The 57,671-nt window shown below is 44.6% G+C and carries 51 protein-coding genes and 2 pseudogenes (2 of these 53 cut by a window edge); 28 read left to right on the plus strand and 25 right to left on the minus strand.

Annotated elements, in window-relative coordinates:
- Nucleotides 1–332, plus strand: the end of a protein-coding gene (locus tag L1D55_RS01970) for an alpha/beta fold hydrolase (protein WP_239916358.1). The gene continues 832 nt to the left of window position 1, outside the view; the window shows 332 of its 1,164 coding nt (coding positions 833–1,164); its start codon lies beyond the left edge, outside the window; the stop codon is at nt 330–332.
- Between the two features lie 87 nt (nt 333–419).
- On the opposite strand, the gene L1D55_RS01975 is transcribed toward L1D55_RS01970, so the two are convergent.
- The 3 genes from L1D55_RS01975 to L1D55_RS01985 form a co-directional block, all read right to left on the minus strand.
- Nucleotides 420–1,040, minus strand: a complete 621-nt coding sequence (locus L1D55_RS01975; RefSeq protein WP_239916435.1) for a LysE family translocator — start codon at nt 1,038–1,040, stop codon at nt 420–422.
- A 113-nt stretch (nt 1,041–1,153) separates the two neighbouring features.
- A complete protein-coding gene (locus L1D55_RS01980; protein ID WP_171368136.1) occupies nt 1,154–2,074 on the minus strand; it encodes a LysR family transcriptional regulator in 921 nt (306 codons plus the stop codon).
- Nucleotides 2,068–2,529: an Lrp/AsnC family transcriptional regulator gene (locus tag L1D55_RS01985; RefSeq protein WP_239916359.1), complete on the minus strand. Its 462-nt coding sequence runs from the start codon at nt 2,527–2,529 to the stop codon at nt 2,068–2,070. Before L1D55_RS01985 ends, L1D55_RS01980 begins: the two co-directional genes overlap by 7 nt.
- A gap of 237 nt (nt 2,530–2,766) precedes the next feature.
- On the opposite strand from L1D55_RS01985, the gene yjeH reads away from it, so the two are divergent.
- Nucleotides 2,767–4,032 (plus strand): L-methionine/branched-chain amino acid transporter, encoded by a 1,266-nt coding sequence (gene yjeH / locus L1D55_RS01990; protein WP_239916360.1) that lies wholly within the window; start codon nt 2,767–2,769, stop codon nt 4,030–4,032.
- 15 nt (nt 4,033–4,047) lie between these two features.
- Here yjeH and L1D55_RS01995 read toward each other — a convergent pair whose 3' ends face one another.
- Nucleotides 4,048–5,508, minus strand: a complete 1,461-nt coding sequence (locus tag L1D55_RS01995; RefSeq protein WP_239916361.1) for a PLP-dependent aminotransferase family protein — start codon at nt 5,506–5,508, stop codon at nt 4,048–4,050.
- Nucleotides 5,509–5,598: 90 nt separating this feature from the next.
- On the opposite strand from L1D55_RS01995, the gene L1D55_RS02000 reads away from it, so the two are divergent.
- Nucleotides 5,599–6,258 carry a pyridoxamine 5'-phosphate oxidase family protein gene (locus L1D55_RS02000; RefSeq protein ID WP_239916362.1) on the plus strand — a complete coding sequence of 220 codons (660 nt, stop codon included), beginning with the start codon at nt 5,599–5,601 and terminating at the stop codon, nt 6,256–6,258.
- Nucleotides 6,259–6,340: 82 nt separating this feature from the next.
- The gene (locus L1D55_RS02005; protein WP_239916363.1) at nt 6,341–7,231 is read left to right on the plus strand and encodes an urea transporter; all 891 of its coding nucleotides are present in this window, start codon (nt 6,341–6,343) and stop codon (nt 7,229–7,231) included.
- Between the two features lie 7 nt (nt 7,232–7,238).
- Here L1D55_RS02005 and L1D55_RS02010 read toward each other — a convergent pair whose 3' ends face one another.
- The gene (locus tag L1D55_RS02010) at nt 7,239–8,246 is read right to left on the minus strand and encodes an AraC family transcriptional regulator (RefSeq protein ID WP_239916364.1); all 1,008 of its coding nucleotides are present in this window, start codon (nt 8,244–8,246) and stop codon (nt 7,239–7,241) included.
- A gap of 133 nt (nt 8,247–8,379) precedes the next feature.
- On the opposite strand from L1D55_RS02010, the gene L1D55_RS02015 reads away from it, so the two are divergent.
- From L1D55_RS02015 to L1D55_RS02040, 6 genes are all read left to right on the plus strand, one after another.
- A complete protein-coding gene (locus L1D55_RS02015) occupies nt 8,380–8,730 on the plus strand; it encodes a hypothetical protein (protein ID WP_004742350.1) in 351 nt (116 codons plus the stop codon).
- Nucleotides 8,724–9,947, plus strand: a complete 1,224-nt coding sequence (locus L1D55_RS02020) for a biotin/lipoyl-binding protein (protein ID WP_128163696.1) — start codon at nt 8,724–8,726, stop codon at nt 9,945–9,947. Before L1D55_RS02015 ends, L1D55_RS02020 begins: the two co-directional genes overlap by 7 nt.
- A 706-nt stretch (nt 9,948–10,653) precedes the next feature.
- Nucleotides 10,654–11,892: a cytosine permease gene (gene codB / locus L1D55_RS02025; protein WP_239916365.1), complete on the plus strand. Its 1,239-nt coding sequence runs from the start codon at nt 10,654–10,656 to the stop codon at nt 11,890–11,892.
- A 9-nt stretch (nt 11,893–11,901) separates the two neighbouring features.
- Complete coding sequence (locus L1D55_RS02030) at nt 11,902–13,179, plus strand: cytosine deaminase (protein ID WP_239916366.1); 1,278 nt, start codon at nt 11,902–11,904, stop codon at nt 13,177–13,179.
- 356 nt (nt 13,180–13,535) lie between these two features.
- Nucleotides 13,536–13,748 (plus strand): cold-shock protein, encoded by a 213-nt coding sequence (locus L1D55_RS02035; protein ID WP_004740083.1) that lies wholly within the window; start codon nt 13,536–13,538, stop codon nt 13,746–13,748.
- A 477-nt stretch (nt 13,749–14,225) separates the two neighbouring features.
- Nucleotides 14,226–15,242, plus strand: a complete 1,017-nt coding sequence (locus L1D55_RS02040) for a GGDEF domain-containing protein (protein ID WP_239916367.1) — start codon at nt 14,226–14,228, stop codon at nt 15,240–15,242.
- A gap of 124 nt (nt 15,243–15,366) precedes the next feature.
- Here L1D55_RS02040 and L1D55_RS02045 read toward each other — a convergent pair whose 3' ends face one another.
- A complete protein-coding gene (locus tag L1D55_RS02045; protein ID WP_239916368.1) occupies nt 15,367–15,966 on the minus strand; it encodes a hypothetical protein in 600 nt (199 codons plus the stop codon).
- 169 nt (nt 15,967–16,135) lie between these two features.
- Here L1D55_RS02045 and L1D55_RS02050 point away from each other — a divergent pair, with 169 nt between their 5' ends.
- The gene (locus L1D55_RS02050; protein ID WP_345772771.1) at nt 16,136–17,668 is read left to right on the plus strand and encodes a DUF3612 domain-containing protein; all 1,533 of its coding nucleotides are present in this window, start codon (nt 16,136–16,138) and stop codon (nt 17,666–17,668) included.
- Nucleotides 17,669–18,271: 603 nt separating this feature from the next.
- Here L1D55_RS02050 and L1D55_RS02055 read toward each other — a convergent pair.
- A complete protein-coding gene (locus L1D55_RS02055; RefSeq protein WP_239916369.1) occupies nt 18,272–19,954 on the minus strand; it encodes a DEAD/DEAH box helicase in 1,683 nt (560 codons plus the stop codon).
- A gap of 150 nt (nt 19,955–20,104) precedes the next feature.
- Nucleotides 20,105–21,472 (minus strand): diguanylate cyclase, encoded by a 1,368-nt coding sequence (locus L1D55_RS02060; RefSeq protein ID WP_239916370.1) that lies wholly within the window; start codon nt 21,470–21,472, stop codon nt 20,105–20,107.
- A 286-nt stretch (nt 21,473–21,758) separates the two neighbouring features.
- Here L1D55_RS02060 and L1D55_RS02065 point away from each other — a divergent pair, with 286 nt between their 5' ends.
- Nucleotides 21,759–22,961, plus strand: a complete 1,203-nt coding sequence (locus L1D55_RS02065) for a DUF3541 domain-containing protein (RefSeq protein WP_239916371.1) — start codon at nt 21,759–21,761, stop codon at nt 22,959–22,961.
- 80 nt (nt 22,962–23,041) lie between these two features.
- Here the strand turns inward: L1D55_RS02065 and L1D55_RS02070 are convergent, their stop codons facing one another.
- The 8 genes from L1D55_RS02070 to L1D55_RS02105 form a co-directional block, all read right to left on the minus strand.
- Entirely contained in the window at nt 23,042–23,662 is a 621-nt protein-coding gene (locus L1D55_RS02070) for a class I SAM-dependent methyltransferase (protein WP_239916437.1), read from the minus strand.
- Entirely contained in the window at nt 23,662–24,915 is a 1,254-nt protein-coding gene (locus L1D55_RS02075) for a HAMP domain-containing sensor histidine kinase (RefSeq protein ID WP_239916372.1), read from the minus strand. Before L1D55_RS02075 ends, L1D55_RS02070 begins: the two co-directional genes overlap by 1 nt.
- Nucleotides 24,912–25,622, minus strand: a complete 711-nt coding sequence (locus tag L1D55_RS02080) for a response regulator transcription factor (protein WP_239916438.1) — start codon at nt 25,620–25,622, stop codon at nt 24,912–24,914. The genes L1D55_RS02075 and L1D55_RS02080 overlap by 4 nt, the downstream gene beginning before the upstream one ends.
- Before the next feature lie 133 nt (nt 25,623–25,755).
- Nucleotides 25,756–28,944, minus strand: coding sequence for an efflux RND transporter permease subunit (locus L1D55_RS02085; RefSeq protein ID WP_239916373.1), 3,189 nt, complete (start codon nt 28,942–28,944; stop codon nt 25,756–25,758).
- A gap of 2 nt (nt 28,945–28,946) precedes the next feature.
- Nucleotides 28,947–30,206, minus strand: coding sequence for an efflux RND transporter periplasmic adaptor subunit (locus L1D55_RS02090; protein ID WP_239916374.1), 1,260 nt, complete (start codon nt 30,204–30,206; stop codon nt 28,947–28,949).
- Nucleotides 30,203–31,636 carry a TolC family protein gene (locus L1D55_RS02095; RefSeq protein WP_239916375.1) on the minus strand — a complete coding sequence of 478 codons (1,434 nt, stop codon included), beginning with the start codon at nt 31,634–31,636 and terminating at the stop codon, nt 30,203–30,205. Before L1D55_RS02095 ends, L1D55_RS02090 begins: the two co-directional genes overlap by 4 nt.
- Before the next feature lie 114 nt (nt 31,637–31,750).
- Nucleotides 31,751–32,020: a hypothetical protein gene (locus L1D55_RS02100; RefSeq protein WP_215403692.1), complete on the minus strand. Its 270-nt coding sequence runs from the start codon at nt 32,018–32,020 to the stop codon at nt 31,751–31,753.
- A gap of 297 nt (nt 32,021–32,317) precedes the next feature.
- Nucleotides 32,318–33,526 carry a NupC/NupG family nucleoside CNT transporter gene (locus L1D55_RS02105; RefSeq protein ID WP_086712549.1) on the minus strand — a complete coding sequence of 403 codons (1,209 nt, stop codon included), beginning with the start codon at nt 33,524–33,526 and terminating at the stop codon, nt 32,318–32,320.
- A 615-nt stretch (nt 33,527–34,141) separates the two neighbouring features.
- Between L1D55_RS02105 and L1D55_RS02110 the strand changes: the two genes are divergently transcribed.
- The 4 genes from L1D55_RS02110 to L1D55_RS02125 all read left to right on the plus strand — a co-directional run bounded on the left by L1D55_RS02110 (nt 34,142) and on the right by L1D55_RS02125 (nt 36,885).
- Complete coding sequence (locus L1D55_RS02110; RefSeq protein WP_215404122.1) at nt 34,142–34,618, plus strand: hypothetical protein; 477 nt, start codon at nt 34,142–34,144, stop codon at nt 34,616–34,618.
- A gap of 284 nt (nt 34,619–34,902) precedes the next feature.
- Entirely contained in the window at nt 34,903–35,172 is a 270-nt protein-coding gene (locus L1D55_RS02115; protein ID WP_239916376.1) for a PTS sugar transporter subunit IIB, read from the plus strand.
- Between the two features lie 10 nt (nt 35,173–35,182).
- Nucleotides 35,183–36,439 (plus strand): PTS ascorbate transporter subunit IIC, encoded by a 1,257-nt coding sequence (locus L1D55_RS02120; RefSeq protein WP_239916377.1) that lies wholly within the window; start codon nt 35,183–35,185, stop codon nt 36,437–36,439.
- Complete coding sequence (locus L1D55_RS02125) at nt 36,436–36,885, plus strand: PTS sugar transporter subunit IIA (protein WP_239916378.1); 450 nt, start codon at nt 36,436–36,438, stop codon at nt 36,883–36,885. The genes L1D55_RS02120 and L1D55_RS02125 overlap by 4 nt, the downstream gene beginning before the upstream one ends.
- Before the next feature lie 125 nt (nt 36,886–37,010).
- On the opposite strand, the gene L1D55_RS02130 is transcribed toward L1D55_RS02125, so the two are convergent.
- Together L1D55_RS02130 and L1D55_RS02135 are read right to left on the minus strand one after the other, a co-directional pair.
- Nucleotides 37,011–37,316 (minus strand): hypothetical protein, encoded by a 306-nt coding sequence (locus L1D55_RS02130; protein WP_105023135.1) that lies wholly within the window; start codon nt 37,314–37,316, stop codon nt 37,011–37,013.
- A gap of 111 nt (nt 37,317–37,427) precedes the next feature.
- The gene (locus tag L1D55_RS02135; RefSeq protein ID WP_171368154.1) at nt 37,428–38,702 is read right to left on the minus strand and encodes an HD domain-containing phosphohydrolase; all 1,275 of its coding nucleotides are present in this window, start codon (nt 38,700–38,702) and stop codon (nt 37,428–37,430) included.
- A 226-nt stretch (nt 38,703–38,928) separates the two neighbouring features.
- Between L1D55_RS02135 and L1D55_RS02140 the strand changes: the two genes are divergently transcribed.
- The 4 genes and pseudogenes from L1D55_RS02140 (at nt 38,929) to L1D55_RS02150 (ending at nt 41,322) form a co-directional block, all read left to right on the plus strand.
- Complete coding sequence (locus tag L1D55_RS02140; protein WP_128163677.1) at nt 38,929–39,465, plus strand: GNAT family protein; 537 nt, start codon at nt 38,929–38,931, stop codon at nt 39,463–39,465.
- 86 nt (nt 39,466–39,551) lie between these two features.
- Nucleotides 39,552–39,785, plus strand: a pseudogene (locus L1D55_RS27670) (transposase); the annotation flags it as partial.
- A 5-nt stretch (nt 39,786–39,790) separates the two neighbouring features.
- A complete protein-coding gene (locus tag L1D55_RS02145; protein WP_239916379.1) occupies nt 39,791–40,300 on the plus strand; it encodes a helix-turn-helix domain-containing protein in 510 nt (169 codons plus the stop codon).
- On the plus strand, nt 40,297–41,322 hold the full coding sequence (locus L1D55_RS02150; protein ID WP_239916439.1) for an IS3 family transposase: 1,026 nt from the start codon (nt 40,297–40,299) through the stop codon (nt 41,320–41,322). Before L1D55_RS02145 ends, L1D55_RS02150 begins: the two co-directional genes overlap by 4 nt.
- Before the next feature lie 73 nt (nt 41,323–41,395).
- Here the strand turns inward: L1D55_RS02150 and lpdA are convergent, their stop codons facing one another.
- The 5 genes and pseudogenes from lpdA to ampD form a co-directional block, all read right to left on the minus strand.
- Nucleotides 41,396–42,826 carry a dihydrolipoyl dehydrogenase gene (gene lpdA, locus L1D55_RS02155; protein WP_063524431.1) on the minus strand — a complete coding sequence of 477 codons (1,431 nt, stop codon included), beginning with the start codon at nt 42,824–42,826 and terminating at the stop codon, nt 41,396–41,398.
- A 239-nt stretch (nt 42,827–43,065) separates the two neighbouring features.
- On the minus strand, nt 43,066–44,961 hold the full coding sequence (gene aceF / locus L1D55_RS02160) for a pyruvate dehydrogenase complex dihydrolipoyllysine-residue acetyltransferase (protein WP_239916380.1): 1,896 nt from the start codon (nt 44,959–44,961) through the stop codon (nt 43,066–43,068).
- A 30-nt stretch (nt 44,962–44,991) separates the two neighbouring features.
- On the minus strand, nt 44,992–47,655 hold the full coding sequence (aceE, locus tag L1D55_RS02165) for a pyruvate dehydrogenase (acetyl-transferring), homodimeric type (protein ID WP_128159451.1): 2,664 nt from the start codon (nt 47,653–47,655) through the stop codon (nt 44,992–44,994).
- A 62-nt stretch (nt 47,656–47,717) separates the two neighbouring features.
- The gene (gene pdhR, locus L1D55_RS02170) at nt 47,718–48,479 is read right to left on the minus strand and encodes a pyruvate dehydrogenase complex transcriptional repressor PdhR (protein ID WP_004738167.1); all 762 of its coding nucleotides are present in this window, start codon (nt 48,477–48,479) and stop codon (nt 47,718–47,720) included.
- 483 nt (nt 48,480–48,962) lie between these two features.
- A pseudogene (gene ampD / locus L1D55_RS02175) lies at nt 48,963–49,563 on the minus strand (1,6-anhydro-N-acetylmuramyl-L-alanine amidase AmpD).
- An 83-nt stretch (nt 49,564–49,646) separates the two neighbouring features.
- Here ampD and nadC point away from each other — a divergent pair.
- The 8 genes from nadC (at nt 49,647) to yacG (ending at nt 56,745) form a co-directional block, all read left to right on the plus strand.
- Nucleotides 49,647–50,537: a carboxylating nicotinate-nucleotide diphosphorylase gene (gene nadC / locus L1D55_RS02180; RefSeq protein ID WP_004738163.1), complete on the plus strand. Its 891-nt coding sequence runs from the start codon at nt 49,647–49,649 to the stop codon at nt 50,535–50,537.
- 254 nt (nt 50,538–50,791) lie between these two features.
- The gene (locus L1D55_RS02185; protein ID WP_239916381.1) at nt 50,792–51,217 is read left to right on the plus strand and encodes a pilin; all 426 of its coding nucleotides are present in this window, start codon (nt 50,792–50,794) and stop codon (nt 51,215–51,217) included.
- A complete protein-coding gene (gene pilB / locus L1D55_RS02190) occupies nt 51,218–52,903 on the plus strand; it encodes a type IV-A pilus assembly ATPase PilB (protein ID WP_239916382.1) in 1,686 nt (561 codons plus the stop codon).
- Between the two features lie 15 nt (nt 52,904–52,918).
- Nucleotides 52,919–54,148, plus strand: coding sequence for a type II secretion system F family protein (locus L1D55_RS02195; RefSeq protein ID WP_239916383.1), 1,230 nt, complete (start codon nt 52,919–52,921; stop codon nt 54,146–54,148).
- A gap of 66 nt (nt 54,149–54,214) precedes the next feature.
- Entirely contained in the window at nt 54,215–55,084 is an 870-nt protein-coding gene (locus tag L1D55_RS02200) for an A24 family peptidase (protein WP_239916384.1), read from the plus strand.
- A gap of 2 nt (nt 55,085–55,086) precedes the next feature.
- Nucleotides 55,087–55,701: a dephospho-CoA kinase gene (gene coaE, locus L1D55_RS02205; protein WP_239916385.1), complete on the plus strand. Its 615-nt coding sequence runs from the start codon at nt 55,087–55,089 to the stop codon at nt 55,699–55,701.
- A gap of 26 nt (nt 55,702–55,727) precedes the next feature.
- Entirely contained in the window at nt 55,728–56,468 is a 741-nt protein-coding gene (gene zapD / locus L1D55_RS02210; RefSeq protein WP_061032469.1) for a cell division protein ZapD, read from the plus strand.
- Nucleotides 56,469–56,547: 79 nt separating this feature from the next.
- A complete protein-coding gene (gene yacG / locus L1D55_RS02215; RefSeq protein WP_004738153.1) occupies nt 56,548–56,745 on the plus strand; it encodes a DNA gyrase inhibitor YacG in 198 nt (65 codons plus the stop codon).
- Between the two features lie 400 nt (nt 56,746–57,145).
- Here yacG and rplS read toward each other — a convergent pair whose 3' ends face one another.
- Together rplS and trmD are read right to left on the minus strand one after the other, a co-directional pair.
- Nucleotides 57,146–57,499 carry a 50S ribosomal protein L19 gene (gene rplS, locus L1D55_RS02220; protein WP_004738151.1) on the minus strand — a complete coding sequence of 118 codons (354 nt, stop codon included), beginning with the start codon at nt 57,497–57,499 and terminating at the stop codon, nt 57,146–57,148.
- 59 nt (nt 57,500–57,558) lie between these two features.
- Nucleotides 57,559–57,671, minus strand: the 3' end of a protein-coding gene (trmD, locus tag L1D55_RS02225; protein WP_061032468.1) for a tRNA (guanosine(37)-N1)-methyltransferase TrmD. 628 nt of this gene lie beyond the right edge of the window; the window shows 113 of its 741 coding nt (coding positions 629–741); its start codon lies off the right edge, out of view — the gene reads right to left on this strand; its stop codon occupies nt 57,559–57,561.

Raw genomic sequence — 57,671 nt, forward strand, 5'->3', positions numbered from 1 at the left:
ACGTTTTGGTGTGGCAAGGAGAATCCAAGCTAGATGACCCTCGCGCTGTTCAATACAGCATGAAAATCCCAGAGCAACGTATCTCGAACGGTTCTCACATGGGCTTGTTGTTCTCACCAAACAATCCGTATTACGGTATCAATGGTAGTGAGAAAATCTGCTCTAACGGACAAGAAGAGGGCTTTGAGGAGAAGTGTAATGCGAACAGCGAAGTGTGGTATTCAGCATGGGGATACCGTGAAGAAGGTAAAAATCACGCTCGCCTAACGTATAACCCTTACTTTTCCGACTCGATGGCCAAACTAGATTCAGTGCTAAACTCGGCAGGTTAGCCAGACAAGCTCATAAAAACTAAAAAGCTCACTAGCGATTCGCTGTGAGCTTTTTTAATACATACATTTTTATTGCGATTCCGTTGTTTAACGCCATATGGTCCACACCACACGCACAGCAAGCAAGATCAAAACGATACCTGAAAGTCGATCAATCAACTGCGCTTTTGAACGGATTCGTTCAACAATGAGAGGGCTAGATAGCACCAAGGTGATGAAGGTGTACCATAGGCCATCAACAATCAGCGGAGTCGAGACAATAATCACTTGGTTGGTCAGCTCATTGCCAAGCGCGACAAACTGGCTAAACAGAGCGATAAAAAACAGTGCGATCTTTGGGCTCAAGATAGAGATTAAGAAAGCTTCACGAGCAGACTGCATGTAGCTCATCTGTTCACCTGCTTCTAATTTGGCAGCTACACCCCCTTTCGAACGCAGAGCATTGACTCCCAAGTACAACAGATAAGCTGCACCCGCCAAGCTAATACCTTTAAATAACGTTGGAGATTGCTCCAATACCACTGCCAAGCCTACGATGGTTGCAAACGCATAAATACCAATACCCGCAGCGTGTGACCAAGCAGCGATAAGCCCGTTAATACGACCACCGGCTAAGCTGTGTTTAGCGATCATTGCTAAACTTGGCCCCGGAGACATTGCTCCCAATAGGCAAATCGCCAATAAAGAAAACCAAATTGTTACCGTCATCATTCCATTCCTAGTCAAACCATGCGTTCTAGTTGAACGCTCTACCATTGATAGTTAGCATAATTATCACTTGGTATTATTTGAAATCAAAGATAATCATCATAGATATGATTTCAAGTCATACTGATATTGTAACTCGACTTTTGCATTGCCTCGAACGCCTTTTCTCGAGCCCATTTATGTGCAGAGTCGTTGTCGTACTTCGGGTGCCACATTAACCAATAGGTGTGCATTTCGGTTTCGAATGGCAATGGAAAATACTTAACCTCAAGATGCCTACCTAGGTTATAGGCGATGTGTTCCGGTACGATCATCAAATAATCGTCTTGCATTAACACGTTACTTGCCGATGAAAAGAAAGGAACCTTAAATGCCACTCTGCGTTTCAGCCCTTGCTTTTTCAATGCAATATCGGCGTAGCTGTCTTTGTCTCCTCCTCCAGTCACCTTGATATGAGAGTACAGGACAATATCTTCGGAACTTAACGCCTCTTGCTGAGCCAATGGATGTGATTTGCGCATTAAACACACCGATTTGTCCTCTCCAAGCTTGATGCTCGAGACATGCTCCGGCTTTCTAGGAAACATGCTGGAAGCCAAGTGGATTCCTGATTCATTGAGTGATTCTAGGTAGTTTGGCTGCCACAAACGGTAGGCCAAATTGATATTCGGCGCATCAGCTGATACCTCGGCAACAATCACAGGCAAAATATACTGAGCAACATAGTCACTAGAAGACAGCACAAACTCACCCTGCCACTCTTGCGGTTCAAATGGTTTGTCATCTAACAGGTGGTCGAACTCACCAAGTAGGTCATCGAGTTTCTCTTTAAGCAAGATAGCTCGATTGGTTGGCACCAGCTTATTGCCATCACGCACTAACAAAGGGTCACCACATAAATCTCGTAACTGGCTAAGTTGGCGGCTCACCGCTGATTGTGTGATATGTAGGCGTTGCGCGGCTCGGCTCACATGACACTCTTCAAGAAGGACATGTAATGAACGCAGTAGGTTTAAGTTGATATTGCCTAGCATGAATGTACCGTCGGATTCAGCTTGTTAAAAAACTCGGTCAACACGGTATGAGTCATTAGATGGCGAAGCTCTGGATAGCTTTGCAGCTGATCGCGAACTTGATTTAAACGTTCCATACTCTCGACCTCGACATATAGCATCATATCGGTCTCTCCACTAATTGAGTGGCACCATTGCACACCGTCAATACCATGAATTTGGTTCGCGTAAGACTCACAGCTATGGTCACTGCTCGACAGGTCGAACTTCAACGAAATATAAGCGCATACGTTCTTAGTTTGATTGGGCTCATCAACCAAAGCGCAGTATCCTTTGATGACTTTGTCACTTTCTAACTTCTTAATTCGCGCATTCACCGCCGAACGAGAGAGGCTCACTTCTCTCGCAATATCGCTCACTGAGCAACGAGCATTGGTTTTTAGGATATCCAAAATTTGGCGATCAAATTTATCCATGCTTTTGATTCTTCCCATTTATTGTTCTATTTATCACGCCTAATTTGACACAACTCTTGAACTTATAACAGTCGCTGTTTACGACAGCCGACACTTTGACCGTTAATCCAAGAAATACCGTTAAAATGGCGGCGGCTTACGACGTTTCGCTAGCTGTATTATTGATGACGACAATGTATGCTTTCATTCACACTCTTTCCATTCCCAGATCAAAATCGTCACAAGCTAGGAGAGCGAATGACCCAGCTAAAACAAGAAATCACGCTAATGTCCGGTATCGGGCAACTTTCAACGACCTTGCTTGGTACTGGGCTATTTATGATTCCCGCTATCGCGGCAGGTATTGCAGGTCAATTATCACTGTTAGCCTGGTTAATCCTGTTTATCGCCATTTGCCCTATTGCTCTCACTTTCGCTGCGCTAGGTAAACGCTATCCGAACGCGGGAGGCACTGCCTATTTTGTTCGCCAAGCGTTTAGTGAAAGGTTGGAAACGAGTGTCGCTTGGTTGTTTGTTAGTGTAGTACCCGTAGGTATTCCAGCAGCTATCGCGTTAGCTGGCGGCTTTGCCCAACAGTTATTACCAGCTCCGCTCGACACACCACTCGGCGCTCAATTTTTTACCGTAGCACTACTGATTGTGGTCAACTTGATGGGCAGTAAGTCTTCAGGCCGCCTGCAAACCGTGATTGCCCTGTCAATCTTTGCCTTAGTCAGCGCTTTCGTTTGGAAGGCAGAGATCACTGTCTCCGATATAGCGATACCGAGCCTATCCTCTGACTCTATGTGGTCTATTGGCGCCGCATTGGCCGTGATGTTTTGGTGCTTTGTCGGAATAGAAGCTTTTGCTCATATGGGGGAAGAATTCAAGAATCCTCAACGAGACTTTCCTATTGCTATCGTAGTTGGTTGTTTCGTTGCTGGCTTGGTGTATTGGGCTTGTTCGGTAGTGATCCTCAAGCTAGGCGCGTATGGCTCAGCGGAGTTTGATGCCGCATCAATCCCATGGGTAACTGAACAACTGTTTGGGAATGGATTTAAAGCTGTTATCAGTGTGCTTGGTTTCTTTGCCTGTTTCGCTAGCCTGAATCTATACACACAAAGCTTGTCGCGAATGGTCTGGGCTCAGGCTCGTCAGCATCGACCGGATGGCAAAATGGCACAGCTCAATAGCCGCGGAGTGCCGCTCTACCCAACGTTAGCAATCGGCGTTATCGCACTGATTTCATGTGTAATCGGCGAGCTGTCCAATCTAGATCTTGAGTTCTTTTTAAAGCTCGCTAACGGTATTTTTGTTCTGGTTTATCTGCTCGCAATGCTAGCCGCTTGCCGACTTCTGAAAGGTACTTCTAAATACACGGCGATGCTTTCGTTGGTTATCTGCACTATCGTGTTTATCTATCTAAGTTGGTCAATGCTGTATGCTGTGACGATTTTTGTGACATTGTCACTCCCTTGGCGAAAATGGTTCGGTAAACCCACCGTTTCTATCGATAAATTATAAGTACTACAGATACCTTTACTGATAAAAAAGCCGAGCGATCGCTTTGATCTTCGGCTTTATTTCTGCCAAACGAACATTCCCAAAACCCAATAACGCCCCATTCCAATCACGCTCAACGCTAGAGCCATATTCGTAAAAAGAAAATGGGCGAATAATAATATTGTCGAGCTCAGCTCTTCGGCTCCATTCATGCTCAGAAATGCCACCATTCCATTTGACGGTGACATGCAGTCCCGCCGCTTGGCTGATCACCTCAAGATCACCATTAAACTCACTTTCAATAGCATCGATCATCGCTTCGTACTTAAGTTTGTACGAACGACGCATCTTCCTGATATGTCGTAATAAATCACCTTCACGAACAAAATCAGCCAATGCTTCTTGAGTATGGCTTGCGGTGTCTCCACTAAGCGCATCTTTTATCTCGAGACACTTAGCCACCAAGTGCTCTGGAACCACCAAATAACCCAAACGAAGGCCGTTGAACATCACCTTACTTAGTGAACCGACATAGATGATTCGGTCATCCAAACTAAGTTTGCCTGCCAACCCTTGCATACTGGTATATGGTCGGTGCGCGAACTGAAACTCACTGTCATAGTCATCTTCTATGATCCAAGATTGGTTTTTGTTCGCCCAATCAATCAGTTTTAGGCGCAGCTCGGTATTAAGCGTAGTCCCCATCGGGTATTGATTACTCGGGGTGACATACAAAGCCTTGGCTTTACTGGAGAGAACTTTATCGATATCAAGCCCAACCTTTTCTCGTACCGCCACACCATCTAATTTGAGCTTTAACAAATCAACAATTTTATGGACTTGTCGATAGCCAGGTTCTTCCATCAATAGCTCGTCCCCCGTCACCAGCGTTGCCATCAAACCAATGGAAATCGCCTGTTGCGCCCCCGCGGTGATAATAATTCGATCAGCGTGACAACGAACAGATCGGCTGCTTGCAAGGTACCCACTAAGCGCATCTCGCAAGGCGACACTTCCTTGGACATATTGGTTGCCTGCTATGCTTTGACGCGTTGAATGGCGTTGCAATAGCCTTTGCCATTTCGCAAAAGGAAAAGCGTTGAGGTCAGGGACTCCTGGGGCAAAGCCACTATTGATATCGAGCGTTGTCGCTACGTTCCTACGTGCTACCTCAGCCTGCGCAGCCACCTCACTAGTCTTTTGAACAAGGTTAGGTTGAGAGGAATTCAAGAAATGTTCCGGCTGCTCGACCGACACATAAAAACCGGAACCTTTTCGACTTTCGATATAACCTTCCGTGACTAACTGCTCATATGCGTAGATAACGGTATTTCGGCTCACCGACAACTCAACAGCCAACTTGCGTGTTGAAGGTAACTTGCTGCCTTTACTCCATAAATCTTGAACGATCTTCTCTCTGATCGCATGGAATAAAGCGGTTTGACGCGTGTCATGTTGCTCACTAAGTTGTAGGTCACCGACATCGATAGGCTGCATAACTGGATCCAAATAGTGTTTAAAAGTGGCTCTATTTAATAGACCAGTTAATCGCTACATTAATCAAAAGGCAATGATTAAGGAGCGATTATGTTATCCAACACGAAAAGAACCACGATTAAAAAAGGGGCCCACAAAGCCGTATTTGAACAAGAGAAACTGCATCAGATCATTGATGAAAGCTTAATCGCGCACATTGCACTACAAGGTGAACAAGGCCCGATGGTAATACCGATGCTCGCGTGGCGAGTCGATGACATGGTCTACATTCATGGCGCCAAAAACAGTCGCTTACTAAAAGGGCTTAAGAAAGGCGAGCCAACCTGTTTAACATTCACCTTATTCGATGGTTGGGTCTTGGCTCGCTCAGCCTTTCATCATAGCGCCCATTATCGTTCTGCTGTGGTGCTCGGATCATTTTCAGTCGTCGACGACAATCAAGAAAAGGATCGCTTGCTGAATATCTTCATTGAACAGATAGCCCCAGGGAGAACCGACGAGGTTAGACTCAGCAATGAAAAAGAGCTCACTGCGACTGAGTTATTGGCGATACCGCTAACCGAAGCATCAGTAAAAATTGGTAAGCATGGTGTGAATGACGACAAAGCCGATATGGATATCCCAGTGTGGGCGGGGGTACTTCCCTATCGAACCATTGTGGGGCCACTGGAAACTGTACCCGAGCAAGAAGGGCTCATTGAAAAGCCTGATTATCAACAAGCTTATGGTGAACGCTGGTATCAAAATTAACAAACCAAAATGGTCAACACGTTAAAATTGTATACAATCTGGTTATCAAAAATCTAACATCAATAAATAACGTAGCCGAGCGATGCAGACGAATAAGGACTTTCAACAACATCAGGGCTTGCTCAATGGTATTGGGCAAGTCTACTTCACTCCAACAATCATCACGTCTGTTTTATTTCTGATTGCCATCTCAGTCGAATCCCTTCCCCTCTTAGCCCTCACACTATTCGGCGCAGCGAGCAGTTATGTGTTTGCTTGCTATAGCAGGAAGCCAATCGACAACATCAATAATGGAATGTATGCGTTGAATGGTGCACTTGTCGCACTGTTTATCGGTAATATATTTGGGATCACACCCATCTTGGTGATAATTACCTTCTTGGGTGCACTGTTCACTGTACCCATAGCAACCGTGGTATTTGGCTTTAAAAAGTACCTCGGCTATACCAGTGCTTTCGTCATAACATCTTGGTTAATTTATGTGGCTCAGTGGAGCTTAGATCTAACGGTATTTTCTCCTTCTGTCGATGAGCAAGCTCCACACATCCACACAACGACAAATTTAGAGACTCACCTCTCCCCTTTTATCGTGACCATGCTAAAAGGAGTCAGCCAAGTCAGCTTTATCAACAATACGTGGACGGGGCTGATTATTTTAGTAGCGATCATGCTCAACAACATCCGAAACGCTATTTGGGTAGTGTTGGCAGTAGCCATCAGTACTCTGTTTAGTGAGGTAATTGGCGCAGATGGCAAACTGATCGCTCAAGGGCTATATGGATACAATGCTGTGCTCGCGACACTCGCACTGATTCTATATCCAAGAGTTTCATGGGGTTGGGCGATATTAGGCGGTGTGTTTAGTTGCCTCGTTACACTCATATTCCACACTCTTAACTTACTGCCACTAACCGCACCTTTCATTCTCAGCACTTGGGTCATGGTGTACTTATCGAGCAAACAACACACCTGATATCGCTCTATAAGCCGGTTCTAAACCTTTCGACATACTGCTTCGGAGTCAAGCCACGGTGCTTTTTGAACATTCGCGTAAAGCTTGCCACGTTGGTATAGCCGAGGCGTCTCGCCACCTTTTCAACCGGCAATGAATAACTCAACAACTCAACGGCAACGTTACTCAATGCGTAACCCATAATAGTGGAAAAGTTAACCCCTAGTTTGTGCAGTCGTCGCTGAAACTGCTGCTCAGACAAACCAAGTAAGCTCGACACCTTATTCAACGTTGGTAAGCCAAAATGGCGACTATAGTTGATCATTTCATAGGTCACCTTATGTTCATCACCTGCGTCTGGCATATTGAGATAGTTATCTAAATCATGGAAATTCATCGCTAAACTCATTTTCCCTTCTGACGGTGAGTGATTCATAGATAACCTAGATTTACTCGGTATCCACACTTCAGTTCTTGGTTGTCCCCATTGAATATTGCAACCAAAGTACTCGTGATAAAGCTCAGTATTTTCTCGATGTCCGGCAATAGAGACCGCAGAAGGCACGAAATCAGGCCCGAGATAACGCCTTAATATCTTCATCATAAAGATCGCAACACGTACTGAATCGTGTACCTTGCCAGTCTCAGAGTATTCAGGGTTGTCATAACACCACTTAATCAAGTTACCCACTTGCGCCCCATATAAGAAAGCGCCCGACTGCAAACAATGCAGCCCGATGTTGACGCGTCGAATAGTCGAAGCTAGGTCGTGCCCGGAGAAAAACCAGTTAGCAAGCGGGCCCAACTTCTCGATATCGACTCTATCAGCAAGCTTTAAGATGATGTCTGGATCATCCGTTTTCTTCTCAAGTAAGCCATACCATTTATCCACTTCATTGACCGGAATTAGGTTCATAGCGTTAGCAAATACCGATTTGGGAATACCTAAAGAGTCCATATCTAGCTCACGATTCACCGCTGCGTACTGATATATACCTAAAATTCCTAATGCTCTTAAGAAGTTACAATTATTCATTCGTCGCAAACCCTAGCCAACACAATTACAGAACATCTCATTTAAGTGTCATTATTAAAGTAATTAGTAAATTTGCAACCTATAAATCTGATATCAATCACACTCAGCGCTCAATTTAACCTAGGGTATATCAATGAGTTTAGTAAGTGTCCCATTTGTTGGAACTGGCGCTGACACAGTGCTACATGTGGTTGCAGGTGTTGTACTCGTCGCAACGATTGCAGCTGCATGTTACGGGTTCTGGCGTGTCCATGAACTACCGATCAACAAGGCTCACAGTAAAGAGCATCAACAACTCGGTTTGATCACTGCGCTCACTTGGATTGGCTTTTTGTGGCACTGGGTGTGGGTACTCGCCGTCATTTTGGCATTCGTTGATATGGAAAAAGCAATCATCAACCTTAGGGATACATGGAAAGCCCCCGCAACACCGAAAGAAACCAGTAACGCTGATAACAAAGACGAGGAGAAGCAAGCATGTTAGAAGGCTTAGCTATTTGGGCACTATTCATTTATTTACTGAGGCTGATTGGCATGCCTTGGAATAAAGGAACGAAAGCCTTTGCGTACCTTGGTGGTACTTCTTGGTTGCTGTTTGTGTGGGTAGGACTGATTAACTTTACGCCGATGGACCTCTCAGGCGGTTCCGTCGTTCAATCGCCACATATTCAATTGCGTCCAGATTCAACTAATGTGACGGGAAAAACCACGAAAGTTCATATTCACCCAAACCAAGACGTAGCTGAAGGTCAGTTGATCTATGAGATTGATGACACCAAATATGTGATCGCTCGAGATAAGGCAAAGGTTCAACTTGAGTCAGCAGAGGTCGCGTTAGACACAGCTCGCCAAGAAGTCAGCATTGCAAAAGTCAGCTACCAATCAGCGCTTGAAGACATCAAAGCTTCGATAGCACAAATTGAGTCAGCAAAGACCGACTTAGTTTTGCAGTCTAAGACTCTGGATCGTTATCAAAAGCAAAACAGTGTGGTTGAGCACACCATTACAGAGTCTGACATCGACCAACAAACCGCAAAGGTGGACTTAGCAACACACAACGTCACTACACTTGAATCTCAGTTGAGTAAGAAAGAAGTAGATGCGGAGAACGCTAAATTAAACATCCACAAAGCCGAAACCAATGTAAGTAAGAAGCAAACCGAGGTCGACTCTGCAAAAGCTACGTTGGCACAAGCACAGTGGGACTTGAATAGCACGAAAGTAACGGCGCCATCAGATGGCTTTGTTACCAACTTTATTCTTCGTGAAGGGCAACGTGTTTCGATGATGCCTCGTATACAAATGTATACCGAAGAGAAGTACGTGTTAATGCGGGTGAACCACCAAGCGATTCGCAACATCAAAGTCGGTCAGCCTGCGGAGTTCGCAACAGCGGTATACCCGGGGAAAATCTTCTCTGCGACAGTAGAAGGAATTGTGGAAGCAACGGGTGAAGCACAAGCCAGCTTATTAGGTATCGATGAACAGGTTCGAGTAACCACAGGTCGAAACCTTCAGAACAAGCACCACTTCGTTCGTTTGAAGATTGATGAAACAGAAGGTTACGACATCCCTGTCGGCTCAGTAGGGCTTGCCTGGGTTAGTGGTGAGAAGCCAATTAGCTTTATGGCCTTCCTCGATGTTATTCGTGGAATCATCATCAGAATGAAGTCTCAACTTTACTTCTTCTACTCTATCTAACCACCTTCATGGATTAGAAATACCAAGCCCGAATGATCATTGATCACTCGGGCTTTTCGTTTCTTGAATACAAACCAATAAGCTTAACTCAGAAAGAAGAGCCAACAGCTTGAACTCCCCTACTATTTGCCGTCAAGTCAATACCAATTCGCAAAATGCACTTGCATTACGCAAACATCCAATTTCAAAACGCTAAGAAAGCGCTTAAATACGCACCAAATTGCTATCAAACAGCCGATAATCAAGGTTATTAAAGTTGGCACACTAACTGCAATGTATTCATTGACCCTTCTTAAGCCGAGGGTCACCTAGCCAACTGACGTTGTTAGTGAACCTATACTTGTTCACAAAATATATAAGCCAATCGCGGTTATTGCGATTGGCTATTTTTTTACCTATCGTTTACCAAGCTTGCATTTCCCGTATACAGACAACCATTCATACCAATAACAATCAACATTCATACTCAACCTACATCTTGTTAGCCACCAACAAGTGATAGAAAACGTTTTCTATTAATTTCTATGAAATAATTCATAAAAATAACCTTATGTTTTATATGAAAATTTTAGCCAAAACTGGTTTTAACGACTGACTATTGACAAATTTAGCATTGACTATGTGATTTATATCACCATAATGCGCACGTTTGCCTGCAATATGGCGACCGTTAATTTTAATTTTGATCATTTGCGGAGGTTAAAAAATGGCTGCTGATAATAACTACAGTCTAGGGCCGGTTCCTACATCGGCTAGGAAAGGAGTCGCTTCACTCACCATGGTAATGCTTGGACTCACTTTCTTCTCTGCAAGTATGTGGACAGGTGGTTCACTCGGGACAGGCCTCTCATTCAACGATTTCTTCCTCGCCGTTCTCATCGGTAACCTAATTCTTGGTATTTACACTTCTTTTCTTGGCTACATCGGCTCATCTACTGGCCTCTCTACTCACCTCCTAGCGCGTTTCTCTTTCGGTACAAAAGGCTCATGGCTTCCTTCTGCTCTACTTGGTGGTACACAAGTCGGTTGGTTTGGCGTAGGTGTAGCGATGTTCGCAATTCCAGTACAGAAAGCGACGGGCATCGATACCAACACCTTGATTATTGTGTCAGGCCTTTTGATGACAGGTACGGTGTACTTCGGCATTAAAGCGCTAATGGTACTTTCAGCGATTGCTGTTCCAGCGATTGCTATTCTAGGTGGTTACTCAGTATTGACTGCGGTAGACAGCGTTGGCGGACTAGAACAGCTACAACTGATTAAGCCAGAAACTCCAATGAACTTCTCAATGGCCTTAGCAATGGTTGTAGGTTCATTTGTTAGTGCGGGTACGCTAACGGCCGATTTTGTTCGCTTTGGTAAAAAGCCAGCGAGCGCAGTATTAATCACAATGGTGGCATTCTTCATCGGTAACTCACTGATGTTTATCTTCGGCGCAGCCGGTGCAGCAGCGACAGGCCAATCAGACATTTCAGATGTGATGATTGCACAAGGGCTGCTACTTCCAGCAATCATCGTGCTTGGCTTGAACATCTGGACAACTAACGAAAACGCACTTTATGCATCTGGCCTTGGTTTATCTAACATCACTGGCCGCTCAAGTACTACAATGTCTATCATTAACGGTATCATCGGTACGATTTTCGCGCTGTGGTTGTACAACAACTTCGTAGGTTGGTTAACCTTCCTATCGTTGGCGATTCCACCAATTGGTGGTGTAATCATCGCTGACTTCTTCGCAAACCGTAAACGTTACAAAGATTTTGCAAATGCAGAGTTCCAAACCGTTAATTGGGCTGGCATTATCGCGGTAGCAACAGGCGTAGCCGCTGGTCACTTCCTTCCTGGCGTTGTTCCTTTGAACGCCGTGTTAGGTGGTGCAATCAGTTACCTCGTGCTTAATCCTCTATTGAACAAAAAAGCTCTGAAATCTCAGGCCGCCTAAGGACACACTATGACAACCTTATTAATCAAGAACGCGAAACTTCAAGACCAAGAGGGCTTGAAACAGATTCTGATTGAAAATGGTCAATTTTCTCGCATTCTCGATAATGACGCACAAATCAATCATCAAGGTGACATCCTTGATGCTGAAGGTGGCATTGCTGTTACACCGTTCTGTGAACCGCACATCCACCTAGACACTACTCAAACCGCTGGTGAGCCTAACTGGAACATCTCTGGCACTTTGTTTGAAGGTATTGAGCGTTGGGCTGAGCGCAAAGAACTGCTATCAATTGAAGACGTGAAATCTCGTGCGAAGCAAACACTGAAATGGCAGATCGCTAACGGTGTTCAACACGTGCGTACTCACGTTGATGTATCTGACCCAACGTTAGTTGCGTTAAGAGCAATGGTTGAAGTTCGTGAAGAGATGAAAGAGTGGGTCGACATTCAGATCGTTGCATTCCCTCAGGAAGGCATTCTTTCATACCCAAACGGCAAAGAGTTGCTTGAAGAAGCCGTGAAGATCGGCGCTGACGTTATTGGTGCTATCCCTCACTTCGAATTTACTCGTGAATACGGTGTTGAATCTTTGCATTACGTGTTCGAGCTTGCACGCAAGTACGACTGCTTAATCGACGTTCACTGTGACGAAATCGACGACGAACAATCTCGTTTTGTTGAAACACTGGCAGCCCTAGCTCATAAATTTGAGATGGGTGAAAAGGTAACGGCAAGCCACACAACGGCGATGGGTTCTTACAACGGTGCTTACGCATCTCGCTTGTTCCGCCTATTAAAGATGTCTGGTATCAACTTCGTAGCAAACCCGTTAGTGAACATTCACTTACAAGGCCGTTTTGACGATTACCCGAAACGCCGTGGTGTGACTCGTGTGAAAGAGATGCTAGCAGCAAACATCAACGTTTGTTTTGGCCACGATGATGTGTTTGACCCATGGTACCCACTGGGTACAGCGAACATGCTTCAAGTTCTGCACATGGGACTGCACGTAACACAGGTAATGGGCTACGACCAAATCAACAACTCGCTTGATTTGATCAGCAAAAACTCTGCTCGCACATTGAACATCCAAGACAACTTCGGTATCGAAGAAGGTAAGCCAGGTAGCTTACTTATTCTTACTGCTGATAATGGCTTTGATGCCGTGCGTCGCCAAGTACCCGTGCAGTATTCAGTGCGCCACGGTAAGGTGATTGCAGAGACTCAGCCAGCTAAAACAAAAATTAACTTAGCTCAAACAGAAGATATCAACTTCAAGCGTTAATATCGTCTATACTAATGAAGAAAAGGAAGCTGAGATGCTTCCTTTTGTTGTGTTGGCGGAGCGACAAAACTATCACTAATTCAGTGTGTTTTTTGTACATTCGCACGGTATGACAAAAAAAGCACAGATTTCGCAATCAATGTGTGTACATCTCAAAAGACTGTGTTAACATGCTCTCGCTCTGTTAGCCGGAGTTATTTAAGTTAGATGAATAGTAAAAAATTGACATGTAAAATCGTTACCCGTTTTTGTAAGTAGTTTTTCCTTATTTCTTAGCAATATTAAATAATTCAATTATCAGCGCATTGCAGTAATGCAATCAACAATTTAGAAAATTTATGAATAAGGGACAAATTATGTCTAACACAAATACTGGCACTGTAAAATGGTTTAACGAAGAGAAAGGTTTCGGCTTCATTTCTCAAGACAACGGCGGCGCTGACGTATTCGTACACTTCCGTGCTATCGTTTCTGAAGGCTTCAAAACTCTGAAAGAAGGCCAAAAGGTTTCTTTCGAAGTTGAAAACGGTCAAAAAGGCCTACAAGCAGCAAACGTTGTTGCTCAATAATTAGCTTTTAGCTAAAAAGAATTTTAAAGCGCTGATTTTTATCGGCGCTTTTTTATATCTGCTCAGCTTTTTATATCTGCTCATAAGTACTCCCCCTCTTCCTTTCTTTCGTTACACGCTTCATTCTCTTCACCTCTTGCGAATCAAGTTGCCTCATATAACGTTCTAGTCCCAATTGTTCATACAGATTCTACGCTAAGAACATCCCCCCAAGCTTCAATGCACCACAACCCTGAAATTTAGTTGAGCTTTTCATCTAAAACCTCACCTATGTTCCAAAATGAATAACCAAAAATATGGTTAAAGAACAATCCATTAGATATAAGTTATGAATACGCAATCGATATTCATAATAAAAATGAGTAATTTATCCAACCCTCATCCATTAATTATATAATTTTTAAAGCAAAGGCCTTCGAAATCCGCTAACCTTGTCGACAAGTGGCTTTAGTTAGTTTGGTACCTGCAGTAAAAATAATGAAGAAAGACGAATTTCAGAAATCCACCGCAAATCTAAAAAAAGCGGTGCCTCTTATGATGAAGAACAGAGTGTCTACCACACCGGCAAATTACGCACTTTGGTACACCTATGTCGACAATGCTATCCCACAGCTAACTCAAGACATGGATGGTATTTTAGAACACTACGGTATCTGCCCTCCTGCCGTTGGTGAACAGCTTTACAACAATTACGTTGCCAGCAAATCCGAAACCAATATCAATGACCTTCGTGCGAATTTAGAACTGTTAGTTTCTGAAGTATCGAACTCGATGAACGACACACTGACCGATACCTCTGCTTTCTCTGACATGATCGGCAAAAGCTTCGAGGATTTGGCTCGTGTTGATAACGAAAGCTTATCTATCGATGAAGTGATGACTCTGGTTCGTCAGCTAGTTTCTGAGTCTCGTCATATTCGTCACTCGACTCAGTTTTTAAACTCGCAACTGAACTCAGCTACGTCAGAAATCACCAAACTGAAAAGCCAACTTGTCGAAGTTCAGAAAGACGCGCTTTTTGATAGCACTACCACACTGTATAACCGCCGTTCATTCGACCGTGATATAGAAACCTTATGTGAAGCGCAACAATCTCTGTGTCTGATTCTTCTCGATATCGACCACTTTAAAAATTTCAACGACACCTATGGTCACTTGTTTGGTGACATGGTTCTGAAAGGAATAGCTCGCAAACTCAAGCTAAGTTGCCGTGAAGGTATTTCTGCTTATCGCTTTGGTGGCGAAGAGTTCGCTCTCATTGTGCCAAACAAATCTGTGCGTATTGCTCGTCAGCTTGCTGATACCAACCGTCGCTCTCTCGAGAAGCTGTCGATTAAAGATCGCCGCAGCGGACAACAAGTTGGAAATATCACCGCATCGTTTGGTGTGGCCGAACTTGAACCGGGTGAATCAGCACAGTCGCTGATCGAGCGTGCTGATAGGCTACTTTACGAAGCGAAGTCACTGGGTCGTAACCGAGTAATGCCTTTGTAAGACGCAATCAATGCTCCTTTCGACACATTAGTCGGCTCGTATTGAAACTAGAAAGCCCCAAAGACATCATCTTTGGGGCTTTTTCTTTAGCTGTATAAATTGGTTTGTTACTTAAGAATCACCATTAAATCTGGAAGCAGTAATTCAGGCAGTAGTCTTCACCACTCTTAGCTCTGAACTCTTTATCTTCACTGCACGCTTTTGGTTTTCCTTTCTCGTCACCTTTTACCAGGCTGATCCAGTGGCGCATTGCTGCGATAGTCTCTTGATGTAATGAAGGGCTCGTTGCTTCCATTGGTGATTGACCGAAGGTCGTGCACGACTCTAATTGGATATCATCAATCTCTACTAGCTCAATGCACCCTGTCCCTTTATAACAACCAAACATTACTTCTAGGTGGCTTCCGCTGCCATCGCGGAACAAGATTGAGTCTGGGTCACTCTTCTCACCCATGTAAGCCACAAACTGCTTAGGGTGCTTCAGGCCGCTGTGTTGGCCATCTTTAAAGTAGGCCATGATATGACGGTAATCGACTACGTAGCTCGTTACATCTTGGTGTGAGCCATGCTCCAGTGGGAACAGACGGTCAAGTAGTTGCTTTGCTTTCACTTGCTTTTCAGTTTGCTGGTTTGCGCTGATTGTCTCCACGGCAAAGACAGCTTCAGCGATAAATGGCTTTGATTGTTTTTGGATTTCTGTTTTATCGAATGTAAGCATATTCATAGTCTTTCCCTCTTGACCAGTCCGGTGAAAGCCACCGATTTGTAACGCAAAAATGTGCCCTAGAGCAATTATTCCAAACTAACGTTTAATTTATTTGTCATTTTGTGAATTGCTTAGTTTGTAGATTAGCGGTTTTTTACATACAATTTCACAACAAAAATTTTACAATGTGAATTTTACAAATATGGCCTTGTCAAAAAGTTTAGTTCGTCAGTCACATTTCCTAGGTACGAAAATACGTAACCTTAGGAAGCGTAACCATTTAACGATGGAAGATCTGTCTGCGCGTTGTATTAGAATCAACCCAGAATACGCGCCTTCCGTTTCTTACCTTTCAATGATTGAACGTGGAAAGCGGGTGCCAAGCATCGACATGCTGGAAGTGATCGCGCAAGTCTTTCAGAAGAATCCTACGTGGTTTCTAGACGACGAATCAGAGCAACAAGCCATAGCTCCAGATAAAGGGAATCGCGGCGGGATAAGCGGTATGGCGCTCGAGCCTAGCTTTCTTTTCTCCAACGACATCCTGCAGATTGCGATACCTGAGATGCTGTCACAAACCGGCATCTCTGGTCGCCAGTTTGCACACCTATTAATTCGAGCACACCAAGAGAGCAATCAAAACCACTTCCCTGACCTTGAGCGTGCCGCTGAGGAAGTTGGCCTAAAACGTCTCAACCTCAGCGTAGAAGACCTCATAGACATCGCGAGAACGCTTGGAATCAATATCCGCTGGGTGACACGCCCACCGCAAGATGTCGTCGATGAGCTAGGCATCAACGCCAAGCAGTTAGTGACCTCGTTTTTTGAGCCTCCGGGTACAATCTTCTTAAACGAAATTCTTAAAGAGTATCCTACGCGTCTGAAATACGACCTGTCGGTTTATATCGGCCACTGCATTTTGCATAGCAAAGAAGGATTAAAGAGTGTGTTGTCGGTCGGCAATAACAACACATGGGACGACAACCAAGTATCAGGCTCTTCCCAGCTCAACTCTCAAGACATTCTTCAAGCATGGCGTGATTTTGAATCCAGCTTCTTTGCAGGCGCGCTGTTATGCCCGAAAGTCCCGTTCAGGCAACTGCTCGATCGTACTGGATACGAAATCGACGTTCACAAAAGAGCAGGGGTTTCCCCCTCTGTTGCGATGCGTCGAATGACGGTAGTATCCCCCTACCCTCACTGGCACTACTTTGATGCTTATGGTCCGGGGAAACTCAAGGCGGTATACCGCGGGAACGGGATTCCACTGCCTTGGGGGAATATGAGAACGGTCGCTGACCCATGTCAACATTGGGCTGTGTTCCGTCGATTATCTGAACCTAGAGCGGGTAGCTCTGCTCAGATCTCCATTTTGAATGTGGGTGATGAGCCAAGAATCTACTGCTGTGAATCCATCAATATGACGGATCCAGCGGGTAACAATCGCGTTTTGTGTGCTGGTATAGATCTCAACCCTGCGATTGATGCTCAAGGCGGTAATTCGAGAGAAATAGCAGAGCAGCTTAAGGCGTCATGCGTCAACAATGGCGGTTCTGTAGCTATACCGCGTAACATCAAGAAAGATCTCACGACAATAGCCAAGATTCTAAATATAAATTGGATTGAACGTGGGATCGAAACAGAGGCGAGGCTTATCTGCTCCAGAGGCGGAGAATGCCCACGCCAACCAAGCTGTTACTCAAAATGTGGTGAGTGTTAAAGCAATTGAGGTACGAGCATGATAGCAATTATTGTGTTCTACTTATTTTGTCTGGTTAGCTTTGTTTTGCCTGATTGGCTTGATTAAGCAACGGCCATTAGTAAAAAGCAATTAAACAAATAGAACCTAAAATTCAGGCAAAAAAAAACCAATCACAAAAGGGTGATTGGTCATATATTTTGTGTGAACAATAAAGGTTCACTAACAACGTCAGTTGGCTAGGTGACCCTCGGCTTAAGAAGGGTCACCATTACTAATGCAGCATACGTGCCAACTTTTAAAACACGTATTTACTACGCATCTGGACACGTATTAGCCGTAAATTCTTGTTTGTTTTGCAAACTGGAATTGCAAATTGCAAAAATCCACAAAAACGCTAGTGATTATGTTGTTATTAAAAAATCATTAAAGATTCGTTACCCTTCCTCTAAAGTCCAATTTATCAATAGATTCAACAGTTTTACCCTCACTTACCACACTCTCAAATTGCAAAATAACAGGCATAAAAAACGCGAACATTGAGATTCAATATTCGCGTTTATTCGATTTCTATGACAGAAAGAACTTAGCCAACGAGACGCCTTTTTATAAAGCAACTCTCGTTCAGTATCTCAGCAAAGATAACTTCTGAGGAGCTGGCTTAGAGCGGCTTCGAGATGGCTTGTTTGTCGAAGGCTTGCTTCCTGCTGGCTTGTTCGATGACTTGCTTGGGCCATAGCTGCCACCGTACCCCGACTTCTTAGGTTTACCTGCTGGCTTGCCTGTATTGTTTGACTGACCTGAGCTTTTTGGCTTGCCAGAACCGTTTGCTTTACCTGCACTGCTTGGCTTGCTTAAAGTATTTTGGTTACCTGCTTTGTTCGCAGAAGGCTTATTACCTGCACTACCGCGCTTGAAGTTGCTGCCGTTGTTTCTTACAGACTTATCTTCGCCCGCTGCTGCATTATTTTCGGCAGGTTTCTTACCAGATGTTGGCTTACGCTTTGGCGCAGAACCTGTACCCGATACGTGACGCTTGTTCTTGCCTGCTGGCTTGTGACCACGAGCGTTGTCACCAGAACGTTGACCGTCTGCATGTTCACGTGGTTGTTTCGCTTTCTTCGGCTTCTTAGGCTTAATCGGACGTGTATCCAAACGAGACTCTGGCAGCTTGTTTACTGGCGAGAAGCCTTCAAGTTCACGACGCTCTAGCACTTGTTGAATCAGGCGTTCAATACCGAACAGTTCACCCACTTCATCGGCACAAACCAATGAGATAGCTTTACCCACTTCACCTGCACGGCCTGTACGACCAATACGGTGTACATAGTCTTCTGATACATGAGGAAGGTCGAAGTTAACCACTTGAGGCAGTTGTGGAATATCGATACCACGTGCTGCGATGTCTGTTGCTACAAGTACTCGAACCTTGCCCGTTTTGAAGTTCTCTAGGGCTTTAGTACGTGCGCCTTGGCTCTTATTACCGTGAATCGGCGCAGCAGTGATGTCTTGCTCTTCAAGGAAACGAGCAAGCTTGTTAGCACCGTGTTTTGTTTTGCTGAATACCAGCACTTGTCGCCAATCATTGTCTTTGATTAGCTTCGCTAGCATTGCGCTCTTTTTCTTTTTATCTACTGGGTAGATGCTTTGCTCAACGGTTTTCGCCGTAGAGTTTGCTGGGCTCACCGAGATCTCAACTGGGTTATTCACCAAGCCTTTTGCCAAGCTACGGATGTCATCAGAGAAGGTCGCAGAGAACAGTAGGTTCTGACGTTTCTTAGGCAAGAAAGCCAAGATCTTACGGATATCACGGATGAAACCCATGTCTAGCATACGGTCCGCTTCGTCTAGCACTAGGATCTCTAGTTGATCGAAACGCACTGCATTTTGATTATATAGGTCAAGTAGACGACCCGGTGTTGCCACCAGCACATCACTACCTTTACGCAATTTTTGCATCTGAGGGTTAATTTTCACGCCACCAAACACAACGGTAGAAGTCAAAGGTAAGTTAATACCGTACTTAACTACGCTGCCATTCACCTGCGCAGCAAGTTCACGAGTTGGAGTTAACACAAGTGCACGAACTTGATTCTGACGTACGCGAGTGCCTTTTGATAAGATTTCAAGAATAGGTAGCGTGAAGCCTGCAGTTTTACCTGTACCTGTTTGAGCAGCGGCCATTACATCTTTGCCCGTTAGGACAGCTGGTACGGCTTTCTCTTGGATTGGTGATGGCTTATCGTAACCTTGTGCTTCAATAGCTTTAAGGATCGGTTCAGAAAGGCCAAGGGAGGTAAAACTCATAGATTATTTTCTCAGTTGAATAACATTTAGTATGAGCAACACGGTAAAAATGGCGTTGCTACAGCTTTTGCTGATCAGATGATTGATACGGAGCAAAGCGCGGTATTCTGAGGCTTTTCCCCACATTCAGCAACTAAATTCTAATCGCAACTAAGATTCTGTCGAGGTTATCTGGCGCTTCTGCTCGTACATTTTTTCATCAGCGGCTTTTAAAAGGCCATCCACATCGTTGAAGCTGTCGTTATAAACAACCCAACCCACACTGATTCTGAGATAGATAGAGTGCGTTTCATAAATCACAGGTGTTTCGCAGATCGCGCCTTTCAGTTTGTTGGTAATCGATGCCACATGTTCTTCATCGATAATGCGTGGCAACAAAACGAGGAATTCATCCCCGCCCATCCTCGCGACAATATCTGAGGTACGTAGCATACTCTTAATTCGTTTAGCACACTCAATCAAGACTTTGTCACCTGCGGCGTGACCATAGGTATCATTGATGGCTTTAAAGGCATCTAGGTCGATGTTCACCACCGCAAAGGTTTTGGTTTTCTGCTTTTGTACCGTTTTGAACGCTTGCTTGAGGCTATACATGAAGTAACGACGATTAGGTAGCATCGTCAACTCATCGTGCATTGAACGGCTATCCGAAATGCGATAGAGCCTGTAAATCATGATGTAAGCCACTGCTAGAATCAGCATTAGGGTGTAACCCACTAACCTCACCCCATGAACACGGTACCAAGGCACATCCATTAGCACATGTTCATTGCCCGACAATGCAAGGTACCAGCCACCATAAGGGAAGTTCACCTGCTCTGTCGTAAACGCATTGGAGAAGACACTTGGCTTGCCATAGAAAACATCGCCCTCTTTACCGGCGCTGTTGGTTCCACGTATTGCCAATTCGTATTTCTTCTCAATCTTGCCGATACCCACATCTTTCAGCAGTGCATCGAGATCAATCACTGCACTCGACACGCCCCAATAGTCTTGATTAAAGGGAGGATCTCTAAAGATAGGCGTGCGCGTTATCAAGGCTTGACCACCTTGAAACAGGTCAAATGGTCCCGCGATAAAGGTATTGCCGATGTTGCGCGCGATTTCTACCGACTCCCATTGGCTTGGATAGTCACGGTAATCAATCCCGAGGATCTGTTCATTGCCTTCCATTGGATAAACGAAATTAAGTACATCGTTTTCAGCAAGACCAATCAAGCGAATATGGAAGCCGTCACGGATAATGTTCTGCGCGATCTGATCCCACGCCTTCTGATCCCCATTAGGATTAATAGTCACCAGAGTCGAGAAATTATTGAGGATATACATGTCCGACACGATCGTCGCTTCTATGCGAGATCGAATAATCGAGAGCTGCTTTTTTGCCTCAGAATAGGATTCATTTTTAAGATAGGTTAATTCCTTGGCGTGAAAAAGCTCGATAGCACTCACTACCACTAGGAAAAACAACAAAGATAATAATTTGGCAGGCAATTGCTTGCTAGAACCACTTGGCATTCACGAACCTCTAACACTTTTGTTCTGTTTACTGCCTTAAATCGGCTCATTTCTGGCTAATTCTTTCAGTATGCCGACAAGCAGTTAAAAATCCACACTTTGCGTTGGGTCTCATTTCATTATTGAGCGATTCATCACTTCACTGTGAGTTAACTACACTGATTAATAAATCAAAAAACCTTAATGAACCTTTTAAAGCTTACATTGTATTGACCCAAACCTTACATTAAAGGATTCATCAGTGTTATTTTATACTTACAATTAATCAGCTTGGTACCTTACAAACATGAAGCTAAAATCTCTCACTCTGTGCACTTTGTTATCTGCCTCCGTCGCAGCAGCGTTTCAAGTACAAGCAACTTCTGACGAGCAACAGACTGTTAACGTACAAGAGCGTGTTAACATACAAGAGAACAAACAAGCAACAAGCGTACCAAATGTTCAATCACAAGCTGATTCTCTCTACTCTCAAGAACAATCTTTCAAACAATCCGCAGATTTGATTCGCACCACCTACGAAAGCCAACTCTTTACCCTGCCAGCATTCAAAGAGGGTCACTATGGTTTGCGTATGTATCGACAAACATTAGACGACAAATATTCTGCTGCGGTGTGGAGTGATATAGCGCGTGTATCAAGCAAGCTCAGCCGCCTATCGAATGATGTTCACACCATGGAACAAATCGTACTATACTCAGAGAAACGCGTGGCTTCTTATGTCGGCGACGACGATGAACGCAGTGTTCGACGCTACAACATCACTAAGCACATGCCTGAGTATCTGTACCTCGGTGTCGACCTTCTGGGTTCTATGGCGCGCGCGAACGAATACGGCTTGGAACACAAGAACGATGCCAAACTGCGTGAAATCATTCGTCGCTATGACTTCTCTCGCTACGTAACCAATGAAGACATGGTGAAAGCGTGGGCCGCTCAACTTGCAAATCAAGTGTACTGGCTGCGTCAGTTGGGAGAGCAAGATGTGGTTGATGAGTTCGTTGATACCTTCAAAAAAGCGTACCCAGACGACAAAGACAAGAAGCTCTCAAGTCAGCAATACGGTAATAAAATCTATGGTATGACACATGTGATCTTTGGTGACTCGGAATACTACCAACACCAAGTAAGCGAGCAAGAACACCAATGGATCTACGATTACTTCAGAGAGAACATCGATACCATTCTACTACGAGCGAAAGAAGATGTGATTGCTGAGGTTGGATTAACCTTCTTATTGGCAGGTTTAGAATATGATCCCGTTGTAGAGAAAACTCGACTCGCGATTCAAGCTTCAATCGATGAGAAACAAGGCATGATCCCTTCAATTACTGGCGATTTTGACCTTGAGTACGGTGAACACCGCAATGTGCTAGCAATCATGCTACTCGATTGGCAACAAGTGAATGAAGCACCGACTTATGAAGGTAACCCTAAGGTATTTACTAATATCCCTTACGGGCTCATAAAAAACCAACCGCTGAAGAACTAGCAGCAATATCTAGGTTGTTTAGAACCCCAAAAGCCGCATGCCTTCCTAGGCCTGCGGCTTTTTAAATTCTTACCACACCATCACACAGGTTCTGGGGAGACTTTGTTCATCACTATCGTGAAATCCCCTTCAGCGTAGCCTTCTATCAGAGAGACATCATCACACAACGTTTTACAGAAGCGATACACGCCCTGAGGGTGATAACTCATTAAGGTGTTACGCGAAGGGTATTTGCTTGAATTGAGAAGATTAAAAATCACCGTTTGATTCGCCAATTCAAACATACGAGTGATCATGTTGGTCAGGTAGTCTGAATCACGAGAGATATAATTCAGTGAGCCACTTGCTATAACCACATCGTGTGCTCGGAGATTCATCTTACTCATATCACCCGATAAAAACTGACAACGAGCCTCGGTGTAGCTTTGCTTAGCCTTTTTGAGGAAGTCTGCGTGTTGATCAACGCCCGTGTACGATTGAATGCAATAGATACTGTCGAGCAGTTCAAACAACTCTCCGTAGCCACAGCCTAAATCCAAAACACTTTTTTTCTCAAAATCGGCTGAGCGAGCAATCACTTCAAAGCGACATAATTGGCTCTCTTCGCTAGTCCAACCTAAAGACTTCGCTTTATCACCATTCGAACGGTTAGTCTGCTTTCGGTGATACCAATACACCTTAAAACGATCACGCCAGTGCATTACGAGAAATCCACCCACACTTCACGTCCACTAGCCAACTCTTGGTTATGGTATTGCCATTGGTATTGCGCGAGCAACTTCTCGGTGAGCTCTAGCCCTAAACCAAAGCCCAAATGATTGTCTTCTTCCGCGCCGTCGGTATTGTGATTAACAATGGTGACTTTTAAGCCCACTTGAACGATGTCCACCGTCCCGCTTCCTGTGTGTTGAAAGGCATTACGGGTCAGGTTAGTCAATACAATTCGAGTTAGCCCGACAGGCAATTGGCACTGTGTGTCGTCGCTTTCAAGGTTCACTGCCACATCTTTTCCATTTAATAGATAGGTTAAGTCATGGTTTATCTGTTGCAACATGTCGCCGATATGTATGTTTTCCAACGGCAAATCTTTGTCTTGCTGTCGTGTCAGCCACAATAAGGTTTCAGTCAGGTCTGTCATGGTAAAGCCCGCACGCTTGATTCGGTCTATCACTTCAAGTTGCTTTTCTGGGCTCTTGCCTTTTTGAATCAACTTCTCTAACAGTTCACTGTTGGTTCTTGTCACTGCAATAGGCGTGCGTAACTCATGACTCGCGTAACCTAAGAACTTCTGTTCTCGTTCTAAGCTGCTTTGAACCGAGCTTAAGCTATCACGAATGATGTTAGCCAAAGTGTTCAACTCACTGAAGTGAAAATCGGGAGTGGGTTCATTGAGGTTATCTTTGTCTAACGACTTGGCCCAATTCTTTAGCTGTTCAACAGGCGATGCTACTTTACGTAATATCAAAACTAAAATCGCGAAAAAGAGGACAATCGCGGCTAACGCCGTCAGAAAAATTGTCACAAAGTGAGGCAGTGCTTTGTCGTCTAAGAAATGGTCTTGTTTTTGGTCAAACACAGCAGAAACGTAACGCACTTCAGCTCCCTTCATCACTTTCATGACAAAGTAACCTTCTTTTGGCGGTGCAAAGATTGACTTACCAAGAACCTTTTTTGAGATGATATTTAACTCAACGTTATTCTGCTCAATATGAGTTTGAATACCTTGTGGTAAATCGCTCCATTGCGTTGCAACCGTAAACTCTTGATTGGTCATAGGCTTGCCCGGTTTCACAATCTCTTGCTGAGCTTGAGCAATCATAGAGCCACGCATAGCGACATCCATACCTGAGATAAAGTAATTTATACTCAATGCCGATAGAACCAGAATCGTCGTTACGCCCGTAACCAAAATCGCCAGCAAAACATAGATTCTTAAGCTTGGTCTAATCTTCATCCTTCTGGTTGCTCCTTAATCGCAAACCCTTTACCCGCAATGGTATGAAGTAATTTGTTGTCTTGTTCAGCATCGACTTGTTTACGTAGATTGAAAATATGCACTTTTAAGCTATTACTGTCGGGTTGATCGTCGCCCCACACGCCCTGAATTATCGTCTCTCTTGAGACGGGATTAGGGCTAGAACGCATCAAAACTTCTAATATTTTGAGCGCAGTTGGGGAAAGCTTGAGAGGTAAATTAGCGCGATAAGCTTGATGCTGTTTAAGATCGATCTCCAGATCGCTCACCGATAATCGGCTAACCTGACCACTGCGTCGCTTGGCCAGTACTTGCGCTCGAACAATTAGCTCTTCCATCGCAAATGGTTTGATCAAGTAGTCATCGGCCCCTTTTGAAAAACCCGTCAATTTATCATCTAACGTATCACGTGCAGTCAGCATCAATACTGGTGTGTCGATCCCCTGTGCTCTAAGGTTTTCACAAACCTGCAACCCGTTCATCTTAGGTAGGTTCAGATCGAGGATCACCGCGTCGTAACGATTGGTTTCTATTAGGTTAAGGCCCGCTAAACCATTGGCTGCATAATCACACTGGATGTCTTCTAAATCGAGGTAATCGATAACAGCAGTCGCCAAGTCGAGGTCGTCTTCAACCAAAAGCAATTGAAGCTTATCTGTGAGTTTATTAGTGACGGATTCTGCCATCATGACGACCTCTATTGTTAGTTGTAGTGTAGCTTCGCGGTGATCTTTGTATCTTGATCGGTAATGAACCTAGACCGAAGTTGCCGAGACTCACTCTGCCCCATCAGCCTAGATATCATTAGCTTAGCCACTGTTAAGCCCTTTGTTCAACGCCTTTAACTCGATTTGTAACTTTAAGAATCAGCGACTTAATCTCACACTGAATCATTAATAATGCTGGCGTCAGAATCAGTGTAATAAGTGTTGCAAACAAAATACCGTAGCCTAGCGCCGCTGCTGCAGGGATCAGGAATTGAGCCTGCAAAGACGTTTCACTTAATAGTGGCGTCAAACCTGCGAACGTTGTAACCGATGTAAGTAGAACGGCTCTAAGTCGACCTGAACACGATTCAACAATCGCATCGTGAACCGACTTGCCCTTCTCCTTGATTAACTCGTTAAAACGAGAAACCAACAACAAGCTGTCATTCACTACCACACCGCTCAACGCTAAAATACCGTTTAACGATAGGATACTGATTGTTAAGTCATTCCACCAGTGTCCTAGGATTGCGCCAACAATACCAAATGGAATCGCTGTCATGATGATCACCGGTTGAATGTAAGACTTCAGCGGGATAGCAAGCAGCGTGTAAATCGCAATCATGGCGAGCACAAACATGCTCATCATTGAACTAGCCGTCTCTTCTTGCTCTTCCGTTTCGCCTGCAAAATCGACCGTTAACCCGGGATATTGCGCTTCTAGATTCGGTACTAGCGTTTCTTGCAGTTGATGAACAAGCTCTGCCGGTGCAACGACGTCTTTATCTAGAACCGCACTGATGTAAACAGCTCGTTGACTATCAATACGTGTAATCTCTGAAACTTGGTAATCTGAATGAACTTCCGCAACTGTACTCAAAGGCACCACGGTACCGTCGTTGGTTCTCACGCTCGATTGCTTGATATCCGCAATGGTTTGACGAGCTGATTCTGGGTAACGAACTCGAACTTTCACTTCATCTTTACCACGTTGGAATTGCTGAACTATGTCACCACCAAACGCCTGTAATACTTGCTGTGAAAGGCTTGCCGTATCAAAACCTAACGCACGACCTTGTTGTGTTAATTCGAAACGATACTGAGGCTCGCCAAGATCCAAGTTATGATCAATGCCACTCACACCGTCAATCGCTTGAAGCTTGGTTAAGAACTCATTGCCCGCCGCGGTCACTGATTCTTCATTCCACGATTTCAGTTCCACTTTGAAGTTGTCGACCATCTCCATTTTAGACAAGATTTTAAGCTTCTTAACCCCTTCCATTTGGCCAACAGCCTCTTGCCATGCATCTGCAAACTCGTTCGATGTGTAAACACTGTCACTGTCCAATTCAATTTTCACTTGGCCGGAATCATCGGCATCGGCGATCACCTGAAGGCTAAGCAGTTCCGATGCTTCGTCTTGGGCACCGTATTGCGCTCTCAGAGTTTCATCCGTTTGTGTTGCTGCCGCTTCAAGCACTAACAAGTTTTGCTGTGTTTGACCAAAACTCGCGTCGTTTTGCATCGACATGTCGGCAGTCACTGTGTCGCCCGGCATATCAGGGAAGAATGCCACACGAACCGCCCCCGTCATTGGCAACCCTGCCACCAAGATAAGCAGTGACAAGAAAACCATCACCACGGCATAACGCAGTTTCAGCGCCCATTCAATCACAGGGCAATAGATGCGCTTATTGAACCAACCTAATCCAGTATCGGCAGCATGTTGAACACGAGCCCACAGCCCCTTCTTCTCACTGCGTTTGGTATTAATGTGTGCAAGGTGCGATGGCAGAATGAATTTAGACTCAACCAAAGACAGCAGTAAACAGATAGTCACGACCGTACCGAACTGAGCGTAAATTTGCCCCATTTTGCCTTCAACGTTAGCGAGTGCTAAGAAGGCAACAACCGTCGTTAACACACCGAATATAGTCGGTGAAGCCACCTTCATAGTGCCTCGAATAGTACTGCCTATCGAGTCCCCTTCTTCTTTGCGCGTGGAGTAGATACTTTCCCCGACCACCACGGCATCATCGACCACTATCCCGAGCGCCATAATGAAACCAAAGGTGGTCATTTCATTGATGGTTAACCCCATAAAGGTGTCGGTCATGAAGAACATAGTGCCAAAGAAGACGAACGGTAAGCCCGCTGCTACCCAGAAAGCGACACGCACGTTAAGGAAGACCGCTAACACGATGAATACCAAAGCGATACCGGTGAGCGCGTTCTTCACCAATAGGCTTAAACGGTCTTTGATCATGGTACTTTTGTCGTACCAAGTTTCGATTTCGACATCACTAGGCAGCATGTTGCTGTTTTCCCAACGCTCTACGACTTTCTCTGCTTGTTCAACAATGCTGACGACGTCTCCGTATTCATCCATCACGATCTGGATCGCCATCGCATTCTGTTGGTTATAGCGAGACAGCATGAAGGTGTCGTCGGCAAACATGTCTTCAACGTTGGCAATGTCACCCAGTGTAATTTGAGTACCATCGGTGGTCGTCATCACCGGAATTGCGTTGAAATCTTGGATCTCATACGCCTGTTCCGATACCTTCAAACGAACCGTTTTTTCGCCGTTACGAAGACTAGTAGATATTGCAGCAGAAGACTCCGCATTGATCGCTTCTGAAACGTCAGTCAGAGTTAAGCCGTAAGCTTGCAGCTTATTCTCATCAACCTCGACTGAGATCATAGGATCAGCCTTAGCCTTGATTTCCAAATCACGAATCGAAGACTGACTCAGTAAATCCGACTTAAGTTGCTCGGCTAAGCTTTGAAGCGTTGCTCTGTCTGCATCCCCATAAAGCTGTACCCATAAGGCGTGATCTTGCATACGAGCCTTATCGATCACTGGATTATCAGCACCTGCAGGTAGGTTATTGATCGCATCAACCTTGGTTTTCACGTCGGCTAATAGGGTATCAAGATCGTAAGTGCTCGTTTTCTCAATCGAAACATGGCTACCGTTGGCGTCAGAAGTCGACGTGATGCGCTTAATGCCCGGAACGGTTTCTAACGCATCTTCAATCTTAATCGCAATACCTTCTTCCGCTTGGATAGGGTCACCACTGTCATAGGTTACAGACACTGTCACCACATCAGGTTCAAGGCTTGGAAATGCTTCTTTACGCAGTGAGTTCAGTGATAACAGGCCAATGATGATCACGCCCACTAACAGCAAGTTCGCCGCCACAGAGTTATTCGCGAACCATGCGATTGCGCCAGTATGTGGTTTGCTCGGCGTCTGGTTACTGTCCATTCGGCTATTCGGTTTCAACTCATGAGACATGACTAGCCCTCCGCCTTAGCCAAAACGACCATGCCCGCTTTAAAGCTGCTTAACGGACGCTTAACCACTTGAACACTATCGTCAATTTCCACGCCCAGTTTGGTAGGATCGATGTAAATCAAACCGCCTTTTTCAAACTCAACATCCGCGTTTGATTTAGAAAGCTGACCGCTGTCATCGACGAACCACAGGTCACCCTGCTGCGAAAGTGCAGAAGCTGGAAGCTCCCATAATTGAGTTAATTGTTTGCCTGAAATCGTTGCTTGAACAAACGTACCTGGATAAAGGTCTTTCTCTTGCTCCAAAGGATTATCGACTTTCACTATCAATGAGCGCTGACGCGTGTCTTGTTGTAAATGCTGCTCTACTCGCTCGACATAACCTTGCCATTGGAATTGACCATCAGAACTCGATAGAGTCACTGGCCACGGCTGCTCTTTCAATTGCGAGTTATCGCTGCTTGGCAGGCTCAACCACTGGCTTTCAGAAAGAGGCACAGAAACTTCAACCTCATCGATGCTGTATAACGTAGCGATCTGCGCGCCAGTTTGCGCGTAGCTTCCCGGTTGAACATCACGACTCACGACCAACGAATCGAAAGGGGCAACCAAAGTTGTTTTTTGGAGGTCTTGCTCAGCTTTTACTAGTTCAAGCTTGGCATTTTCTAGAGCTGCTGTTACTTGTGCCAGTTGTGGCTCACGCAACACTAATGGAGAGTCAGGCTCGCCAGACAAACCAGAACGTTGCCATTCAGACTTAGCTTGTTCACCTTGTCTCTGTTCTTCCAATAAATCCAATTGAGCTTGAGCCACATTCGCCTTCGCTTGTGTTACCGCTTGTTGGTAACTTGTCGAATCGATATTGGCGATCACCTCGCCTTGGGCTATCACTTGTCCGGTTTCAAACTGCGAGCTGATCGTTTCTACTCGGCCACCAACTTCCGTTGAAAACATCAATTCGTAACGCGACCTTGCTTCTCCGTAGCCCACAACTTCCGCTTGGTAGTCACCCAATGTTGCGAGTACCACAGACACTTGTTGCTGTTGTGATGCAGCCAAGATCGTCGTTTCAACAGGCGTCATTTCAACAGACTTTGCCCCAATAGACTGAGAGCCAACAGACATAGCTTGTGGCTCTGAAACCGTTAGTTCATTAGTCTTTTCAGGAATTGGAGCCACTTGAGAACCATTGTAAGCAAGAGCAGCAAATATGCTTGAACCAGCAACGAGAGTGATGGCAATTGTGATGGTATTCAGTTTCATGAAGATACTCCTAAGCCCAGAGCTAGGCCTAAATCAATTCGGTTTACGAGACGGTTATAAATGGTTTGTGTTAGCTGCGCTTCAAGGTCGTAGGTTTGTTGCTGAACAGTAAGTAGATCAAAAATGTCGACTAAACCCTGACGGTATTTCTCTTCATAACTGGTGAAACTGCGTTGTGCGCTCACTAATGCGTTTGACAGGTGCTGCTGTTGCAGTGTGAGTGAGGATTCTTGCCCCATTGCGTTTTCCACTTCATTCACCGCATTAAGTAGGGTTTCTTGGTAAGCCCAGTAACTGGTTTCAGTGGTTAGGTCAGCAATCTCAGCTTGTGCTTTCAGCTTGCCACCTTGAAATAATGGTGCTGACACTTGACCAAGTGCGCTCCACAAAGGCCCTGTCAGCAAGGCTTCACTCGGAGAGTCGGCTATGTCAGTTAGGCTCGCTGATAAGCTGATTGATGGCAGCATGGCTTTATATGCCGCATCTGCGCGCAATGCTTCTGCTTCGATGTTGAAGAAAGCGGCTTGCAGATCCGGACGCCCTGCCAAATCTTGCGTCGGCATGTTGTCTAGCGGATTAATGATGGTTGGGAATGAACCAAGTTCCGCAAGCGACAACTCATCATATTCACCACTCCATTGCCCAGTTAACAGAACTAACTCACGTCGGCTTTGTGCAAGCTGCTCGCGGTAGTCCGCTAAAGTTGCCTGAGTCGATGCACTGCTGGTTTTCGCGTTATCAAGATCTTCAAGGCTTCCTAGCCCTGCGCGGTAACGTTCTAAAACCAGCTCTTCGTTGTTTTCTAGAATCACCAAACGCTGCGTTTCAATATCAACAAGCTGCTGCTTCAAACTGATATCAAGCCAGCCTCTCATCACACTCGCGACCAAAAGATCTTGAGCACCCTGAAGGTTAGCCTGAGACGTCGCAATGTCTTTTAAAGCGGCGTTGTTTGTATCTGCAAGCTTCTGCCATAAGTCCAACTCCCAGCCAACCGTGACATCCGTGGTGTAGGTTTCTGTGGTGCTTGAACCGTTGGTACCTTCGTCAGCTTTACCTGAAAAGCTCGCATCTACGGTGGGTAAGCGATCGCCAGACGTCACACCTTGTTGCGCGTAGGCTATTTTGAGCGCTGTGATGCTTTGTTGGAGGCTTGGGCTATTCTGGAGTGCACGCTCAATATAAAGGTCGAGCTCCGGCGCATTCACTAAATCGGTGAGCTGCAGGTTCTCAGCGTCTAGATCTTGTTGAACAGACGCTTGATCACTAGAAGCCTGTTGAATCAGCTCTGAGAGCAAGCTTTGCTGTGTTTGATTAGTACTTTGTTCGGCTAGCGATACGTAATCAGCCTGACTGGTTGAAGTACAACCCATCAAACCAACTAGAGCCAGCGCGATAACGGATTGTTTTAAAGGAAGATTCAATTTCATCTTCTTGTCTCCTGTAAGAATGGAGACAAGATAACGATCTGGAGGTTAAGGGAGGGTTAAGGCGGACGTTAACCCTAAAAGAAAATGCGAAGAGCGTACGTTTAGACTTCTGATTTACGCTTCTGGCTTGCTTGAAAAGAACCCACCGATTTTATAGCCGACTGCATAGCAAACCACAGCGACGGTGACAAATATGAGTGCCGAGAAGAAGTACGCTACTGACGCAGCTACACCGGCTCCCCACACGACGCTAAACACCAAACCGAGGTAAGCCTCTTTTGGCCACTGAGAGATGGGAAACTGAGCACCACCAGCAATAAGATAAACCATCGCAAACAAGCCAATGAAAGTGGTGATAAGACCAATAAGAACGCGCATGTTCATGGGAAGACCTTTGATTAATTGGACTTGGTTGCTTTTGTTCTGGTGAAAACCGATTGTTCTTAATCGAAGCCGAACGTTATTAATCGCAACCTAATGATATTCAAGTATATAGGATAAAACAGGCTTGCTCTATTACTCTTCCGAGTGAGCCTGAAACGCAATAGAAATAATAAGAGAAGTGGTTAAGTCCGAATAAGCTTAACGAGCAAGCACAAAAAAGCGGACACCCTTCTTACGAAAACTCCGTAAGTAAGGTGCCCGCTTTTACTGAATCTAGCTGTTTTTGCTAAATCTAGCTTAAAGCAGGATGAAGATACCCGCTAAACATGCACTCATTAGGTTTGCTAGCGTACCAGCAGCTACCGCTTTCAAACCTAGATTAGCAACTTCAGCACGACGCTCTGGCGCCATCACACCGATAGAACCCAGTTGAATCGCGATAGAGCCGATGTTAGCAAAGCCACATAGAGCAAATGTCACAATCACTTGGCTGTGTTCAGATAGCAGCGCTTTGTTCTCTACGAAGTCGATGAAGGCAACAAACTCGTTCATTACGATCTTCTGACCGATGTAAGAACCCGCCATTAATACTTCATCACTCGGGATACCGATTAGCCATGCTAGAGGAGAGAACAGGTAACCGAAGATAGCTTGCAGCGTAATACCCGCAAAACCAAATGTTTCACCTAGGCTTTCTAGGCCTGTGTTGACCATCGCAATCACACTCACAAATGCAATCAACATAGTACCCACTGCAACCGCGACCTTCATACCGTTCATCGCACCGCTAGCCAAGGCATCAATTACGTTGCTTTGGTCAGCTTTATCTAGCTCAATGTGGTCGTAGTCACTCGGTGTGCTGCGTTCAGGAACAATGATCTTCGCCATCAACAAGCTACCCGGAGCTGCCATGAAGCTTGCGGCAATAAGGTATTTAAGTTCAACACCTAAACCAGCATAACCACCAAGTACACTACCGGCTACCGACGCCATACCACCTGCCATTACAGCAAACAGTTCAGAACGAGTCATAGACTTTAAAAATGGACGAATAAGAAGAGGAGACTCACCCTGAGAAAGGAAGATATTACCTGTCGCAACCAGAGATTCAGCTTTACTTGTACCCAGCAGTTTTTGCACCGCTCCGCCCAAGATTTGAATCACTTTCTGCATGATACCTAAGTAATAAAGCGCAGAGATCAAAGCACTGAAGAAGATAATGATTGGAAGTACGCGAACCGCGAAAATGAAGCCTTCAGTAGCAAGATCACCGAAAAGGAAAGCAATACCAGCATCTGCAAAACCAAGCAGGCTAGAAACACCGTTACTTAGGCTTGTTAGCGCTAATTGTCCCCATGGGAAATACAATACTAAGGCTGCGAAGCCGATTTGAAGTAGTAATGCACGGATGACCGTTTTCCAGTTAATCGAAGAACGACTTTCAGATAGCAGGTACGCGCAAGCAATCAGTGCAATAACACCGACAAAACCAAATAGAATATTCATAATGTGTCCTAGTAATCCTTATAGAGTGAACATGAGCCAAGCAAATGACATCAAAGGAACAGGACAAAGAACCGCAAGCAAAACGCTACGCGATGAAGGAGCTAACAACGTTAGCGACTGTAACAACGAGTTGTTCATGTAAAAATCACCTTATACAAGCAGTGGAACGTAGCTGGTCCGGTCCGTGGGGTCATTCACATATCCATGTGACGGCTTGTATTGGCTAAGCACCGGCTTAAAACCGGAAGAGAAGTATAAACAGTTAAGTGAGACTTTCATCACATTTTTTTTAACGCAAACGATCGCGCGGTCAAGGATTAAACAAAACGTATTGTTTGTCGTCGTTTTTGTGCTTCAAAAACTGTAAACAATCTGTATAAGGTTGAATTTGGAATGTTAAGTCCTTAAGCGCATGAGCGTAACCTCTCGGTTAATTCTGTGTGATTATTAGCAGTTTTCTGTGCTCTGCCTCATTTCCCGAGACTTCAAGATTCATCTTAAGTTTAGATGCGTATATACTTTGTATGATCTCACCAAATAATTATCTATAAAATACCAATAGAGCTGATTAGATATAACAGCCATCGAGACTAAGAGAGGAAACACGTGAAGAAAATGGAAGCTCCGCACGATATGAACATTGGAGCTAGATTCAAAACAAATAGACATGGCTATGTGACAGTAGTTGAATATTATAATACCTATACTGTTATTGTCGCGTTTGAAAACACCGGAAATATCCGCGCTATCAGTGCGGCGAAATTACGTATAGGTCAGTTAACCGATCGCTCTGTCGCACCTGAATCAATTATGATTGGAGAAAAGGTTGAATCAGTTAAACACGGAATATTAACCATTACTCAAGTTGAATCTGAAAATATTGTTGTACTGACCAATACAAATAATGAAGAAATTAGAATGTTATTGCCTGCAGTACAAAAAATGAAAGATAAAACTGAAGACGTAGACAATGAAAATGTTGCTTCGCCAAAACCGACCTCGCTTAGCCAGTTGACGAAAAGAAATAAAAAGACCAAAGACGTTAATAGCATGCTCAAGAAAATGCTTACTGACTACGGTCGATACGATTGATTACTCATTTCTAAAATAAATCATCTAAATATTTATACCCTAACGTAAAAATTAATTAGTCCCCTCCTTTCCCAATAAAATACGTTGCATATTCGAGTGAAAAGTTAAATTTGATCAAAGTCTCACTCTGGATCTTTACTGCAAGTTAACGAGATCTCCATCACAATCTCATTTTGGCTTTGTGATGGAGATCTTATTGAACTCTGAATATTTCCATTACTATGCTCTCACACAATAAGAGAACGAAGTTTCTCAACCCCTAAAATCCAATTGAGACAAATATTATGAAAAAGATTCTTGTAGTTTGCGGTAACGGCCTTGGTACTTCTCTAATGATGGAAATGGCAGTGAAAGAAGTTGCTAAAAAAATCGGTTTCGAAGTAGAAGTTGATCACGAAGATCTATCATCTGCAGCATCAAGCAATGCGGATATTTGGGTTGCAGCAACAGATGTTGCCAACCAACTAAAAGATGCTGGTAAAGAGAACATCATCAGCCTTAAAAATATTTTTGACAAAGCATCAATTGAAGAACAACTAAAAACTTTCATGTAAGGTCAAAATTATGCAAAACTTTTTCGAGTTCATGCTCGGCTTATTAAAAGAGCCGGCAATCATGGTAGGTTTAATAGCGTTTATTGGCCTTGTCGCACAAAAATCAGATATTTCTACCATTCTTAAAGGCACAATTAAAACCGTGATGGGTTTCCTCATTTTAGGTTTTGGTGCAGGCGCGCTTGTTGGCGCTCTAAATAACTTCTCAGTGGTATTTACTGAAGCATTCGGCGTAAGTGGTGTTATTCCAAATAACGAAGCAATTGTTGCACTAGCACAAGATGCATTCGGTTATGAAATGGCCCTAATTATGTTTTTCGCATTCGTTGTGAATATTTTATTGGCTCGTATTACTCCTCTAAAATATATTTTCTTAACGGGTCACCACACAATGTTCATGTCTATGCTGGTAGCGGTAATCCTGTCTACAGCGAACATTGAAGGCACTGCTCTAGTTGCAATCGGTTCGATCATTGTGGGTTCACTGATGGTTATCATGCCTGCACTTGCTCAGAAATACACAGAGAAAGTAATGGGTACTGATCAGCTAGCGATGGGGCACTTCTCAACGTTCTCATACTTAGTATCTGGTTACATTGGTAGCAAATTTGGTGACACTTCGAAATCAACAGAAGACATCAACGTACCAAAGAGCTTAATGTTCCTGCGTGATACACCTGTAGCAGTAGCAACAACAATGGCAATCTTCTTCATGTTTGCTTCTATTGTTGCTGGTGGTGACTTTGTTGAAACCGTTTCAAATGGTCAAAACTGGGTAGTGTTCACCTTCATGCAGTCTCTTATATTTGCCGGTGGTGTTTACATCGTACTGCAAGGTGTGAAGATGCTGATCGCTGAAATCGTTCCTGCATTTAAAGGGATCTCTGACAAGTTAGTACCGGGTGCGAAACCTGCTCTAGACTGTCCAATGGTATTCCCTGTAGCGCCAAACGCGGTACTTATCGGTTTCCTTTGTTCTTTCGCTGCTGGCCTACTAGCAATGGCAGTTCAAGGTGCTCTTGGCTGGACAATCATTGTAGCGGGTGTTGTTCCTCACTTCTTCGTAGGTGGTGCAGCAGGCGTTTACGGTAATGCGACAGGCGGTCTACGTGGTGCGGTTCTGGGTTCATTCACGCAAGGCCTATGTATCTCTTTCCTACCAATGCTACTGCTTCCAGTTCTAGGTGGCCTTGGTCTTGAAGCAACAACATTTGCTGACTTCGACTTCGGTGTGGTTGGTCTTATCCTAGGGTGGATTGTTTCATGAGCCTATTCGATTTAATTGGTAACCAAGGCGTTATCATCAACTCTGAAGAAAACCTAACGGTTGATGCTGCAATTGATGTGACCTGCTCAACTCTGCTAGCGAACAACAAAATTGAAGCAAGCTATGTTGAAGCTATCAAACAAAAGCACAAGGACATCGGCGCGTACTATGTTCTAGCTCCAAAGATTGCAATGCCTCATGCTCGTCCTGAAGATGGTGTGAACGAAGCATCATTACAAGTGACGGTATTCAAGAAGGGTGTTGATTTAGAGTCGGAAGACAACGGTGACGTTTACCTTTCAATTACTCTGGCGGCAATGGACTCAGATAGCCATATCCATACCATCATGGCGCTATCAGAGCTGTTCCAAAATGATGATGACATTGATGCCATTATCGCTGCAGAAACAGAGCAAGAGATCATCGAGATCTTGAAGCGATACTAACCTTGCTATATTGCTCCTGAGCGAATAAGCCCCCAAATAAAAAGCGATAGCCTCGGCTATCGCTTTTCTGTCTCTGTTTAGTCAATGTCCGTTGATCATCAAACTCGATTGATTGTACTTACCGTTTATTGAACGCTTGGTTTGATCATCTTAAAATCATAAAGACCGTCGTTGGCAGCTCTCTCCTTGAACAACAGCTCCCCGTTATAAAACGTAAAAGCGAGAAGATCGCGCTCATATTCATAAATATAAGCCACAGAACCATCATTATTGATAATGCGATCGGGCTGCCCCAGTTTCTTCGTCACATCTTCAATGTTCGCTTGTCGATCGACAAGTTGTTCTAAAACTGCTTCATCGTAACCATCTTCATCCATACAACCTGACAAAGCGGCAACCAAAGCTAGCACTATGATTTTCGTTCTCAACATCTTATTCCTTTAATGGTTTTTACAACCATATCAGTAGCCTTGCTCAATCACTGTAAGTCATTGTAAGCGCCATGAATAAAATGAGAAGGGATTGAAACGACTCCAAGATCCTCACGTTTCGTAAATCGGGTAAGCCCACTTATCAGTCGATAGCTCAAAACAATACTGAGCGTGCTTCTTCAAACACTCAAACACTTCACGGTCGAGCTTATGGTTCTCAACATGCTCAGTCAAAATCGCCATCGTCTCTTCCAGTGTCATTCCTTTTCGATACGGACGAGACTGTGTCAATGCTTGGAACACGTCGACAACCGCTACAATTCGACTGGGCTGATCCAGTTCTTCTGCTGTTTTACCCATTGGATAACCAGAACCGTCTAGCCTTTCATGATGATTCGACGCCCACTCACAAATCTGAGGTGAACTGAACAACTCTTGCAGTGCGAACCTAGTATCCGTTGCATGACGCTTAATACAGCAATACTCCTCATCAGTGAGTAGGTCTGGTTTGTGGAGGATATCACTTGGCGTTTGCAGCTTACCGATATCATGCACTAACCCAGCCAAATAAAGCTTACGCTGCGTTGTATATGAGTAACCCAGTTGCTTAGCTAAATACTCTGAAAGCTGCCCCACCTTCAACGAATGCTTAAAGGTAAACGAGCTCTTGGTATCCACCACATTGGCAATAAACTCTGCAAAAGCGACCGTTTCATCCAACGACATCTGTTGAGAAAAGAAAGGCACGGGCTCAAAGTTATCCCTCATGTTTTCAATGTAAGGGATCTCCATCGAGAACCAGAAGTCGTCCAAGTCGACAAGCTCACACATATGTTGCACAAGGTTAGTTTCGAACATCTCGTCCGCTTGCTCAGTCAAACGTTCGATAATGCTCGCTTTTCCATCTGGGGTGAGGTTGCCATAGCGATCGGAAGAGGTGATGCCATAAAGATAGTCAACCCTATCGGCAAGCATGACAATCGCGGCCAGTTCTTTCTCTAATTCACTAATAGGTAACGCTTTAAGCTCCACCCAAGGAGTATGATGATAAAGCACTGGTTTAGAGAATATCGAAAGTACGGGACACTCTTTTAATATTTGATAGCCTTTCTGACAATGGTGGTGGGTGGAATCAGGAACAAAACCTGAGACCAAACTGAGCTGTTCATCAACTTGGGATACACCACAATCGTGAATGAGCCCCAACGAGAACGCAAGCTGTGCTTGTTCCTCTTCCCAGCCCACACTCAGGGCACAGCGGTAAGCGATATAACCGACTCGTTGCCCATGATTTTTGCTTTCAAAACCTACGTTATCAAGCGCCTTAGCTATACCAAATAGAGCCTTTCTAAGGTCTACGGTTACGTCTTGGCAATGTTGATTCATTACTTAAGCCTAGAATTTTTATTGTTCTTATATATTTAGGCTGCCAATACTAATGCATAGTTAATGTTTATATACACAACTAATGTAAGGTTTAATGAGTTTCGTGATAGATCTAACGTATCACGGAAAAATCGTGCTACAAATGGTTGCATATTAAAAAACAGGCGACATTATGTTTTGCCGACTAAAATCCACTCAACTAAACAATCAGAAGAAAAGGAAATGCATGTTTAAAACAGTTATCGATGACGAATTGTCTATTGCTTTGGTTGAAGAAAGTTTCGCCTCTCACTACGCGGAAATCTCACAAAGTCAAAATGAGTATTTAAGTCAGTGGCTTGCATGGCCGCCACATTGTAAAACCGAACAAGATTTTAGGCTCTTCGTTCAGCGCTCATTACACGATTACGCAGAAGGTAAAAGTATGACCTGTGCCATCGTGTACCAAGACAATATCGTTGGTAACTGTAGTTTCAATACCATTGATCATGATATGCAAAAAGTAACGATAGGTTACTGGCTGTCTGAACCATACCAAGGAAGGGGAATTGTAACGCGTGTAGTTAAAAAGCTGATTGATATAGCTTTCAATGAGTTAGATATGGAGAAAGTTGAAATATCTGCCGCCGTTGAGAACCAAAGCAGCCGCAAGGTTTGTGAGCGCTTACAATTCAATTTAGAAGGTACCATTACACGCAGCGAGAACTTAAACGGTCGTATCGTTGACCACGCAATCTATGGTCTTCACCGTTCAAAACAGTAGCCGTTTCCTGTCAAAAAAAGCCACGGTTTGCACTAATCGGTGAACTGACCCCCAATAGTTGGACACCAATTATTGGGGGTCTTTTTATGTCCAAATATAGCCGAGAGCTAAAATGTATCATTGCTAAGCAATACTTAGATGGCACGTCATCTCTCTACTTAGCAAAACAATATTCAATTTCTTCAAGACAGATACGGTATTGGGCTCAAGTCTTTGCCATTCATGGTACTGATTCATTTTTGCCAACTAACCATGCGGCTACTGCTCAGACAAAACGAAAAGCATTGAATTTAATGTGGACGAATGAATGGTCTCTCACGNTTTTATGTCCAAATATAGCCGAGAGCTAAAATGTATCATTGCTAAGCAATACTTAGATGGCACGTCATCTCTCTACTTAGCAAAACAATATTCAATTTCTTCAAGACAGATACGGTATTGGGCTCAAGTCTTTGCCATTCATGGTACTGATTCATTTTTGCCAACTAACCATGCGGCTACTGCTCAGACAAAACGAAAAGCATTGAATTTAATGTGGACGAATGAATGGTCTCTCACGCACACTAGCGCAGTATTAAACCTCTCATCCCCTGGGATACTCTCAGTCTGGCTCAAACGATTTAATGAGCTCGGTATCAAAGGGCTCAAAATGCGCCAGAAAGGAAGACCCTCAATGAAACAGCAACCTCAACGTACAAYTAAGCCTGATGATGAAATGACACTTGAGGAGCTAAAAGAGGAGTTGGTCTACTTGCGAACCGAGAATGCCGTTCTAAAAAAGTTGGAAGAGTTGGAGCAGGAAAAAAACCGTCGAACAAAGAAAAAGCGGTCATAGCTCTAACTCTTAAAAGCAAGTACCCGTTAAAGCACTTACTGCACACTCTACAGCTGGCAAAAAGTGTCTTTTATTATCAGGCTCAAACGCGYAAGCGCCCAAATAGCTACGAACGTGAGCTGCGGTTGATAAAGTCAATTTATCATGAGCATAAGGGGCGATACGGCTACCGCCGTATTCACTTGGAACTAAAAAATCAGGGGTTCATGCTTAATCACAAAACGGTTCAAAGGCTTATGRCTCAGCTCAACCTTAAATCGACGGTCAGGATTAAAAAGTATCGTTCATATCGAGGAGAGTCTGGAACAGCAGCTCCTAACGTGCTTGAAAGAGATTTTAGTGCGACTCAACCSGATGAAAAATGGGTAACTGATGTCACGGAGTTCAAAGTAAAAGAGCAGAAAGTATACTTGTCTCCCGTTGTAGACTTGTTTACTCAGGAAGTGGTTGCTTATAGAGTGGCCAAAAATGCCTGTTTGCCGCTTGTCANAGCAGCTCCTAACGTGCTTGAAAGAGATTTTAGTGCGACTCAACCCGATGAAAAATGGGTAACTGATGTCACGGAGTTCAAAGTAAAAGAGCAGAAAGTATACTTGTCTCCCGTTGTAGACTTGTTTACTCAGGAAGTGGTTGCTTATAGAGTGGCCAAAAATGCCTGTTTGCCGCTTGTCACGGATATGCTGACGGAAGCCATATCAAAGCTTAAACCCAACTCAAAGCCAATTATACATAGCGATCAGGGTTGGCAATATCGTCATCGACAGTATCAAAAAAAGGTAGCGGAGAGTGGGTTAACACAAAGCATGTCGAGAAAAGGTAACTGCTTGGATAATGCGGTTGCTGAAAACTTTTTTGCTTTACTCAAAACAGAGATGTATCACAACCAAAGCTTTGAAGRTGCAGATGCTCTGATAGAGCAAATTAAAGAATACATCGAGTACTACAATACCAAACGTATAAAAGTGAAACTAAAAGGCCTGACTCCGATAGAATATCGAACTCAGGCCTTGAAAGCCGCTTAACAGAAATGTCCAACTTTACGGGGTCACATCAATCAGCGGCTTTTAAAAACATTAGCGAGTGGCTAAAGGAGAATTACTTCTTCTTTTTCACTGCTTTTTTGTTTGGAAGGTCAGTGATTGAACCTTCGAATACTTCCGCAGCTAGACCAACAGACTCGTGTAGAGTTGGGTGAGCGTGGATAGTAAGAGCGATATCTTCTGCGTCACAACCCATTTCGATTGCTAGGCCGATTTCACCAAGAAGTTCACCACCGTTAGTACCAACAACAGCACCACCGATTACGCGATGAGTTTCTTTATCGAAGATCATCTTAGTCATACCGTCTGCACAGTCAGAAGCGATTGCACGACCAGAAGCAGCCCAAGGGAAAGTAGCAACTTCGTAGTTGATGCCTTCAGCTTTCGCTTCTTTCTCAGTCTTACCTACCCAAGCAACTTCTGGCTCAGTGTACGCAATTGATGGGATTACTTTAGGGTCGAAGTAGTGCTTCTTACCAGAGATAACTTCAGCAGCTACGTGACCTTCATGCACACCTTTGTGAGCAAGCATTGGTTGACCAACAACGTCACCGATCGCGTGGATGTGAGGAACGTTTGTACGCATTTGCTTATCAACGTTGATGAAACCACGCTCGTCAACTTCGATACCTGCTTTTTCAGCGTCGATAAGTGCACCGTTTGGAACACGACCGATAGCAACAAGAACTGCATCGTAACGCTCAGCTTCAGCTGGTGCTTTCTTGCCTTCCATTGAAACGTAGATACCGTCTTCTTTCGCTTCAACAGCAGTCACTTTAGTTTCAAGCATTAGCTTGAACTTGTTCTTGATACGCTTAGTGAAAACTTTAACGATGTCTTTATCCGCAGCAGGGATAACTTGGTCGAACATCTCAACTACGTCTACTTTAGAACCTAGAGAGTGGTAAACCGTACCCATTTCAAGACCGATGATACCACCGCCCATGATAAGTAGTTTTTCAGGAACTTCTTTCAGCTCAAGTGCATCCGTAGAATCCCAAATACGTGGGTCTTCATGTGGGATGAATGGCAGTTTAATTGGGCGAGAACCTGCAGCGATGATTGCGTTGTCGAAGTTAACTGTTGTTGCTTCGCCTTCGCCTTCAACTAGGATGCTGTTAGGACCAGTGAACTTACCGAAACCGTTAACAACCGTTACGTTACGCATCTTAGCCATACCGCCAAGACCGCCTGTTAGTTGGTCTACTACTTTTTCTTTCCAGATACGGATCTTGCTGATGTCCGTTTGTGGCTCGCCGAATACAACGCCGTGCTCTGCCATCGCTTTCGCTTCTTCAATTACTTTTGAAACGTGAAGAAGTGCTTTTGATGGAATACAACCAACGTTTAGACATACACCACCAAGAGTGCTGTAACGTTCAACTAGTACTGTTTCTAGACCTAAATCCGCACAACGGAATGCAGCTGAGTAACCAGCAGGACCTGAACCAAGTACAACAACTTGGGCTTTAATTTCTTTGCTCATTGTGACCTCTTGTAGTCATTATCCCTAACAGGCTGAGTAGATGTTCTTAAATTATTGGGCTTTCAAACAGCCAACATTTTACAGAGATGTTAACAGTGTGAAAGTAGCTTTAAGTTAGCCTGTGAGCTAGACAACACTTCCCTTTCGCTTTATGAGAAAAGCGGGAACTGTTCTCTAAAAAATACTTTGTATAAAGAATTAAGGTGACCCGAAAGCCACCTTAATATTTACTTTCTCAATTACAGTACTAGACGACGAATGTCAGATAGTGCGCTGTTTAGGAAAGTAATGAAGCGTGCACCTTCAGCACCATCGATCACACGGTGGTCGTATGATAGAGATAGTGGAAGTTGTAGGCGTGGTTCGAACTCTTTACCGTTCCACACTGGCTTCATTTCAGACTTAGATACACCTAGGATACCTACTTCTGGAGCGTTTACGATTGGCGTAAATGCAGTACCGCCGATACCACCAAGGCTAGAGATTGTGAAACAACCGCCTTGCATGTCAGCTGTAGTTAGCTTACCAGCACGTGCCTTCTTAGACACAACCATTAGCTCTTCAGATAGCTCGTAGATGCCTTTCTTGTTCACGTCTTTGAATACAGGAACAACTAGACCGTTTGGAGTATCTACTGCGATACCTACGTTTACGTACTTCTTAAGAATGATGCTTTCGCCATCTTCAGAAAGAGAAGAGTTAAACGCTGGGAACGCTTCTAGTGCTTTAGCAACAGCTTTCATGATGAACACAAGAGGAGTGATCTTCATGCCAGTGTCTTTCTTAGCTTCGATTGCGTTCTGCTCTTTACGGAATGCTTCTAGCTCAGTGATGTCTGCGTTATCCCACTGTGTAACGTGAGGGATCATTACCCAGTTACGGTGTAGGTTTGCACCAGAGATCTTCTTGATCTTAGAAAGCTTCTGAACTTCAGTTTCGCCGAACTTGCTGAAGTCAACTTTTGGCCATGGTAGTAGACCAAGAGCAGAGCCGTCACCGCCTTTGCCAGATGCTGCAGCACCAGACTCTAGACGCTTAAGTGCATCTTTAACGTAAGACTGAACGTCTTCTTTTAGTACACGGCTCTTACGACCAGTACCTTTAACTTTCGCTAGGTTTACACCGAACTCACGAGCTAGACGACGTACAACTGGAGACGCGTGTGCGTACTCACCGTTTTCTTGGAAGTCGTCTGTTGCTGCAGGAGCTGCTGCCGCTGGAGCTTCAGCTTTAGGTGCAGGTGCCGCCGCTGGAGCTGCTGCTTGTGCAGGTGCTGCAACAGGAGCAGGAGCTGCGCCTTCAACAACGAAAGTCATGATTAGAGAGCCAGTTGACACTTTGTCGCCAGCTGCAATCTTGATCTCTTTTACTGTACCAGCGAATGGTGCAGGAACTTCCATTGAAGCTTTGTCGCCTTCAACAGTAATTAGAGATTGCTCTTCTTCTACTGTATCGCCAACCGCTACCATTACTTCAGTAACTTCTACTTCGTCACCGCCGATGTCTGGAACGTTTACTTCTTTTTCAGCTGATGCTGCTGGAGCCGCTGCAACTGGTGCTGCCACCGCTGGAGCAGGAGCTGCTGCAGGTGCTGAACCAGCAACTTCGAATACCATTACTAGAGAACCAGTAGAAACTGAGTCACCAGAAGCGATCTTGATTTCTTTAACGATACCAGCGAATGGTGCAGGAACTTCCATTGAAGCCTTGTCACCTTCAACAGTTAGAAGAGATTGCTCTTCTTCTACTGAAGCACCGATAGCAACCATGATCTCAGTAACTTCTACTTCGTCGCCACCGATATCTGGAACGTGAACTTCTTTCAGTTCTGCCGCTGCTGCCGCTGCAGGAGCAGCTACTGGAGCTGCCTCTGCTGCTGGAGCAGGTGCAGCTTCAGCTGCACCCTCGGCTTCGAAAATCATGATTAGAGAACCAGTAGAAACTGAATCGCCTTCAGCTACTTTGATTTCTTTAACGATACCTGCTTGAGACGCTGGAACTTCCATAGAAGCTTTGTCGCCTTCAACAGTGATCAGAGACTGTTCTTCTTCAACCTTGTCGCCAACGCTTACAAGAATCTCAGTAACTTCAACCTCATCCGCACCGATGTCAGGTACATTAATTTCGATTGCCATTGCTTATTTACCTTCTAGTTAAGCGCTGTATTAAGCGTATTGTGGGTTTGTTTTTTCAGTGTCGATATCGAATTTAGCAATTGCTTCAACAACTACAGATTTCTCGATATCACCACGTTTAGCCAGTTCAGTTAGAGCTGCAACTACGATGTAGCCAGCGTTAACTTCGAAGTGACGACGTAGGTTTGCACGGCTGTCAGAGCGGCCGAAACCATCAGTACCAAGTACTTTGTAAGACTCGCTTGGCATGTAAGCACGTACTTGCTCAGCGTAGTTCTTCATGTAGTCAGTCACTGCGATTGCAGGTTCTTTACCAAGTACAGTTGTGATGTACGGTACTTTCTCTTCAGCTTCTGGGTGAAGCATGTTGTCACGCTCTACCGCTTGGCCGTCACGAGTTAGTTCATTGAACGATGTTACAGAGAACACGTCAGATGCGATGCCGTACTCTTCGCTTAGAATTACTGCAGCTTTACGCGCTTCGTTCATGATAGTACCAGAGCTCATTAGTTGAACTTTGCCCTTAGCACCTTCGTGAGACTCAAGCTTGTAGATACCCTTACGGATACCTTCTTCAGCGCCTTCTGGCATTGCTGGCATTGCGTAGTTCTCGTTCATTACTGTTAGGTAGTAGTAAACGTTCTCTTGCTCAGGACCGTACATGCGACGGATACCGTCTTGCATGATTACTGCTAGCTCGTAAGCGAATGTTGGGTCGTAAGAGATACAGTTCGGGATAGTGTTCGCTTGGATGTGCGAGTGACCATCTTCGTGCTGTAGACCTTCACCGTTCAGTGTTGTACGACCGGCTGTAGCACCTAGTAGGAAGCCACGAGCTTGTTGGTCACCTGCTAGCCATGCCATGTCGCCAATACGTTGGAAACCGAACATAGAGTAGTAGATGTAGAACGGGATCATTGGTAGGTCGTTCGTGCTGTATGAAGTTGCCGCTGCAACCCATGAAGCCATAGAACCTAGCTCGTTGATACCTTCTTGAAGAACTTGGCCAGATGTAGCTTCTTTGTAGTAAGAAACGATGCCTTTATCTTCAGGTGTGTATTCTTGACCGTGTGGGTTGTAGATACCAACCTGACGGAATAGACCTTCCATACCGAATGTACGAGCTTCATCACAGATGATAGGAACGATGTTCTTACCGATGTTCTTGTCTTTCAGTAGGATGTTTAGCGTACGTACGTAAGCCATAGTCGTTGAAATTTCACGCTTCTGTGCACCTAGTAGAGGAGCAAACTCTTCTAGCTCTGGTACTTTGAATTCTTGAGTGAATTTTGGCAGACGTGCTGGCGTGTAACCTTGTAGAGCTTTACGACGAGCATGTAGGTATTCGTATTCAGCAGAACCTTCTTCCAGTTTCAGGTAAGGAAGCTCAGACACTTTCTCATCAGAAAGGATGTCTTGTAGGCCTAGACGGTCACGTAGGTATTGTACGTGAGTCATGTCCATCTTCTTAACACCGTGTGCGATGTTCTTACCTTCTGCAGCTTCACCCATGCCGTAACCTTTAACTGTCTTAGCTAGGATTACTGTTGGCTTGCCACCTGTCTCTTTTGCATTGTTGAATGCAGCGAACAGTTTAGAAGAATCGTGACCACCACGCTTCAGTTCGAAGATTTGGTCATCAGTCATGTCTGCAACTAGTGCAGCTGTTTCTGGGTACTTACCAAAGAAGTGCTCACGTACGTATGCGCCATCTTTAGATTTGAATGTCTGGTAGTCACCATCGATAGTTTCGTTCATTAGTTGAAGAAGCTTACCAGTAGTGTCTTTAGCTAGTAGAGAATCCCAGTTGCTACCCCAGATAACTTTAACAACGTTCCAACCTGCACCTTTGAATAGGCCTTCAAGTTCTTGGATGATGCTACCGTTACCCATTACAGGGCCGTCTAGACGCTGTAGGTTACAGTTGATTAGGAAACATAGGTTGTCTAGCTTCTCACGCGCAGCGAAAGAGATAGCACCACGTGATTCTGGCTCATCCATCTCACCGTCGCCTAGGAAAGCGTATACACGTTGAGCAGAAGTATCTTTAAGACCACGGCCTTCTAGGTACTTAAGGAAACGAGCTTGGTAGATCGCAGAGATAGGACCTAGACCCATAGATACCGTAGGGAACTGCCAGAATTCAGGCATTAGTTTAGGGTGCGGGTAAGAAGGGATACCTTTACCATCAACTTCTTGACGGAAGTTATCTAGCTGCTCTTCAGTTAGACGACCTTCAACGAATGCACGAGAGTAGATACCAGGAGAGATGTGACCTTGGTAGTAAACTAGATCGCCACCGTCCGTCTCGTTTGGAGCACGGAAGAAGTGGTTGAAACAAACTTCGTAGAACGCTGCTGCTGACTGGTAAGAAGCCATGTGACCACCTAGGTCTAGGTCTTTCTTAGAAGCACGCAATACGATCATGATTGCGTTCCAGCGAATAATCGAACGAATACGACGCTCAAGAGTTACGTCACCAGGGTAAGCTGGCTCTTGCGCTGCTGGAATTGTGTTGATGTAGTTTGTGTTGATACCTGTAGCCATATCAACGCCATCTAAACGCGCTTTATCTAGAACTTGTTCTAGTAAAAACTGTGCACGTTCTACACCTTCTTCACGTACTACTGACTCAAGAGCTTCTAACCAATCTTGAGTTTCCAGAGCATCAACGTCATGCTTCATGTCAGACATGGCGATCTATCCTTTTTGTTAGTTGGATTCTACTAAACACGTAAAAAGCCGAAGTATTACGGCTATTTACCCTGTTGAATTCGACGTAGAGAACGTTCGCGGCGCGATTCTTCCTTCGTCAAATCCAGCAATGTTTCTTCGATGTAAGCTAAATGAGAGTGTGACATTTCACGCGCCTTCTCAGGCTGGCCAGAAACGATCGCATCTACGATATTAGCTCGATGTATACTCACTTTCTCCACAACGTCTTTACGACGATGCAACAGCTTTAAATTTTCCAAGACGTTTTGTTCGAGTAACGGAGCCAAGCTACGAACAATGTGCAATAACACCACATTGTGTGCTGCCTCTGTTAAAGCAATAAGGAAAGCCATCACCGCTGCAGATTCGGCTTCAATATCACCCTTATCTTGCGCGCCGTGAATTTTTTCTTGGCATGCTTGAATACGAGCAAAGTCTTCATCAGTGCCACGCAATGCCGCGAAGTAAGCCGAAATCCCTTCCATCGCATGACGCGATTCCAACAAGTCTAGTTGGGTTTCAGAATGGGATGACAACAAATTAAGCAAAGGATCTGAAAAGCTTTTCCAGATATTTTCGCTAACAAACGTACCTCCACCTTGACGGCGAGTAAGCAAGCGTTTTGCTTCTAAACGTTGTATCGCTTCTCGGATTGAAGGACGAGACACATCGAACTGTTTCGCCAGTTCGCGCTCAGGCGGCAACTGCTGCCCTGGAGCCAGTGTTCCTTCCACAATCAACCTTTCTAACTCTTGTTCGATTACATCGGAGAGTTTTGGCTGACGAATCCTTTGATAAGCCATAGTTTGTTGTTCTTCTTTTTCTTCGCTGACAATTGGTAATACCAATTTTAAGTTGGGCAGAAATTAACATAATTAAAACGCCACTGTCCAGCGTAAAATTGACCTGCATCATAGAACGCAGTGTGAATTAACCACGATTTAACAAATGAAATTTAAAACAGCAACCAAATTGGTCTTACCATTTACAGCGCTAATACTTTTGGGGAGTATTCGTGCTAGAAAGTTTCAGGATAAAAATGAATTGTTTCAGAAAGATTAGCCTAAGTCGGTCAAAAATCGAACCAAGCGCACATTTGGGAGGGAAATTCTGTTCACAAGCTTTAATATCTAGGTGTTTGATAAGCTCGTCACACTCTCGATTTATTGACGCCCGCCCGCCAACCACTTTCTTTACATTGCAACAACAAAAATTCACAAGTGGTTATGCTAAGCGTTGATTAAGCAAGGCTCTGTAATTGGCAGAGCCATGAAGAATATGAGGAATTAGAAGCGCAATTTGCCTTTAAATTTTATCCAATCAAAGACCAAACCAGGGTCAGTTTTGCGTAAAGGTGCTATGTATTGATGGCCAGTGATACGTTCCTTAGTGATCTGAGGAAAGCTTGATACCAGCGTTTCAGTTAGCTCAGTCAAGGCGCGATACTGCTGCTCGGTATAGGCAACAAAGTCGCTACCCTCTAATTCAATGCCAATAGAGTAATCATTACACCTTTCACGACCGGCAAAGCTCGATTGGCCGGCATGCCAAGCCCTATCGAGGAAAGAAACGAACTGCACCACTTCACCATCACGGCGAATCAAGCAGTGAGCCGATACACCCATTTGATGAATCACTTTGAAAAACGGGTGTTCCGCTGGTTCGAGATTACCTGTAAAGAACTGCTCGATATAAGGCCCACCAAATTGCCCCGGTGGTAGGCTAATATTGTGGACCACCAGCAGAGAGATATCATCGACACTAGGTCTTGCATCAAAATACGGGGAAGGAACATGCCGAGCGTTTTCGTACCATCCTTTGGAGCAGATCGTCATCTTGGTCTCGCTTTCTTTTTTTGCTAGCGCGGTAGATTGTGACCTTGCCCATAGAGCAGTCGCGCTAGCCTCTTTAATTTGAAGTTAAGCAAGAGTATCATTCCATTCCCACTCCCTTTCAAGATTAGATTTGCGATGAAAAACACACATAACAGCCACCAACGCCTTGACTACTTAAAAGAGCAACTGCCTCTCGAGATCACTCGTGCAGTCGCAGAAACAATCAAAGAAGACCTTGGCGGTACGTTAGATCCAGCGGCTGATATTACGGCAAGTCTAATCCCAGCTGACGCTATCAACAGCGCAACCATCATCACTCGTGAGCACGGCGTATTCTGTGGTAAAGCATGGGCTGATGAGGTGTTTAAGCAGCTAGGCGGCGAAGTGACTATCGAGTGGAACGTAGAAGATGGCGATAAGGTTGAACCAAACCAAACGCTTTGTACCCTAACCGGTCCAGCGCGCGCACTATTAACTGGTGAGCGTAACGCAATGAACTTCATTCAAACGCTATCTGGCTGTGCGACAGCAACCGCTATCTATGCTGACAAAATCAAACACACTGAGTGCCGTCTGCTAGATACTCGTAAAACCATCCCTGGCCTGCGTAGTGCACTAAAATACGCTGTAGCTTGTGGTGGCGGTTTCAACCACCGTATCGGTGTTTTCGATGCCTACTTAATCAAAGAAAACCACATCATCGCATGTGGCGGCATTGAAAAAGCTATCTCAACAGCAAAAGAGCTTAACCCAGGTAAGCCAGTTGAAGTTGAAACTGAAAGCCTAGAAGAGCTAGAGCAAGCTATCAACGCGGGCGCAGACATCATCATGCTAGACAACTTCACCACTGACATGATGCGTGAAGCAGTGAAGATCAATGCAGGCCGTGCTGCACTAGAAAACTCTGGTAACGTGACACTAGACACCATCGCTGAGTTCGCTGAAACAGGTGTCGACTACATCTCTGTCGGTGCACTAACTAAGCACCTGAAAGCAATGGATCTATCAATGAGATTCAAAGCGTAATTTACTGAATAGTAAATAGTTTCTATAAAGGCACTGTTGATGACAGTGCCTTTTTTATTGCCTTAATTATCAGTATTTCAAACCGTTATTTAAGTCGATCGCATAAATTTGCGCGCTATATGCAACAGCAATTCAATAAATTCAAAACCACTCGCGACCGCACCTGAACACCATTCCACTTCCCTATCTCGACTTCTATTCTCTCTACCATCTTGTGCTTGCACTGAAACAAACTAAAGAATGGAATGAAAAGAATGAATAACAAGAACAAAAGAACAAATCAGAAAGGTTTCACGCTGATTGAATTGATGATTGTGGTGGCGATTATTGGTGTATTGTCTGCGATTGCTGTACCTGCGTATAAAGATTATGTTGCGAAAAGTGAAGTAGCATCAGCTCTAGCAACAATGAAAGCCCTACTGACACCAGCCGAACTAACCTATCAAGAAAGTGGAAAGTTAGCGGCTAATACGGCAGTAGATACCCTAGGCATATCAGCAGGTTCCAACGTACTAGGAACTATTAGTGTCCCTGCCGATAACGATATTAAGTTTTTATTCGGTTCAAAAAGCGCAATCTCAAATGCATACATTACATACTCAAGAACATCGACAGGCTGGACATGTGCAGTAACATCAGGAGGTGTAAGCAATTTACCGACAATTGATAGTTGCTCATAAATGCTAACCAACCTTCCTACAATTCTACGTCAGGCTGATTTACTCAGCCTGACTCAAGAACAAGCCGTGGCGGAACATGTACAAGCTTCAGGAATTTCAACTCCTGAAGCTTTGCTTGTTCTTGATCTCTTCACAGGCGACTCGCTAGCAAACAATATACAAGCCATCTTCGGCCTACCGTTAGTTCAACTAGACAGCACAGATTATGAACCCTTATGCGATCAACTAGGGCTACGTGAACTGATCACTAAATACCGTACTATCCCGATCTCAGTCTCTAACTCGACGCTCACACTTGCTTCAGCGGACCCTACGGACTTACAGGCTGAAGATGATTTTCGCTTTGCAACCGGGTTGCAGATAGAGCTGGCAGTCGCCAATTATTCTGAGCTGGAAGGTGCGATACGTAAGTTGTACGGCCGCTCTATTTCGGGGCAAGACTCTAAGCGTAAAGAGATCACCCAAGATGAGCTAGCTAACCTGGTTGAAGTGTCTGACGACGAGCTCGCGTCGATTGAAGACCTCAGCCAAGACGACTCTCCGGTTAGCCGTTTTATCAACCAGATACTGCTCGATGCGGTACGTAAAGGCGCGTCCGATATCCATTTTGAACCTTACGAAGAGCACTACCGTGTTCGTCTGCGTTGTGACGGTATATTGGTTGAAATCCAGCAACCCGCTTCTCATTTAAGCCGTCGTTTATCCGCACGTTTAAAAATTCTCGCCAAATTAGATATTGCCGAGCGTCGCTTACCTCAAGACGGACGAATAAAACTTCGCCTGAATGATGAGTTAGCGATAGACATGCGCGTCTCCACATTGCCAACCTTGTGGGGCGAGAAGATCGTACTGCGGCTGCTTGATAGCAGCGCGGCTAATCTCGATATCGACAAGCTCGGTTACAGCGACGATCAAAAAGCCCTCTACCTGAATGCACTCAAACGTCCGCAAGGAATGATCTTAATGACAGGCCCTACTGGCAGCGGAAAAACCGTCTCGCTTTATACCGGTCTTCGAGTGTTGAACACCACAGAACGTAATATCTCTACAGCAGAGGACCCGGTAGAGATTAACCTGTGTGGTATCAATCAAGTACAGGTCACGCCAAAGATCGGTTTCGGATTCGCTGAAGCCCTGCGATCGTTTTTACGACAAGATCCCGATGTGGTGATGGTCGGTGAGATTCGAGATTTAGAAACTGCAGAGATCGCTATCAAAGCCTCACAAACCGGTCACTTGGTGCTTTCGACTCTTCATACCAACTCTGCGGCAGAAACGGTGACCCGACTCGCTCACATGGGGATTGAGCCCTTTAATCTAGCCTCATCATTGAGCTTAATCATTGCCCAACGACTAGCAAGACGCTTGTGCAAACAGTGCAAAACCGTTGACGACTCTCCAGACATCTTTCTGCGTCACTCAATCCCAAATAGCAAAACCATTTACAAGGCTAACCCACAAGGGTGTAACGAGTGCAATCAAGGCTACTCAGGGCGTGTCGGTATTTATGAAGTGATGCCATTCACCGACAAACTCAAAAATAGCCTTATCAGCAAACCGAATGCACTGGAGATTGAAGACCTCGCTCGCCGAGAAGGGATGCGCACACTGCAAGAGTCAGGATTGGACAAGCTACTCGAAGGCACCACCAGCTATCAAGAACTGCAACGTGTTCTTTACCTATAGTCCATCGGAGCTTCAATGATCAGTAAACCTAAGCAATCGCAATTAAAAAGTTATCACTGGAAAGGCATCAATAGCTCTGGCAAAAAAGTATCAGGGCAAACCTTAGCGCTTACTGAATTAGAGGTGCGTGAAAAGCTCAAAGATCAGCATATCCAGATAAAGAAAATCAAAAAGAAAAGTATTTCGGCACTGACGCGTTTAACTCATAGAGTTAAATCTAGGGATATAACCGTATTGACCCGCCAGCTAGCCACCATGCTAGGAACCGGAGTCCCAATTGTGCAGGCCATAAAATTGGTCTCAGATAACCATCGCAAAGCTGAAATGAAATCTATTCTGTCACACATCTGTAAGGGTGTTGAAGCTGGTACACCTATCTCCAAAGCGATGCGAACCGCGAGTCGTCACTTTGATGATCTCTATACCGATTTAGTCGCAACGGGTGAACTCTCGGGTAACCTTGCGCAAGTCTTTGAACGCCTAGCGACATATCGTGAGAAGAGTGAACAGCTCAAGTCTAAGGTCATTAAAGCGCTCATCTATCCTGCAATGGTGGTCACTGTCGCACTAACTGTCTCTTATTTAATGCTGACCATGGTGATTCCTGAGTTTGAGTCGATGTTTTCAGGCTTTGGTACCGATCTCCCTTGGTTTACTCAGCAAGTACTGGAGCTTTCGCATTGGATGCAGACATACAGCTTTTATACATTTTTAGGTGCTGGGTTGGCAGCCTTAGTTATCTATCAACTCTGCCAGCGTTCTTACTCGATTCGATTATCTACCAGCCGCTTAGGATTAAGGTTTCCAATTCTAGGCGGTGTCATGGCCAAAGCCTCCATCGCCAAGTTCAGTCGAACACTATCAACCAGTTTCGGTTCTGGTATCCCCATTCTCATGAGTTTAAAAACCACGGCTAAAACTGCAGGCAACCTGCACTATGAATCCGCAATTATCGAAGTACATCGTGAAACCGCTGCGGGCATCCCTATGTATATTGCCATGCGCAATACCAATACGTTCCCCGAGATGATGTTGCAGATGGTGATGATTGGCGAAGAGTCGGGAAACCTTGATGAAATGCTCAACAAAGTCGCCTCAATTTATGAATTTGAAGTAGACAATACCGTCGACAATTTAGGCAAAATATTAGAGCCGCTGATCATTGTGTTTTTGGGATCTGTCGTGGGTGGCCTTGTGGTTGCGATGTACTTACCGATCTTTAATCTTATGAGTGTGTTAGGATAGCCGAAAGCAACTAAACACCCATGAGCAGAAATCTCTACTCACCTTGATTAAGTGGTAAAGGACACTATGGAAGTATTTCACTACTATCCTTGGCTATTCCCCGTATTAGCATTCATTTTTAGTCTTCTGATTGGCAGCTTCCTTAACGTCGTCATACATCGTTTGCCAATTATGATGGAACGTGAATGGCAACAAGAGTGCTCGGAGTATTTCTCCCAATATAAAATTCCCGCGCCAGAAGGAAAATTCAACCTCAGTGTTCCTCGCTCTACGTGCCCTAAATGCAGCACTCAATTAAGAATCATCGACAATATCCCAGTGTTAAGCTGGTTATTCTTGAAGGGCAAGTGTCACAGTTGTGCCACACCGATCAGCATTCGCTACCCTTTGGTTGAACTGCTGACTGCAATACTTTGCACAGTTGTCGCAAGCCACTTTGGTTTCAGTTTTTACGCTATTGCATTGATATTTTTTACCTTTGCACTAATTACCGCCACTTTCATTGACCTCGACACCATGCTATTGCCCGACCAAATTACCTTACCGTTAGTTTGGTCTGGTATCACTTTAGCCTTATTTAATATCAGCCCAGTATCGCTTCAAGACTCCGTAGTAGGCGCCATGGCTGGTTACCTCGCGTTATGGTCAGTGTACTGGCTTTTTAAACTGCTGACAGGCAAAGAAGGCATGGGTTACGGTGACTTCAAGTTACTAGCCGCACTTGGTGCATGGCTTGGTTGGCAGCACCTTCCAATGATCATCCTGTTGTCTTCTCTTGTTGGCCTAGTGTTTGGGTTGATTCAGCTACGTTTGAAACAGCAAGGCATCGATAAAGCCTTCCCATTCGGCCCTTACCTTGCGATTGCTGGCTGGGTGAGTTTGATGTGGGGCAACGACATCATGGGTTGGTATTTCACTTCAGTACTAGGAATGTAACCATGGCAATCATTATCGGATTAAGTGGCGGTATCGCCAGTGGTAAAACGACTGTCGCTAACCTATTCAAGGAACACTTTGGCATTGACATTGTCGACGCCGATATCGTGGCACGTGAAGTGGTCGCTCTGGGTAGTGAAGGGCTAAAGCAGATTACCAAACACTTTGGCGAGGCTATATTACTTGAAGATGGCACGCTCAATCGAGCTAAGCTACGCGAGCTGATCTTCTCAGACCCAGATCAAAAGCAATGGCTCAATGATCTTCTTCATCCCATGATCCTTGACAAAATTGACAGTGACCTGTCTAAAGTCACCTCTCCCTATGGTTTATTAGTCGCACCTCTATTGGTTGAAAACCAGATGCAAGGCATGACGGATCGCGTATTAATTGTTGATGTGCCTACAGAAGTGCAGATTGAACGAACGATGAACCGAGACAATGTTTCTAGGGAACAAGTTGCATCAATTTTGAAATCACAAGCTTCAAGAGAACAACGTTTGGCAGTTGCAGATGACGTGATTAAAAACCATACTAAAAACCAAGAACTTTTGCCGCAAATCACAGATTTACATAAAAAGTATCTGGCAATCAGTACAGTAGATGGGTCAGAATAGAACTATGTTGAATGAAGGCTTGCTCGATGATCACCCACAAATTTGAACATCCTCTAAATGAGAAAACACGCATCTACCTAAGAGTGGAATCGCTCTTGAGGCAGCTACACCTGTCTTCTACATTTTCCGATGCTCAACAGTATCAACTCTTTTTCCGCTCTATCTTTGATCTGATTGAAATCTTCGAACAGATCCAACTCAAGAGCGAACTTGCAAAAGATCTTGAGAAGCAACGTGTAACCTACAAGAGCTGGTTAGACGTTGAAGGTGTCGATCAAGAGATGCTTACGTCACTGCTCAATGACATTGGCAACATCTATCGTGATTTAATGCACGCGGAGCGTTTTGGCCAATCACTTAAGGAAGACCGCTTTCTAAGTGCAATTCGCCAGCGTTTTAATCTGCCAGGCGGTTCGTGCTGCTTTGACTTACCGGCACTGCATTATTGGTTACACCTCCCTCTTGATAAGAGAATGAGGGATGCCAAAGCATGGATGGATAGCCTACAGCCTCTATATGAAGCGCTAACGCTATGGTTAAAGCTAACTCGAGAGACAGGCCACTTCAAAGAGCAAATCGCTCGTGCTGGCTTCTTCCAGAGCGATGCTGAAGAAGCGAATATCCTTCGCCTATCCATTCCGATGCAATACGGTGCCTACCCGATGATCTCAGGGCACAAAAACCGCTTTGCTGTTAAGTTCATGAGTTTTGAAACAGGCCAAGCCTGTACTCAAGATATCGAATTTGAGCTGGCTATCTGCACCTAATTAATTCCCTTTAGCGTTTGGCTTGAGTTGTCACTTGAGCCTAAACTCAGTTTTATTACCCCTCTAATTAAGAATCACTATGTCGAACAAAATCACCATCGTTAAATGCCCACAATGTCAGACTGATGTTGAGTGGGGTGAACAGAGCCCACACCGTCCGTTTTGCAGCAAGCAATGTCAGATGATTGATTTCGGTGAATGGGCAGACGAAGAGAACAGCATCGCTGGCGCACCAGATATGTCTGATAGCGATGGTTGGTCAGAAGACCAGTACTAAGATTCGAGATTCGAGATTCGAGATTCGAGATTCGAGATTCGAGATTCGAGATTCGAGATTCGAGATTCGAGATTCGAGATTCGAGATTCGAGATTCGAGATTCGGAAAAATGATTGAAGGGTTGGCGTTTGCGTCAATCCTTTTTTATTGCCGATTGTTTGGTATTTGCTAAAAGAGATTCCCTACTCCTTCCTTCGTCAGTCTAGGGAATGACGGCCAAAGTAGTCCTAGTATCAGTTCCTCTAGTTTCATTCACTAACTCAGTAACTCAAACCTCCCCATCACCCTCAAGAGTGAGGGACGAACGAGTTGGGGATCTCTTACTTTCAAAGCTCTAAATAGCAGACACAAAAAAGCGGAGCCAAATGGCTCCGCTTTTATCGATAGAATGCAAAAAGAATTACTTCTTAGCAAGCTTCTCTTTAATACGAGCAGACTTACCAGAACGCTCACGTAGGTAGTACAACTTGGCACGACGTACTGCACCACGGCGTTTAACTTCGATGCTATCAACCATTGGAGAGTGAGTTTGGAACGCACGCTCTACACCTTCACCGTTCGAGATCTTACGAACTGTGAATGCAGAGTGAAGACCACGGTTACGAATAGCGATTACTACGCCTTCGAAAGCCTGTAGACGCTCACGGTCACCTTCTTTTACCTTAACCTGAACTACAACAGTGTCACCTGGTGCGAATTTAGGAAGGTCTGATTTTAGTTGCTCTTCTTCAAGAGCCTTAATGATGTTGCTCATTTGTATAAATTCCTAGAATAAACTGATACTAAATTTAATAGGTTACTGCTTGCTTTTCGTTAAGAGCGTTGCTCTTTAATGAATTCAGCCAGTAATTGTTCCTGTTCGTCAGTCAGAGCTAGGTTTTCCAGGAGTTCTGGTCTTCTTAGCCAAGTTCGGCCCAACGATTGTT

Source organism: Vibrio sp. Isolate22, assembly GCF_022398115.1.
Classification (GTDB): Bacteria; Pseudomonadota; Gammaproteobacteria; order Enterobacterales; family Vibrionaceae; genus Vibrio.

Bases quoted from the DNA above. Each gene is read 5' to 3' on its own strand.
- L1D55_RS01975 (WP_239916435.1), bottom strand. From the start codon at position 1,040: ATGACGGTAACAATTTGGTTTTCTTTATTGGCGATTTGCCTATTGGGA.
- L1D55_RS01980 (WP_171368136.1), bottom strand. From the start codon at position 2,074: ATGCTAGGCAATATCAACTTAAACCTACTGCGTTCATTACATGTCCTT.
- L1D55_RS01985 (WP_239916359.1), bottom strand. From the start codon at position 2,529: ATGGATAAATTTGATCGCCAAATTTTGGATATCCTAAAAACCAATGCT.
- yjeH (WP_239916360.1), top strand. From the start codon at position 2,767: ATGACCCAGCTAAAACAAGAAATCACGCTAATGTCCGGTATCGGGCAA.
- L1D55_RS01995 (WP_239916361.1), bottom strand. From the start codon at position 5,508: ATGCAGCCTATCGATGTCGGTGACCTACAACTTAGTGAGCAACATGAC.
- L1D55_RS02000 (WP_239916362.1), top strand. From the start codon at position 5,599: ATGTTATCCAACACGAAAAGAACCACGATTAAAAAAGGGGCCCACAAA.
- L1D55_RS02005 (WP_239916363.1), top strand. From the start codon at position 6,341: ATGCAGACGAATAAGGACTTTCAACAACATCAGGGCTTGCTCAATGGT.
- L1D55_RS02010 (WP_239916364.1), bottom strand. From the start codon at position 8,246: ATGAATAATTGTAACTTCTTAAGAGCATTAGGAATTTTAGGTATATAT.
- L1D55_RS02015 (WP_004742350.1), top strand. From the start codon at position 8,380: ATGAGTTTAGTAAGTGTCCCATTTGTTGGAACTGGCGCTGACACAGTG.
- L1D55_RS02020 (WP_128163696.1), top strand. From the start codon at position 8,724: ATGTTAGAAGGCTTAGCTATTTGGGCACTATTCATTTATTTACTGAGG.
- codB (WP_239916365.1), top strand. From the start codon at position 10,654: ATGGCTGCTGATAATAACTACAGTCTAGGGCCGGTTCCTACATCGGCT.
- L1D55_RS02030 (WP_239916366.1), top strand. From the start codon at position 11,902: ATGACAACCTTATTAATCAAGAACGCGAAACTTCAAGACCAAGAGGGC.
- L1D55_RS02035 (WP_004740083.1), top strand. From the start codon at position 13,536: ATGTCTAACACAAATACTGGCACTGTAAAATGGTTTAACGAAGAGAAA.
- L1D55_RS02040 (WP_239916367.1), top strand. From the start codon at position 14,226: ATGAAGAAAGACGAATTTCAGAAATCCACCGCAAATCTAAAAAAAGCG.
- L1D55_RS02045 (WP_239916368.1), bottom strand. From the start codon at position 15,966: ATGAATATGCTTACATTCGATAAAACAGAAATCCAAAAACAATCAAAG.
- L1D55_RS02055 (WP_239916369.1), bottom strand. From the start codon at position 19,954: ATGAGTTTTACCTCCCTTGGCCTTTCTGAACCGATCCTTAAAGCTATT.
- L1D55_RS02060 (WP_239916370.1), bottom strand. From the start codon at position 21,472: ATGCCAAGTGGTTCTAGCAAGCAATTGCCTGCCAAATTATTATCTTTG.
- L1D55_RS02065 (WP_239916371.1), top strand. From the start codon at position 21,759: ATGAAGCTAAAATCTCTCACTCTGTGCACTTTGTTATCTGCCTCCGTC.
- L1D55_RS02070 (WP_239916437.1), bottom strand. From the start codon at position 23,662: ATGCACTGGCGTGATCGTTTTAAGGTGTATTGGTATCACCGAAAGCAG.
- L1D55_RS02075 (WP_239916372.1), bottom strand. From the start codon at position 24,915: ATGAAGATTAGACCAAGCTTAAGAATCTATGTTTTGCTGGCGATTTTG.
- L1D55_RS02080 (WP_239916438.1), bottom strand. From the start codon at position 25,622: ATGGCAGAATCCGTCACTAATAAACTCACAGATAAGCTTCAATTGCTT.
- L1D55_RS02085 (WP_239916373.1), bottom strand. From the start codon at position 28,944: ATGTCTCATGAGTTGAAACCGAATAGCCGAATGGACAGTAACCAGACG.
- L1D55_RS02090 (WP_239916374.1), bottom strand. From the start codon at position 30,206: ATGAAACTGAATACCATCACAATTGCCATCACTCTCGTTGCTGGTTCA.
- L1D55_RS02095 (WP_239916375.1), bottom strand. From the start codon at position 31,636: ATGAAATTGAATCTTCCTTTAAAACAATCCGTTATCGCGCTGGCTCTA.
- L1D55_RS02100 (WP_215403692.1), bottom strand. From the start codon at position 32,020: ATGAACATGCGCGTTCTTATTGGTCTTATCACCACTTTCATTGGCTTG.
- L1D55_RS02105 (WP_086712549.1), bottom strand. From the start codon at position 33,526: ATGAATATTCTATTTGGTTTTGTCGGTGTTATTGCACTGATTGCTTGC.
- L1D55_RS02110 (WP_215404122.1), top strand. From the start codon at position 34,142: ATGGAAGCTCCGCACGATATGAACATTGGAGCTAGATTCAAAACAAAT.
- L1D55_RS02115 (WP_239916376.1), top strand. From the start codon at position 34,903: ATGAAAAAGATTCTTGTAGTTTGCGGTAACGGCCTTGGTACTTCTCTA.
- L1D55_RS02120 (WP_239916377.1), top strand. From the start codon at position 35,183: ATGCAAAACTTTTTCGAGTTCATGCTCGGCTTATTAAAAGAGCCGGCA.
- L1D55_RS02125 (WP_239916378.1), top strand. From the start codon at position 36,436: ATGAGCCTATTCGATTTAATTGGTAACCAAGGCGTTATCATCAACTCT.
- L1D55_RS02130 (WP_105023135.1), bottom strand. From the start codon at position 37,316: ATGTTGAGAACGAAAATCATAGTGCTAGCTTTGGTTGCCGCTTTGTCA.
- L1D55_RS02135 (WP_171368154.1), bottom strand. From the start codon at position 38,702: ATGAATCAACATTGCCAAGACGTAACCGTAGACCTTAGAAAGGCTCTA.
- L1D55_RS02140 (WP_128163677.1), top strand. From the start codon at position 38,929: ATGTTTAAAACAGTTATCGATGACGAATTGTCTATTGCTTTGGTTGAA.
- lpdA (WP_063524431.1), bottom strand. From the start codon at position 42,826: ATGAGCAAAGAAATTAAAGCCCAAGTTGTTGTACTTGGTTCAGGTCCT.
- aceF (WP_239916380.1), bottom strand. From the start codon at position 44,961: ATGGCAATCGAAATTAATGTACCTGACATCGGTGCGGATGAGGTTGAA.
- aceE (WP_128159451.1), bottom strand. From the start codon at position 47,655: ATGTCTGACATGAAGCATGACGTTGATGCTCTGGAAACTCAAGATTGG.
- pdhR (WP_004738167.1), bottom strand. From the start codon at position 48,479: ATGGCTTATCAAAGGATTCGTCAGCCAAAACTCTCCGATGTAATCGAA.
- nadC (WP_004738163.1), top strand. From the start codon at position 49,647: ATGAAAAACACACATAACAGCCACCAACGCCTTGACTACTTAAAAGAG.
- L1D55_RS02185 (WP_239916381.1), top strand. From the start codon at position 50,792: ATGAATAACAAGAACAAAAGAACAAATCAGAAAGGTTTCACGCTGATT.
- pilB (WP_239916382.1), top strand. From the start codon at position 51,218: ATGCTAACCAACCTTCCTACAATTCTACGTCAGGCTGATTTACTCAGC.
- L1D55_RS02195 (WP_239916383.1), top strand. From the start codon at position 52,919: ATGATCAGTAAACCTAAGCAATCGCAATTAAAAAGTTATCACTGGAAA.
- L1D55_RS02200 (WP_239916384.1), top strand. From the start codon at position 54,215: ATGGAAGTATTTCACTACTATCCTTGGCTATTCCCCGTATTAGCATTC.
- coaE (WP_239916385.1), top strand. From the start codon at position 55,087: ATGGCAATCATTATCGGATTAAGTGGCGGTATCGCCAGTGGTAAAACG.
- zapD (WP_061032469.1), top strand. From the start codon at position 55,728: ATGATCACCCACAAATTTGAACATCCTCTAAATGAGAAAACACGCATC.
- yacG (WP_004738153.1), top strand. From the start codon at position 56,548: ATGTCGAACAAAATCACCATCGTTAAATGCCCACAATGTCAGACTGAT.
- rplS (WP_004738151.1), bottom strand. From the start codon at position 57,499: ATGAGCAACATCATTAAGGCTCTTGAAGAAGAGCAACTAAAATCAGAC.